The organism is Bradyrhizobium rifense (assembly GCF_008123425.1).
Lineage (GTDB): Bacteria > Pseudomonadota > Alphaproteobacteria > Rhizobiales > Xanthobacteraceae > Bradyrhizobium > Bradyrhizobium rifense.
In genome coordinates this window covers 1-57,671 of sequence record NZ_VSSS01000060.1, presented here as the reverse complement: position 1 = coordinate 57,671, position 57,671 = coordinate 1, and the positions used below count along the sequence as shown (strand labels likewise).

49 protein-coding genes and 1 tRNA gene (1 of these 50 running past the window's edge) are annotated in these 57,671 nt (G+C 61.5%); 34 read left to right on the top strand and 16 right to left on the bottom strand.

The genetic code is table 11. The features are described 5' to 3' along the window. Both FXB40_RS35295 and FXB40_RS35290 read right to left on the bottom strand, forming a co-directional pair. Positions 1 to 3,096, bottom strand: partial view of an efflux RND transporter permease subunit gene (locus FXB40_RS35295; protein WP_148776893.1) — the 5' portion only. It extends 87 nt beyond the left edge of the window; only the first 3,096 of its 3,183 coding nucleotides appear in the window; its start codon is at positions 3,094 to 3,096; its stop codon lies off the left edge, out of view. A 221-nt stretch (positions 3,097 to 3,317) separates the two neighbouring features. Beyond that, entirely contained in the window at positions 3,318 to 4,220 is a 903-nt protein-coding gene (locus FXB40_RS35290; protein WP_148776892.1) for an RNA polymerase factor sigma-32, read from the bottom strand. Positions 4,221 to 4,448: 228 nt separating this feature from the next. Here FXB40_RS35290 and FXB40_RS35285 point away from each other — a divergent pair, with 228 nt between their 5' ends. Beyond that, a complete protein-coding gene (locus FXB40_RS35285; protein WP_187437361.1) occupies positions 4,449 to 4,889 on the top strand; it encodes a DUF305 domain-containing protein in 441 nt (146 codons plus the stop codon). Positions 4,890 to 4,946: 57 nt separating this feature from the next. Continuing rightward, positions 4,947 to 5,633, top strand: a complete 687-nt coding sequence (locus tag FXB40_RS50195; protein ID WP_148776890.1) for a helix-turn-helix transcriptional regulator — start codon at positions 4,947 to 4,949, stop codon at positions 5,631 to 5,633. Between the two features lie 96 nt (positions 5,634 to 5,729). On the opposite strand, the gene FXB40_RS35275 is transcribed toward FXB40_RS50195, so the two are convergent. Both FXB40_RS35275 and FXB40_RS35270 read right to left on the bottom strand, forming a co-directional pair. After that, positions 5,730 to 6,137: a thioesterase family protein gene (locus FXB40_RS35275; RefSeq protein WP_148776889.1), complete on the bottom strand. Its 408-nt coding sequence runs from the start codon at positions 6,135 to 6,137 to the stop codon at positions 5,730 to 5,732. 23 nt (positions 6,138 to 6,160) lie between these two features. After that, the gene (locus FXB40_RS35270) at positions 6,161 to 8,476 is read right to left on the bottom strand and encodes an FdhF/YdeP family oxidoreductase (protein WP_148776888.1); all 2,316 of its coding nucleotides are present in this window, start codon (positions 8,474 to 8,476) and stop codon (positions 6,161 to 6,163) included. A 239-nt stretch (positions 8,477 to 8,715) separates the two neighbouring features. Between FXB40_RS35270 and FXB40_RS35265 the strand changes: the two genes are divergently transcribed. Continuing rightward, complete coding sequence (locus FXB40_RS35265) at positions 8,716 to 9,960, top strand: cupin domain-containing protein (protein ID WP_148776887.1); 1,245 nt, start codon at positions 8,716 to 8,718, stop codon at positions 9,958 to 9,960. 99 nt (positions 9,961 to 10,059) lie between these two features. On the opposite strand, the gene FXB40_RS35260 is transcribed toward FXB40_RS35265, so the two are convergent. After that, the gene (locus tag FXB40_RS35260) at positions 10,060 to 10,965 is read right to left on the bottom strand and encodes a LysR substrate-binding domain-containing protein (RefSeq protein WP_148776943.1); all 906 of its coding nucleotides are present in this window, start codon (positions 10,963 to 10,965) and stop codon (positions 10,060 to 10,062) included. 229 nt (positions 10,966 to 11,194) lie between these two features. Between FXB40_RS35260 and FXB40_RS35255 the strand changes: the two genes are divergently transcribed. The 7 genes from FXB40_RS35255 (at position 11,195) to FXB40_RS35225 (ending at position 20,044) form a co-directional block, all read left to right on the top strand. Beyond that, positions 11,195 to 11,836 carry a glutathione S-transferase family protein gene (locus FXB40_RS35255; protein WP_148776886.1) on the top strand — a complete coding sequence of 214 codons (642 nt, stop codon included), beginning with the start codon at positions 11,195 to 11,197 and terminating at the stop codon, positions 11,834 to 11,836. Between the two features lie 60 nt (positions 11,837 to 11,896). Continuing rightward, the gene (locus FXB40_RS35250) at positions 11,897 to 12,877 is read left to right on the top strand and encodes an agmatinase (RefSeq protein WP_246208170.1); all 981 of its coding nucleotides are present in this window, start codon (positions 11,897 to 11,899) and stop codon (positions 12,875 to 12,877) included. 203 nt (positions 12,878 to 13,080) lie between these two features. Next, a complete protein-coding gene (locus tag FXB40_RS35245) occupies positions 13,081 to 14,544 on the top strand; it encodes a catalase (protein WP_148776885.1) in 1,464 nt (487 codons plus the stop codon). 89 nt (positions 14,545 to 14,633) lie between these two features. Then, positions 14,634 to 15,935: a 5-aminolevulinate synthase gene (gene hemA, locus FXB40_RS35240; protein WP_148776884.1), complete on the top strand. Its 1,302-nt coding sequence runs from the start codon at positions 14,634 to 14,636 to the stop codon at positions 15,933 to 15,935. 57 nt (positions 15,936 to 15,992) lie between these two features. Continuing rightward, positions 15,993 to 17,036, top strand: coding sequence for a ferrochelatase (gene hemH / locus FXB40_RS35235; RefSeq protein WP_148776883.1), 1,044 nt, complete (start codon positions 15,993 to 15,995; stop codon positions 17,034 to 17,036). Positions 17,037 to 17,100: 64 nt separating this feature from the next. Further along, entirely contained in the window at positions 17,101 to 18,063 is a 963-nt protein-coding gene (locus tag FXB40_RS35230; RefSeq protein ID WP_148776882.1) for a GlxA family transcriptional regulator, read from the top strand. 526 nt (positions 18,064 to 18,589) lie between these two features. Further along, positions 18,590 to 20,044: a cytochrome-c peroxidase gene (locus FXB40_RS35225; protein ID WP_210352212.1), complete on the top strand. Its 1,455-nt coding sequence runs from the start codon at positions 18,590 to 18,592 to the stop codon at positions 20,042 to 20,044. A 332-nt stretch (positions 20,045 to 20,376) separates the two neighbouring features. Here the strand turns inward: FXB40_RS35225 and cydB are convergent, their stop codons facing one another. The 3 genes from cydB to fdhD form a co-directional block, all read right to left on the bottom strand. Then, positions 20,377 to 21,366, bottom strand: coding sequence for a cytochrome d ubiquinol oxidase subunit II (gene cydB / locus FXB40_RS35220; protein WP_148776880.1), 990 nt, complete (start codon positions 21,364 to 21,366; stop codon positions 20,377 to 20,379). A 2-nt stretch (positions 21,367 to 21,368) separates the two neighbouring features. Beyond that, positions 21,369 to 22,766 carry a cytochrome ubiquinol oxidase subunit I gene (locus FXB40_RS35215; protein WP_148776879.1) on the bottom strand — a complete coding sequence of 466 codons (1,398 nt, stop codon included), beginning with the start codon at positions 22,764 to 22,766 and terminating at the stop codon, positions 21,369 to 21,371. 159 nt (positions 22,767 to 22,925) lie between these two features. Beyond that, positions 22,926 to 23,753, bottom strand: a complete 828-nt coding sequence (gene fdhD / locus FXB40_RS35210) for a formate dehydrogenase accessory sulfurtransferase FdhD (RefSeq protein WP_148776878.1) — start codon at positions 23,751 to 23,753, stop codon at positions 22,926 to 22,928. A gap of 253 nt (positions 23,754 to 24,006) precedes the next feature. On the opposite strand from fdhD, the gene FXB40_RS35205 reads away from it, so the two are divergent. From FXB40_RS35205 to FXB40_RS35180, 6 genes are all read left to right on the top strand, one after another. Then, on the top strand, positions 24,007 to 24,456 hold the full coding sequence (locus FXB40_RS35205; protein WP_148776877.1) for a DUF2231 domain-containing protein: 450 nt from the start codon (positions 24,007 to 24,009) through the stop codon (positions 24,454 to 24,456). Next, positions 24,453 to 25,802, top strand: a complete 1,350-nt coding sequence (locus FXB40_RS35200; protein WP_148776876.1) for a PQQ-dependent sugar dehydrogenase — start codon at positions 24,453 to 24,455, stop codon at positions 25,800 to 25,802. Before FXB40_RS35205 ends, FXB40_RS35200 begins: the two co-directional genes overlap by 4 nt. Positions 25,803 to 25,926: 124 nt before the next feature. Continuing rightward, positions 25,927 to 26,211, top strand: coding sequence for a YodC family protein (locus tag FXB40_RS49980; RefSeq protein WP_148776875.1), 285 nt, complete (start codon positions 25,927 to 25,929; stop codon positions 26,209 to 26,211). A gap of 33 nt (positions 26,212 to 26,244) precedes the next feature. Continuing rightward, positions 26,245 to 26,460 carry a hypothetical protein gene (locus FXB40_RS35190; RefSeq protein WP_148776874.1) on the top strand — a complete coding sequence of 72 codons (216 nt, stop codon included), beginning with the start codon at positions 26,245 to 26,247 and terminating at the stop codon, positions 26,458 to 26,460. A 128-nt stretch (positions 26,461 to 26,588) separates the two neighbouring features. Further along, complete coding sequence (locus tag FXB40_RS35185; protein ID WP_246208169.1) at positions 26,589 to 27,356, top strand: ABC transporter ATP-binding protein; 768 nt, start codon at positions 26,589 to 26,591, stop codon at positions 27,354 to 27,356. Continuing rightward, complete coding sequence (locus FXB40_RS35180; RefSeq protein WP_148776873.1) at positions 27,346 to 28,179, top strand: ABC transporter permease; 834 nt, start codon at positions 27,346 to 27,348, stop codon at positions 28,177 to 28,179. Before FXB40_RS35185 ends, FXB40_RS35180 begins: the two co-directional genes overlap by 11 nt. A 5-nt stretch (positions 28,180 to 28,184) precedes the next feature. On the opposite strand, the gene FXB40_RS35175 is transcribed toward FXB40_RS35180, so the two are convergent. The 4 genes from FXB40_RS35175 to FXB40_RS35160 form a co-directional block, all read right to left on the bottom strand. Next, a complete protein-coding gene (locus FXB40_RS35175; protein WP_148776872.1) occupies positions 28,185 to 28,376 on the bottom strand; it encodes a hypothetical protein in 192 nt (63 codons plus the stop codon). A gap of 324 nt (positions 28,377 to 28,700) precedes the next feature. Beyond that, complete coding sequence (locus FXB40_RS35170; protein WP_148776871.1) at positions 28,701 to 29,159, bottom strand: response regulator transcription factor; 459 nt, start codon at positions 29,157 to 29,159, stop codon at positions 28,701 to 28,703. A gap of 43 nt (positions 29,160 to 29,202) precedes the next feature. After that, positions 29,203 to 29,862: a response regulator transcription factor gene (locus FXB40_RS35165; RefSeq protein WP_148776870.1), complete on the bottom strand. Its 660-nt coding sequence runs from the start codon at positions 29,860 to 29,862 to the stop codon at positions 29,203 to 29,205. Continuing rightward, positions 29,859 to 32,573, bottom strand: a complete 2,715-nt coding sequence (locus FXB40_RS35160; protein WP_187437360.1) for a PAS domain-containing protein — start codon at positions 32,571 to 32,573, stop codon at positions 29,859 to 29,861. Before FXB40_RS35160 ends, FXB40_RS35165 begins: the two co-directional genes overlap by 4 nt. Before the next feature lie 1,152 nt (positions 32,574 to 33,725). Here FXB40_RS35160 and FXB40_RS35145 point away from each other — a divergent pair. Together FXB40_RS35145 and FXB40_RS35140 are read left to right on the top strand one after the other, a co-directional pair. Then, positions 33,726 to 34,496 carry a winged helix-turn-helix domain-containing protein gene (locus FXB40_RS35145; protein WP_246208168.1) on the top strand — a complete coding sequence of 257 codons (771 nt, stop codon included), beginning with the start codon at positions 33,726 to 33,728 and terminating at the stop codon, positions 34,494 to 34,496. Between the two features lie 415 nt (positions 34,497 to 34,911). Next, positions 34,912 to 35,451, top strand: coding sequence for a cytochrome family protein (locus FXB40_RS35140; protein ID WP_246208166.1), 540 nt, complete (start codon positions 34,912 to 34,914; stop codon positions 35,449 to 35,451). A 24-nt stretch (positions 35,452 to 35,475) separates the two neighbouring features. Here FXB40_RS35140 and FXB40_RS35135 read toward each other — a convergent pair whose 3' ends face one another. Both FXB40_RS35135 and FXB40_RS35130 read right to left on the bottom strand, forming a co-directional pair. Beyond that, a complete protein-coding gene (locus tag FXB40_RS35135; protein ID WP_148776866.1) occupies positions 35,476 to 36,861 on the bottom strand; it encodes a sensor histidine kinase in 1,386 nt (461 codons plus the stop codon). A 60-nt stretch (positions 36,862 to 36,921) separates the two neighbouring features. Then, positions 36,922 to 37,602: a response regulator transcription factor gene (locus FXB40_RS35130; RefSeq protein WP_148776865.1), complete on the bottom strand. Its 681-nt coding sequence runs from the start codon at positions 37,600 to 37,602 to the stop codon at positions 36,922 to 36,924. A gap of 406 nt (positions 37,603 to 38,008) precedes the next feature. Between FXB40_RS35130 and FXB40_RS35125 the strand changes: the two genes are divergently transcribed. The 8 genes from FXB40_RS35125 (at position 38,009) to FXB40_RS35090 (ending at position 45,985) form a co-directional block, all read left to right on the top strand. After that, the gene (locus FXB40_RS35125; protein WP_187437359.1) at positions 38,009 to 38,941 is read left to right on the top strand and encodes an NAD(P)-dependent oxidoreductase; all 933 of its coding nucleotides are present in this window, start codon (positions 38,009 to 38,011) and stop codon (positions 38,939 to 38,941) included. Between the two features lie 403 nt (positions 38,942 to 39,344). Then, complete coding sequence (locus FXB40_RS35120) at positions 39,345 to 39,590, top strand: hypothetical protein (RefSeq protein WP_148776863.1); 246 nt, start codon at positions 39,345 to 39,347, stop codon at positions 39,588 to 39,590. Between the two features lie 339 nt (positions 39,591 to 39,929). Continuing rightward, positions 39,930 to 40,367 carry a hypothetical protein gene (locus FXB40_RS35115; RefSeq protein ID WP_148776862.1) on the top strand — a complete coding sequence of 146 codons (438 nt, stop codon included), beginning with the start codon at positions 39,930 to 39,932 and terminating at the stop codon, positions 40,365 to 40,367. Positions 40,368 to 40,668: 301 nt separating this feature from the next. Then, positions 40,669 to 41,685, top strand: a complete 1,017-nt coding sequence (locus FXB40_RS35110) for an aldo/keto reductase (protein ID WP_283812982.1) — start codon at positions 40,669 to 40,671, stop codon at positions 41,683 to 41,685. Continuing rightward, entirely contained in the window at positions 41,682 to 42,119 is a 438-nt protein-coding gene (locus FXB40_RS35105) for a cupin domain-containing protein (RefSeq protein ID WP_148776861.1), read from the top strand. Before FXB40_RS35110 ends, FXB40_RS35105 begins: the two co-directional genes overlap by 4 nt. A 25-nt stretch (positions 42,120 to 42,144) precedes the next feature. Next, positions 42,145 to 42,795 (top strand): 2Fe-2S iron-sulfur cluster-binding protein, encoded by a 651-nt coding sequence (locus FXB40_RS35100; RefSeq protein WP_148776860.1) that lies wholly within the window; start codon positions 42,145 to 42,147, stop codon positions 42,793 to 42,795. Continuing rightward, a complete protein-coding gene (locus FXB40_RS35095) occupies positions 42,792 to 43,772 on the top strand; it encodes an FAD binding domain-containing protein (RefSeq protein WP_148776859.1) in 981 nt (326 codons plus the stop codon). Before FXB40_RS35100 ends, FXB40_RS35095 begins: the two co-directional genes overlap by 4 nt. Before the next feature lie 11 nt (positions 43,773 to 43,783). Next, positions 43,784 to 45,985 (top strand): xanthine dehydrogenase family protein molybdopterin-binding subunit, encoded by a 2,202-nt coding sequence (locus FXB40_RS35090; RefSeq protein WP_148776858.1) that lies wholly within the window; start codon positions 43,784 to 43,786, stop codon positions 45,983 to 45,985. A 488-nt stretch (positions 45,986 to 46,473) separates the two neighbouring features. On the opposite strand, the gene FXB40_RS35085 is transcribed toward FXB40_RS35090, so the two are convergent. Next, positions 46,474 to 46,749 carry a hypothetical protein gene (locus tag FXB40_RS35085; protein WP_148776857.1) on the bottom strand — a complete coding sequence of 92 codons (276 nt, stop codon included), beginning with the start codon at positions 46,747 to 46,749 and terminating at the stop codon, positions 46,474 to 46,476. A gap of 218 nt (positions 46,750 to 46,967) precedes the next feature. Here FXB40_RS35085 and FXB40_RS35080 point away from each other — a divergent pair, with 218 nt between their 5' ends. From FXB40_RS35080 to FXB40_RS49515, 7 genes are all read left to right on the top strand, one after another. Then, positions 46,968 to 48,152, top strand: a complete 1,185-nt coding sequence (locus FXB40_RS35080) for an efflux RND transporter periplasmic adaptor subunit (RefSeq protein WP_148776856.1) — start codon at positions 46,968 to 46,970, stop codon at positions 48,150 to 48,152. Next, the gene (locus tag FXB40_RS35075; RefSeq protein WP_148776855.1) at positions 48,149 to 51,262 is read left to right on the top strand and encodes an efflux RND transporter permease subunit; all 3,114 of its coding nucleotides are present in this window, start codon (positions 48,149 to 48,151) and stop codon (positions 51,260 to 51,262) included. Before FXB40_RS35080 ends, FXB40_RS35075 begins: the two co-directional genes overlap by 4 nt. Before the next feature lie 165 nt (positions 51,263 to 51,427). After that, complete coding sequence (gene tetH / locus FXB40_RS35070; protein ID WP_148776854.1) at positions 51,428 to 52,210, top strand: thiosulfate dehydrogenase; 783 nt, start codon at positions 51,428 to 51,430, stop codon at positions 52,208 to 52,210. Between the two features lie 9 nt (positions 52,211 to 52,219). Next, positions 52,220 to 53,200, top strand: coding sequence for a substrate-binding domain-containing protein (locus tag FXB40_RS35065; protein WP_148776853.1), 981 nt, complete (start codon positions 52,220 to 52,222; stop codon positions 53,198 to 53,200). Positions 53,201 to 53,220: 20 nt separating this feature from the next. Further along, a complete protein-coding gene (locus FXB40_RS35060; protein ID WP_148776852.1) occupies positions 53,221 to 54,411 on the top strand; it encodes a TQO small subunit DoxD in 1,191 nt (396 codons plus the stop codon). A gap of 316 nt (positions 54,412 to 54,727) precedes the next feature. After that, entirely contained in the window at positions 54,728 to 54,877 is a 150-nt protein-coding gene (locus tag FXB40_RS49520) for a hypothetical protein (RefSeq protein ID WP_246208164.1), read from the top strand. Next, positions 54,874 to 55,083 carry a PAS domain-containing protein gene (locus FXB40_RS49515; RefSeq protein ID WP_246208161.1) on the top strand — a complete coding sequence of 70 codons (210 nt, stop codon included), beginning with the start codon at positions 54,874 to 54,876 and terminating at the stop codon, positions 55,081 to 55,083. Before FXB40_RS49520 ends, FXB40_RS49515 begins: the two co-directional genes overlap by 4 nt. A 450-nt stretch (positions 55,084 to 55,533) precedes the next feature. On the opposite strand, the gene FXB40_RS35050 is transcribed toward FXB40_RS49515, so the two are convergent. Then, positions 55,534 to 55,608 (bottom strand) — tRNA-Gln (locus tag FXB40_RS35050). A 252-nt stretch (positions 55,609 to 55,860) separates the two neighbouring features. On the opposite strand from FXB40_RS35050, the gene FXB40_RS35045 reads away from it, so the two are divergent. Beyond that, complete coding sequence (locus tag FXB40_RS35045) at positions 55,861 to 57,639, top strand: acyl-CoA dehydrogenase family protein (RefSeq protein WP_148776851.1); 1,779 nt, start codon at positions 55,861 to 55,863, stop codon at positions 57,637 to 57,639. The last annotated feature ends 32 nt before the right edge of the window (positions 57,640 to 57,671 follow it).

Sequence of the window (57,671 nt, the reverse complement as noted above, 5' to 3'; positions counted from 1 at the left end):
CAGGGTCGTCGGCGTTGCAAACAGCAGTCCGCCGATCACGGCGCGCGCGAGTGCTGCGTTCTGCTCCTCGCCGGCACCGCCGATGGCCATCGGGATCATGCCGACCACCATCGCGGCGGCTGTCATCAGCACCGGTCGGATACGGGTGCGTCCGGCGCTCAATGCCGCCTCTAGGGCGGAATGGCCCTTCAGCTGCTGTTCGCGCGCAAACGTCACCAGCAGGATGGAGTTCGCGGATGCGACGCCGACGGACATGATCGCGCCCATCAGCGACGGGACATTGAGCGTGGTCCCGGTGATGAACAGCATGGTCACGATGCCGCACAGCGTGGCGGGTAACGCCAGAATGACCACGAAGGGCTCGCCAAAGCTCTGGTAGTTGACGACCATCAGCAGATAGACGAACACGGCAGCGAACACGAGGCCGATACCGAGATCCCGGAACGAGTCGTTCATGCTCTGGATCTGGCCCAGGACCTGGATGGAATTGCCGGGCTTCAGTTGCTTTTGAAGATCGGCGGTGACCTTGCCGATATCGGCTGCCACGCCACCAAGATCGCGGCCCTGCACGCTCGCATAGACCTCGTAGACTGGCTGGACGTTGCTCTGGTTGGCATTGGTCGGCACGGTGTCGCGCTTGAAGGTCGCGATGTTGCTGAGCATGCCAGGCACCGTCTGGCCGCTCGCAGCCAGCGACGTGGACACGGGCGTATTGGCCAGCGCATTCAGCGAGCCGATCTTGTATTCCGGCGTCTGCACGGCGAGATAGTAGGGAATGCCGGAGCTCAGATCGGTCCAGAAATTCGGCGAGACCTGCACCGATGAGCTGAGGCTGACATTGATGTTGGTCGCAACCGTGCTGGCGTTCAACCCGAGCTGGGCGGCACGGGTCCTATCGATATCCGCATAGAAAGCCGGACCGTCGATCTCCTGCTGGAGATGGGCATCGACGACACCCGGGATCGCGGCCAGCCGCTTCTGCAGCTTCTTGGCAATCGCCAGATTGTCGGCTCCATAGCCGACGGTTCGAACGTCGATCTGCGCCGGCAGTCCGAAGTTCAGGATCTGCGTGACGATGTCAGCGGCCTGAAAATAGAAGGTGTCCTCCGGGAACGACGCCGGCAAGACCTGACGCAGCTTCTTGATATACTCCGCAGTCGGCTTGTGGCCGTCCCGGAGCGAGACCAGGATGACACCGTCATTGATGCCGATGGTCGAGCCGTCAGCGAAGGCCAAATTATACGCCCGCGCCGGCAGGCCGATATTGTCCACGATCAGCGAGCGATCCTTCTCGGGAATGACTTCGCGGATCTTGTCCTCGATCTTCTGGAATATGGCTTCGGTGCTCTCGATCCGGGTACCCGCAGGCGCGCGGACATGGAGCTGGATCTGACCTCCGTCTATCAACGGGAAGAAATCCCTTCCCACGAGGCTAAGCATCACCGCGCCCAGGCCGAGCATCAGGATCGCAACAATCGGCACGACGGCGCGGCGCCGAAGCAGTACCCTGAGAAGCCGGGAATAGCTCTCACGCAACCGCTCGAAGCTGCGTTCGAAGGCGCCGGACAGGCGCGAGAACAGCCCGGCTGGGACCTCGCCATGGGTATGCCGGCGCTCGCCCTTCAGCAGCAGCCCAATCGTGATCGGTGTCAGCGTTCGCGACAATCCGTAGGACGCAAGCATCGCAAATACGACGGCGAGTCCCAGCGGCGTAAACAGGTATTTGGCTGGCCCCTCGAGGAACACCACCGACGTGAACACGCAGCTAATGGCAAGGGTGGACACCAGTGTGGGCACCGCGATCTCGGCCGCTCCGTGCAAGGTCGCATCCGCAAGCGACATCCCCTCCTCTGTCCACAGTCGATGGGTGTTCTCGATCGTGACGGTCGAATCGTCGACCAGGATGCCGACCGCCAGGGCAAGGCCGCCCAGCGTCATCGTGTTCAGCGTTTCCCCGAGAAAGTAGAGCACGACAAGCGACGACAGGATCGCCAGCGGGATAGAAATCATCACCACCAGGGTCGAGCGCCACGAGCCCAGGAACAGGAGGATCATCATGGCGGTCAACCCCGCCGCGATCGCCCCTTCCCGGAGCACGCCATTCACCGAATTCGTCACGAAGACCGACTGGTCGAATAGTTCCGTGATCTTGAGTCCGGGAGGCGCGGCAGCGCGAACGGCGGTCAGCGCCTTCTTCACGCCGTTCACGACTGCCAGCGTCGAGGCATTGCCATTCTTGATGATGCTGAGAAGGACCGAGCGGCGACCGTCCTCGCGGACGATGTTTTGCTGCACCATCGCACCGTCACGCACCTGGGCAACGTCCTTCAGCAGGATGGTGGCGCCGTTCGTGAACTTGACCGGAATCCTGTTGAGATCGTCGATGGTCGCCGGCGTCGCGTTGGTGCGCACCGTGTACTGGATGTCTCCCATCTTCGCGGTGCCGGAGGGCAACGTGAGATTCTGAGTGTTGACCGCGTTGACGATGTCGAGCGGCGTCAGCCCTCGGGACAGCAGCTTGTCGGGATCGATGTCCACCATGATCTGGCGATACTTTCCGCCGGCCGGCGTGGGCAGGGTGACGCCGGGAACGGGCGCAAGCTGCTGCCGGACACGATAGATGCCAAAGTCGTAGAGTTGCTGCTCGTTGAGATTGTCCGAATTCAGGCTGAGCTGGAGCACGGGAACGCTCGACGCATTGAACTGCACGACGATCGGCGGCTGGATGCCGGGCGGCATCAACGCACGAATGGAGTTGGTTGCGGAGACGATCTGGGCGATTGCCAGGTCGAGATTGACATTGGGCTGGAAATAGATCTTCTGCACCGACAGACCGTTGAGGGTCTGGGACTCCATGTTCTTGATGCCATTGACGTTGGCGCTGATGGAATACTGGCTGTACGTGCTGACGCGCTGCTCCATCTCCGGCGTAGACAGCCCGGTGTACTGCCAGATGACGGTCACGACGGGAATGCGTATCTCCGGAAAGATATCCGTCGGCATCGACCAAAGCGCGGCACCACCCAGAAACAAGATCAGAGCCGCCACCACGTAGAAGGTGTGCGGAAACCTCAGTGCAAATCGAACGATTCCCATTCGAGACCCCTGCGTGTCCGCCGGTTCAGAATGCTCGGCGAGGCACCACGTCGATCGGCCAGCCGTCGCTATCAAGTTGGAATTCAGGTGCTCCAACAGGAAATGATAGAGCCATCACGAAGCTTCACCTTTCGGTCAAACTTCGCGCAGCCGTGATCGGACATGGAGTCCCGTTACCCTCGCGCCGAGCCTGTGCGGACCAGAGCACAGGCTCGCGCGGCTCACGCAACCAATACGTCGCTGCCCGTCCTGGCACCTTGTATCGTCGCGCGCTTGACCTTGGCAAAAGCGGCCGTATCGATCTGCCTCACCCGCTCGCTCGAGATCGACAATTCGCAGCCGAGCTGCTCCAGGGTCAACGGAGGCTCTGAAAGCCGTCTCGCCTCGAACACTCGCCGCTCGCGCTCGGTCAGGATCTCCAGCGCCGAGCGTAGCGCCGCTGACCTGCGGGTTGTCTCGTCGTGCTCCGCGACGATCTCGTCCGCCCCGGGGGCATCGTCGACGAGCGTGGCCTCCCATTCTGCCGACCGCTCGCCGTCTCCAACGCGAGTATTCAGCGACAGATCACCATGGAGGCGACTGTCCATCTCGATCACATCGTTGGCAGCAACCTCGAGCTTTTCGGCAATGAGGTGCGCAAGTTCGGGCGTCAGTACCGCCGTATCGCCCGCGAGCTTCCTCATTTCGCCGCGCAGCCTGAAGAAGAGCTTCTTCTGCGCGGCCGTCGTGCCGATCTTGACCAGGGACCATGAGCGCAAGATGTACTCATGGACGGTCGCCTTGATCCACCACATGGCGTAGCTCGAAAACCGCGCGCCGCGTCCGGGTTCGAAACGAGAGGCTGCAATCACGAGTCCAAGATTGGCTTCCGCGATCAGGTCGGCGATCGGTAGACCGTATCCCTTGTAGCCCCGTGCCACCTTGGCGGCGAGGCGAAGATGGCTCGTAATCAGTTCGTCCGTCGCGCTTTTGTCCCGCCACTCCCGCCAGCGCTGCGCGAGCTGCTGCTCGCGGCCACGCTCGAGCAGATCGAAGCGCTTGATGGCTGCGGAATAAGCGAGAATACCAGCCGATTGCAGAGCTGGCACTCCGGTGACATTGGCGGTGGCCTTTTGAGCCTGCATTGACTGCTCCTACGTTGGGTCCGGCACCTCAACTGTAGGGAGAGCGTGGATGGGGCGGCCACTAAATTGGACTTAAGAAATCTGAATTCGGGTTTAGCCGGCACGCGTCGCGCTCGCCGAACCTTAAAACCATTTTTAATTGAGCTGATCGATCCCCCTTGGCAACTTCATAGCAACACGCACTCGTCTGCGTGACACCGATCACATTAGCTTGCCATGGAGTTGGATGTGCCCTTGTTCTCCCGCGGATTCGTGCGCAGACGCGCTATCTCGCTGGCAACCAGCCTGTCGGTCATGGCGACCTCATTCGCTCTCGCGCAGGATCCGAAGCAGAACTCCGAAGCCCATACGCTGACGGATCGGGACGAGCAGCAGTTTCTGTTCGATATCGATCTTGCGATGAGCAACATGAACCGCAGCATGCTGATGACGCCGACCGACGACATCGACCGCGATTTCGTCAATGTGATGGTCCCTCATCATCAGGGCACGATCGACATAGCGCGTGCGGAGATCAAGTACGGCCGCAACGACGAACTTCGGCGGCTCGCAAGGAAGATGGTGAGCGAGCAGGATCAGGAGATCTCCTCCCTGCGTCATGCGCTGCCGGCCGTCACCAATCTGACGCCCTCGACCGGCGCCGAGATTGCCGCGCACGCGCCGAATTGACGGCATCTCGCCACATCGTGAAGACCTGACAGCATTTTCATCCAGGAGCGACTCAAGATGTCCGTCCAGACCCACGATCCCCTTCGGCAATTGTTTGCGCATCCTGCCCTAAGCGGGAGCGAGGAAAGACGTCCGGCATCCACTGAAAGGGCGCGCCTGTCGGCCCTGCCATCCGACCCCGTCGAAATGGAGTCCGGAGATGAAGTCGTTCAGTCGCTGTTTGAGGCCCTGAAGGTCGCCACGCACAACAATGATCGTCAATGCATGGAAGCGCTTCGGCTCGCGATCGCGGTCAGGCAGTTCGGTCTGCGGCCTTCCGCGGAGCGACCGGCCGGGAATGATCAGGCCTCCGTTCGCGGCCGCCATGTCCAGGGGTTGCAGAAATGGCGGCTCAAACGCGTCGTCGACTTCATCGATGCCAGCATGTCGTCGAAGATGAACTCGCGCGATCTGGCTGCGGTCGCGGGGCTTAGCCGCATGCACTTCGCCTCTCAGTTCCGCGTGGCGACAGGCTTGCGCCCGCACGAATTCCTGCTGCAGCGGCGAATTCGGCGGGCCGCGGAGCTGATGAAGGACAGCACAATGCCGATCATGGAGATCGCGCTCACAGTTGGTTTTCAGACCCAAGCCCATTTTACGACCGTCTTCAAGCGCTTCACGGGATGTACTCCCCGGAGCTGGCGCGTCGGCAATCATATGCTCCCGCGATCCGAGCTCGAGCAGGCTGTCACAGAGATCCTGTGACGGCCCTTCCCGATCTTCTGCGGGAAGCGAGGCCGTCGATGTCGAGGCTGCCTGCCCTGTGGGGGCCGCTTTGCGGTCGGGCAATGCGCTCAGGCGTCAGGCAACGGCCTTGTGAACGCCGAGCCGTTTCTCGAACTCAGGGACATTCACGATCGCCCGGCGATGGGTGCCGGCACCGATCCTTGCGAGGTCATTCCACGCCTCGATCTCGAAAAGCAGGCTCTTTGCGTCGACGCTTTTGACACGCGCAAGCGCGCGTACGCGACTACCGACCGGCGTGGCCGCCAGATGCCGGATATCGACCGACATGCCGACGCTGACGTAACCAGGCGGCAGGGCGGCTGCGACCGCGAGGCCAGCGGCCATTTCCATGTGCAGGATCATCATCGGGGTCGCATAGACCTGCGGCATGCCCGGAACGAAATGCCCGACCGTCATGTCGGGGGTGACCACAATCGACACGGCGGCAGCCATGCCGATGGTGACGCTCGCGCTCGGCTTCATTTGTCTCAACTCCTCGGGTCGCTCTAGTCTTGGTGCGGGGACTCGTCCGTAACGTTGGCGCTGGTGCGCTCGATCCGAACCGGGATACCCTTGGAAGACGGCGTGAAGCTAAGGGGATCGTGCGCATAGAGCGGCACCAGCGGATTGGTCTCCGGGTAGTAGGCCGCGCAGCAACCGTTCGGAAACGAGTATCCGACCACGCGGAAGTTGCGCACCCTCCGTTCCAGTCCGTCCGTCGAGGCGGTCACCAGGTCAATGCGTTCGCCGTCCGCAAGTCCGCGCTTCTCCATCTCGAACTGATTGAGGAACACGATGTCGCGCTGGCCATAAACGCCCCGGTAGCGATCGGAGAGCGAATAGAGCGTGGTGTTGTACTGATCATGGCTACGAATCGTGCTGAGCCAGAGCGTCTCCGGATCATCGTTGTTCGGATCTTCGCCGAGGCCATCGAAGACCAGAAAATTGGCCTTGCCGCTGGGCGTCGCCCAGACGCGCTCGCGCGCGGTCGAGACGAGATGGAAGCCGCCGGGTACGCGAATTCGTGCGTTGTAGGCCTCGAATATCGGCAATACGGCCTCGATAGCCTCGCGAATACGATCGTAGTCGCCGACGAAGCCGTCCCAATCGACGACGGAGGACTGCCCGAGAGTCGCCCGGGCCATGCCGGCAACAATCGCGGGCTCGCTCAGAAGGTGCTCGGACGCGGGCTGGTTGCGACCAGCCGACGCGTGCACCATCGACATGGAGTCCTCCACGGTGATGGACTGCGGCCCGGTCGCCTGGACGTCGATCTCCGTGCGGCCGAGGCAGGGCAGGATCAGGGCATCGCGCCCGTGGATCAGGTGACTGCGGTTGAGTTTGGTCGAGATGTGGACCGTGAGATCGAGTCGCTTGAGCGCATCTTGCGTAAGCTGCCAATCCGGAATGGCGGCGGCAAAGTTGCCACCCATCGCGATAAATACCTTGGCGTCACCGCGTATCATCGCTTCAAGCGCCGTGACGACGTTGTGACCGTGCTCACGAGGCGCCTTGAAACCAAAGCAGGATTCCAGCCGGTCGAGAAATTCGCCGGACGGTGCCTCGGTGATGCCGACCGTACGATCTCCCTGCACGTTCGAATGGCCACGAACCGGGCAGATGCCTGCGCCTTCACGGCCGATGTGGCCGCGAAGAAGAGCGAGATTCGCCAATTGCTGAACGTTCTGGGCGCCGCGCCGATGCTGGGTGATGCCCATCCCGTAGACGATAATCGCGCGCTCGGCTTTCATGTAGGCCTGCGCGGCATATTCGATGTCCTCGCGGCTAAGCCCCGAGTAACGCTCGATATCGGTCCATTGCGTCGCCCTCAGGTCACTAACCAGGTCATCAAGACCGTGGGTATGGTCATGGATGAAATCCCAGTCCACAACGGCCGGCTCCCCCCTCTCCCTTGCCGCCGCGTCTTCATCGACCAGAACCTTCATGAGGCCCTTGATCACGGCGACGTCACCGCCGACTCGCACCTGATAGAGGCGCGAGCTGATCTGAGTCGAGCTCAACGTCGCCATCTCGATCGGGCTCTGCGGAGCCTGAAACCGGACCAGGGCGCGTTCACGGAATGGATTGAACGAGATGATAGAAGCGCCGCGCCGGGCCGCGTCGCGCAGGTTGGTCATCATGCGCGGGCTGTTGGTGCCGGGGTTCTGGCCAAAGATGAAGATGCAGTCTGCCTTGTCGAAGTCCTCCAGCAGGATCGTGCCCTTCCCCACGCCGATGGAGTGTGGCAAGCCGACGCTCGTCGCCTCGTGACACATGTTGGAGCAATCGGGGAAATTGTTGGTGCCGTATTCCCGCACGAAAAGCTGATACAGAAAGGCGGCTTCGTTCGAGGTGCGGCCGGAAGTGTAGAACTCCGCCATGTTCGGATCGGGCAGTGCCTTCAGATGCCGACCGATGATCGAGAACGCCTTGCTCCAGCTCACCGGGAGATAGCGGTCCGTTGCTCCATCATAGGCCATCGGATGCGTGAGACGACCTGCCATCTCAAGATCATAGTCACTCCAGGTGGCGAGTTCGGCCACCGAGTGTTCTGCGAAGAACTCGGGCGCGCAACGCTTGGCGGTCGCTTCCCACGCCACGGCCTTCGCACCGTTCTCGCAGAACTCGAATGACGAGGTGTGCTTCGGATCTGGCCAGGCGCAGCCGGGACAGTCGAACCCTTCGGGCTGGTTCATGCACCGGAGCGTGTTCGCCCCCTTGATCGGAATCCGCTGTTCGATCAGGTGCTCGCTGAGGGCCTTGAGCGCACCCCACCCGCCCGCTGGATGATGATAGGGGTGAACTGCCTTCCGTTCCGACATTGCGAAAACCTCTGCGGGTATCGATGCAGAACAGTTGCGACTTCGATCGCGGGCTTTCTTTCGAGAATGCCGGATCGTGCCAGTGCGACAGATCGCGGGGTTCGATCAGGGAGATGCCGTCGTGCATTCCGGAAAAGCGGAGGGTCTCTGTGCATTGGCCCATGTCGGCGCTTTCCTAACTCCGTGGAGGGAGACCGCTGTTGACGGCTCTGGAGAGCAATCCTTTTGGAGGTACGATCGTGATTTCGAGACGAAACCTGCTGGCAGCCTCGGCCATGGGCGCGGCCATGGTATCCTCGGTGAAGGCCGCATCTTTCGGCAATCCGGACGAGCCGCCCCAGGGCGCCATCAATGCGAAGGGCCTGGGAAATCTCAGCGATCCTGGCCCGCAGAGCCAAGTTCTGGGCGGCCAATTTCCCTCCGCACAATCTCCCCCGGCGACGGACATCGGCGGCATGCCGACGCCGTGGGCCTCGTTCAACAACGCGCCGAAGCGGATCCAGAATGGCGGATGGGCACGGCAGGTTACCGTTGCAGATTTTGCAATCTCGAAAGAGATTTCCGGTGTCAATATGCGGCTGACCGCCGGCGGAATTCGCGAGTTGCACTGGCACCAGGCCGCCGAGTGGGCGATCATGACGTACGGCACGTGCCGGGTCACGGTCCTGGACGCGCAAGGACGCCCCTATGTCGCCGACGTCAGGGAGGGCGACCTCTGGTATTTCCCGCCCGGCGCGCCACACTCATTGCAGGGGCTAGGTCCGGATGGCTGTGAGTTCGTGATCTGCTTCGACGATGGTCATGCGGACGAATTCAACACCTTGCTCGTAACCGACTGGTTTGCTCACACCCCGCCCGAGGTGCTGGCCAAGAATTTCGGTGTGCCCGCCGAAACCTTTGCCAAGATACCGCTGCACAATCTGTGGATCTTCCAGGGCACCTTGCCGGGCGATCTGATCACCGATCGCGCCGCCGTCCAAAAGGACGCTCCGGTGCCTACGCATCCCTTCATCTTTCCGCTTGGGTCATCCCGTCCGTTCAAATCTTCCGACACAGGAAGCATCCAGGTCGCCGACAGCAGCAATTTCAAGGTTTCAACCGCGGTTTCGGCCGCGCTGGTCACGGTTCGTCCCGGCGGCATCAGGGAGATGCACTGGCACCCCAACGCGGACGAGTGGCAGTACTACATCAAAGGCAAGGCGCGCATGACGGTATTTGACACCGGTCCGAACGCACTGACGACGGACTTCAATGCCGGTGATATCGGCTACGTCAGGCGCAACCTCGGCCACTACGTCGAGAACGTCGGCGACACCGATATGCAGTTCATCGGCGTGTTCCGCGCCCCGCACTACGAAGAAGTCTCGCTCTCCAACTGGCTCACGCATACGCCGCCGAAGCTCGTGGCGCAGCATCTCAATGTCGACGAAGGCACGATCGCGAGCTGGCCAGACTATGTGCCGGGCGTCATGCCGAAGCGATAAACCAAGCCTCGTTCGGCTGAACCTGTGGAAGCCGTCGATCAGCAAATCCTGATCGATGGCGTCCTCATCAGGAGGCATTCCACCCGAATGCAATCGTCGTCAACCCGCCTTCACGTCGTCGATCGATTTGGCGATCTCTCTCAGCGTTTCCGAGAGTGCGGAAAATTCCATTGCGCGAGGATCGCTCTTGCGCCAGGCAAGCCCCACCTGTCGCGAAAAGGTGGCCCCCGGCGGCCGTGAATAGGCAACCGCATCCCGCTCGGATACGGCAAGGGCGGGTACCAGCGTGCAGCCCTCGCCAGCCGCGACCATGTATTTCAGAGTCTCCAGACTGGTGGCGAGGCGATTGGTCCGGCCCGGAGCAGAGCAGCCCGCGAGCGCCTGCTCGCGCAGGCAATGTCCCTCCTCCAGGAGCAGCCGCTCCTCGGCGTCCAGCATGTCCCAGGTCGGGCCGCCCCTGCGGGACGCAGGATGCCCCTTCGGGCACGCCAAGAGGAACGGTTCCGAAAAAATCGCGGTGCTCGCTAATGCGGCGTCGGTTTGGGGAAGCGAGAGAAGCACGGCATCGACCTCGCCGTCGATCAGCTTCGGCACGAGCTCGCCGGTGAGACCTTCGCTCAGAACGAGAGCGAGTTCGGAATATTTCTTGCGAAGTGCCGGCAATATCCTTGGAAAAAGATAGGGTCCGAGCGTCGAGATTGCGGCGAGCCGCAGTACACCACCGAACGGCTTGTCCGATCGCTGGACGATCGTGAAGAGAAGCCGCGCCTCCGCCAGAACGCGACGAGCCTGTTCGACAAAAGACTTGCCTTCGACCGTCACGATGACGCGCCGCGTGGTCCGCTCGAAGATCACCATGCCGAGCCAGGCTTCGAGCTTGCGAACCTGCGCGGACAACGACGGTTGCGCAACGCGACAATGCTCGGCGGCGCGGACGAAACTGCCGTGGTCCGCAATGGCGACGACATATTCGAGATCGCGCAACGACAGGCCGCTCAGATTCATCGCATGGAGCTCCGGGGTATAGGTCACGACTATCGAACCAGATAGTAACAAGGCCGACGTCTATCAATCCGTGCGCAAGCCGTCGGCCGAAACGTCGCTTGCCCTGCGCCAGACGCGATGGCCAGGATCGACGGACCTTTGGCCGAGATCGACGGGCCTCTCGCGTTGTGGCCAAACGCCCCGAATTTTAGCTTTCCGTACGTGGACACACACAAGTGCGGAGAGAACGATGTACCAACTTCACTACTTCCCCAGCAACGCCAACGCAGCGCCCCACATGGTGCTCGAAGAGCTCGGCCAGGCGTACGAGCTTGTCCTTGTCGACCGCGCCAACAATGCCCAGAAATCGGAAGAATACCTGGCGATCAACCCGAATGGTCGCATTCCCACCCTGGTCGACGGAGGACTCGTGCTGTCCGAGGCAGCGGCGATTGTTCTTCACCTCGTCGACCAGCATCCGGAAGCCAACCTTGCACCCAGGATCGGTGCCCCCGAGCGCGCCAAGTTCTATCAGTGGCTGATTTTCCTGACGAACTCGCTCCAGGAAGAACTGATGATCTGGCAGTACCCCGATCGCCTGACGGGCACGGAAGCTGCCGCGACGGAGATCGTCAGGGATGGCGCGGAGCGGCGCGCCGGCGCCTACCTGGACGTCATCGAGCAGCACCTGGAAACGAACGGCCCCCTCTTCCTCGGGGACAAGTTGAGCGCGGCCGATTTTTACCTCGTCATGCTCGCCCGCTGGGCGCGCCCGATGTCCAATCCGCCCCGTTCGCGGCCGCACATCGCGCGGCTGCTCGACATGGTGACGGCGCTGCCCGCAGTCCGCCGAGCCTATGAACACGAAGGCGTCACCGGTGAAATCTGCTGAACGCAACAACGCGGCGTGGCGATCGCGTCACCCCCATCCAAATCTTAGAAGGATCCTTCAATGACAACGCAGTTCAAAAGCCGCAACATGCCGGAACGGATGAACCTGCCTTTCGTAGGCCTAGCCACCTTTGCCGGCCAGCCTGCCTGCACCGATTGGGATAGGCTCGACGGCGCCGATGTCGCCGTGCTTGGCATTCCGATCGATACGGCCTCAAGCTATCGCGTCGGAACACGCTTCGGGCCGCGCGCGATTCGCGAAGCATCCATGTTCCACGGCTTTGGTCCGGAAGGCGTATTCGATTTCGAGGACGAGGTGACCTATCTCACTGCCGAGGAAGTCAAGATCGTCGACGCCGGCGACAGCGACGTCATCTACGCCGACACCAAGCGCAGCCTGGCGAACGCCGAGCTGGCGGTGCGCGCACTGCTCGATGCCAAGACGATGCCGTATATCCTTGGCGGCGATCACGCCATAACCATGGCAACCGTCGCGGCGTATTCGAACGAGAAGCCGATCCACATCATCCATCTCGATGCGCATTTCGACTTCATCGATGAGCGCAACGGCATCAGCTGGGGTCACGGCAGCCCGATGCGGCGCGCCTCGGAGATGGCGCATGTGAAGGGCATCACGACGCTCGGCCCGCACAACATGGCCTCGGTTAGCAGAAAAGACTACGAGGCGGCGAAGGCCTACGGCACGCACGTCGTCTCAATGCGCAAGTTCCGCTCGATCGGCGCCGCTGCGGCGCTCTCCCACATTCCGGATGGCGAGCGGGTCTACGTCTCGATCGACATCGACAGCTTCGATCCGTCGATCGCGCCGGGGACCGCAACGATCAGCCATGGCGGTTTCAGCTATTACGAAGCCAAGGACCTCCTCCAGGAGATCGCATGGCGCTTCGAGGTGGTCGGCGCCGACTTCGTCGAGGTCTCGCCGCCCTACGATCCCTCGGGAATCACGTCACTGCTCGCGGCGCGGATCAGTCTCGATTTCATCGGCTCGATCTTCCACGAGCGCGCCAAGCGGCGCGGCTGACGATGTGAACGCGTCGTCGTGCAAACAGGCAATCCAGGCCAGGCCGGCTTGGCTACTTGAGTGCGGCCGCCCGGGGCGAACGCCCTCGATCTACGAAACCCGGATTATGAGGCACAGCCTCTCAATCCGATAGCACTCTTGTCATTCTCCTATTGATCCGAGGATGACAAGATTTCTCTCAACACCAATGCAGGAGAACCCCAATGAACGATAAGACTCAAAGACCGTATCTGACGCACGCATCCGGCGCGCCGGTCACGGATAACGTCAATATCCAGACGGCCGGACCGCGCGGACCGGCGTTGCTGCAAGACGTCTGGTTGATCGAAAAGCTCGCGCATTTCGACCGAGAGGTGATCCCGGAGCGCCGCATGCACGCCAAGGGCTCGGGCGCTCATGGCACATTCACGGTGACCCACGACATCACCCGCTATACCAAGGCCAAGATCTTCTCCGAGATCGGCAAGCAGACGCCGATGTTCGCGCGATTCTCGACGGTCGCCGGCGAGCGCGGCGCGGCGGACGCCGAGCGTGACATCCGCGGGTTCTCGCTCAAGTTCTATACCGAGGAAGGCAACTGGGACATGGTCGGCAACAACACGCCGGTGTTCTTCTTTCGCGACCCGTTGCGCTTTCCCGATCTGAACCACGCCATCAAGCGCGATCCCTATACGGGCATGCGCAGTGCCGACAACAACTGGGATTTCTGGACGCTGCTTCCCGAAGCGTTGCACCAGGTCACCGTCGTCATGAGCGAGCGCGGCATCCCGAAGAGCTACCGCCACATGCATGGCTTCGGCAGCCACACCTACAGTCTGCTCAACGCGAACAATGAGCGCGTCTGGGTGAAGTTTCACTTCCGCACCCAGCAGGGCATTCAGAACCTGACCGACGGAGAGGCAGAGGCCCTGGTCGGCAAGGATCGCGAAAGCCATCAGCGCGACCTCTTCGGGAGCATCGAGCAAGGCGAGTATCCTCGCTGGACCCTGTGCATCCAAGTAATGACGGACGAGCAGGCGACTAAGTTTGCCTTCAATCCGTTCGATCTCACCAAGGTCTGGCCGAAGGCCGACTATCCGCTGATCGAGGTGGGCTATTTCGAGCTCAATCGGAACCCGGAAAACGTCTTTGCCGAAGTCGAGCAGGCAGCGTTCTCGCCCGCCAATATCGTGCCGGGTATCGGTTACTCGCCGGACAAGATGCTCCAGGCGCGTTTATTCTCCTATGGTGATGCGCAGCGCTACCGGCTCGGTGTCAACCATCACCACATTCCGGTCAACGCACCGAAATGCCCGTTCCATAGCTATCACCGCGACGGTGCAATGCGGACTGACGGAAATCTTGGCCGCACCCCGACGTACTGGCCAAACAGCCGTGGCGAATGGACGGATCGGCCCCAGTTGAACGAGCCGCCGCTCGAGATCACGGGAGCGGCCGCGCATTGGGATCACCGCGTGGACGACGACCACTGGCAGCAACCGGGCAATCTATTCCGGAAGATGAGCCCGGCGCAGAAGCAGACGTTGTTCGACAACACCGCACGCCAGGTGGGCCAGGCAGCAGGGCATATCCAGGAACGCCACGTGGCCAACTGCGCCAAGGCGGACCCAGCCTACGGCAAGGGGGTTGCCGACGCGCTGGCGAGGTTCGTCGAGGGCAAGCTCTAGCCATCGTCGGAAGGCAGCGAGACCTCGCTGAAACCAGTCGCCCGCGCCGATCGGCGCGGGCGCAGCAAGCCCTCAGGAGGACTTCGAGGATGTTCGACTACATCAGCAGTTTTGAACACGCCATCAGTGCTCTCAAGCACGAGCAGCGATATCGTGTGTTCGTCGACCTGGAACGCCGGGCGGGACAGTTTCCCCATGCCATTTGGAATGGACCGGACGGCAGGCGAGACGTCGTCGTCTGGTGTTCGAACGACTATCTAGGCATGGGCCAGCATCCGAAAGTTATCGAAGCAATGTGCCGCGCCGCACGCAGCATGGGGGCCGGCGCAGGGGGCACACGCAACATCTCGGGGACAAACCGTGCGCTCGTCCAACTGGAGGCCGAGATCGCGGACTTGCACTGCAAGCAGGCCGCGCTCGTCTTCACGTCGGGATATGTCTCGAACCAGACCGGCATCGCGACGCTTGCGAGGCTTCTTCCCGACTGTCTGATTCTGTCCGACGCGCTCAATCACAATTCCATGATCGAGGGTGTGCGCGCGGCCGGGTGTGCCAAGGAGATCTGGCGGCACAACGATGTCGAACATCTGGAGCAGTTGCTCTCACGCGCAGCGCCGGGCCGCCCGAAGTTGATCGTCTTCGAAAGCGTCTACTCCATGGATGGAGACGTCGCGCCGATCAAGCAGATTTGCGATCTCGCAGATCGTTACGAGGCAATGACGTATCTCGATGAGGTGCACGCGGTCGGAATGTACGGCCCGCGCGGTGCCGGCATCGCCGAACGCGATGGCATCATGGATCGGATCGACATTGTCGAAGGGACGCTCGCCAAGGCTTTCGGCACGCTTGGCGGCTATATAGCAGGGCGGAGCGCCGTCATCGACGCGGTGCGATCCCATGCGCCGGGATTCATTTTCACAACTGCACTGCCGCCGGCCGTCGCTGCGGCCGCCACAGCGTCGATCGCTCATCTCAAGGCATCGCACTGCGAGCGCGTCGCGCAGCGCATGTCCGTAGCAGCGACCAAATCCGCGTTGCGCAAAGCCGGCTTGCCCGTGATGCCGACCGAAACGCACATTGTCCCGGTGATGGTAGGAGATCCCGAGCTTTGCAGGCAGGCGAGCGACCTTTTGCTCGACCAATGCGGCATCTATATCCAGCCGATCAACTATCCGACCGTCCCCAAAGGCACCGAACGACTGCGAATTACACCGACCCCGGCACACGATGCTCGGCTGGTCGAGCAATTGGCCGACTCCATGGTCTGGGTCTGGCGGCAGCTCGGTCTTCCCCTCACAAAACGGCATCGGCCTTTGGACCGGCCCGAATTGACGGTCGCCGCGGCCGGCTACTCGGCGGCGTCGGCATCATCGCGAATTCGAACCTTTTAAACTCAAAGCCGCCGCGCCGACTTGCCCGGTGCGGGATCAGTCTATGAGGAGGTGGATATGACCATCCTGCACTCCGATGTCGATGGGTCGGCGAACTCCCGAAAGATGGGGGTGCTCCTGAGCAATCTCGGCACTCCGGACGGCACGGACTATTGGTCCGTCAGGCGATATCTCGCCGAGTTCTTGTCCGATCGGAGGGTGATTGAAGCGCCCAGACTACTCTGGCTCTTCATTTTGAATGCGCTGATTCTGACTGCGCGACCACAACGAAAGGGCAAGGATTACGCAGCGATCTGGAACCGCGACCGGAACGAGAGTCCGCTTAAAACCATCACGAGGTCGCAGGCAGAGAAGCTGCAACAATCTATCCGTGACGGTCTTCTTGGCGATACGAAATCCAACGTCATCGTCGGCTGGGGGATGCGTTACGGAAACCCGTCCCTGAAAGCCGCAACCGAGCGGCTCGTGGCGAGGGGATGCGAACGCATCCTCTTCGTCCCGCTCTATCCGCAGTATTCGGCCGCCACGAGCGCGACGGCATGCGACAAGCTCTTCGAAGTGCTCGCATCCATGCGAAATCAGCCGGCATTGCGAGTCGCCGCGCCCTACTACGATCAGGATACCTATATCAATGCGATTGCGGGCTCACTAACCGAACGTCTCCTTCGCGCCGGTTCCGAACCGGACGTCATCGTCGCATCTTTTCACGGCATGCCGCTCAGTACTCATGTCGCGGGCGATCCATACTATGCCCATTGTCACAGGACCGCGGACCTCATTCGGACACGCTTGGGGCTACCGCAAGAACGCCTGATCGTCACGTTCCAGTCACGCTTCGGTCGGGCGGAGTGGTTGAAACCGCATACGGACGAGACCATAAAGGCGCTTGCGGCGAAGGGCGCCAGGCGAATCGCAGTCGTAACTCCCGGGTTCTCGGCCGATTGTCTGGAAACAATCGAGGAGATCGGACAGGAAAACGCGAAATACTTCTTCGACGAAGGCGGCGAAGCATTCGCTCGCGTCGATTGTTTGAACGACAGCGACCATGGAATGCGCGTGATCGAGGCGGTTGTACGCCGTGAATTGAGCGGCTGGGTCTGACGCAAATGGGTAGGGCGACCTGTGGGACGCGGGACGCCCACGCCTTGCGATGGGGGAGAACGAGATGACTGGCACGCCGATCGCGATTATTGTGCCGCCGAACGCGCAATCATTGGACATTTCCGGCCCTCTGGATGCCTTTCTGGAAGCCAATCGGCAGGCTCCCGGCAGATGCAACTACGATGTGCGTCTGTTGTCGATCGGTCCGGATCGAGCCGTGACGGCTGGAGCGATGTCGATTTTGACCCACTGCTCGATCTTCGAAGACGAGCAACCGATCGATACGCTGCTGGTCGCCGGCACCCCCGACTACGCCCGCGCTTACACGGACTCGCCTCTCCATGCATGGCTGCGACGGCACGCGCCGCGCAGCCGCCGCCACGGCTCCGTCTGCACCGGCGCCTTCTTTCTCGGCGCCGCCGGACTGCTGGACGGCTTCAGCGTGACGACGCACTGGCAGCACGCCGGTGAATTGGCGGAGAGATTTCCGGCCGCAAAAGTGGTATCCGATCAGATCTTCGTCGAGGATGGACCCCTGTGGACATCAGCCGGCGTCACTGCCGGAATCGACCTCGCATTGAAGCTGATCGAGAACGATCACGGGCGCGATGTCGCGCTCTCCGTCGCCCGCCGCCTGGTCGTTTTCCTGAAGCGACCGGGCGGCCAGTCGCAGTTCAGTGCCCATCTCGCCGCGCAGGTCGCGACCGAAGGGCGCATTCAGACGATCCAGCATTGGATCCTCGATCATTTGCCCCTCGACCTGACGGTGAAGACGCTTGCCTCGCGGGCCGCGATGAGCGTGCGCAATTTTACCCGCGTTTTTCAAGAGGAGGCAGGAATGACGCCGGGCGACTTCGTCGAGATGGCGCGCGTCGATTCGGCGCGGCGTCTGCTCGAGGATACTGACAAGCCGTTGCAGCGCGTCGCATCGAGCTGCGGCTTTGCAAATCCCGACGTGATGCGCAGAGCCTTTCTGAGGCGGATTGGCACGGGCCCAAGTGAATATCGCGAACATTTCCGCCGATAAGGCCGCTCCGCCGGCAATGCAACCGACCAACTTTCTGTCACCAGGAAGAAGAGATGAAAATTCCGCACCTCTTCTTTGCTATATTGGCATCGATTTCCCCAGCAAACGGGACCCCTGTTGCGCCGGTTGATCCCCCTTTCAGTGCCGAACGCATCGAACAGCTGTCGCAGGAGATAAGGCGGGCCGTCGTGTCCCGTTGCCGAGGCCAGGCACTATTTCGCAACTTACGACAACAATTCGCACGTTGTCCGGCTGGACTATTCCTTGCTTCGATGTGATCGCCGCAGCAGCTCTGCACGTCTTCCGGTTGCCTCCAGCAGACTTTCGCGAAGTCGCACGGCAGATACGTGCTGACCAGCTCAAACTTCAAGGCGGCCTTCGAGCCGGGAAATTCCATTCTTCAGCCTGATTTCGCACGCAAGCGAACGAGTGCTGACGCACGCAAACCGATACAGTCGCACGCGAAACGACCAAGGGAATTTGATCAAGGCTAAGGGGTTCTGCCATGAGATTGTTGCACACGGGATTGGCGGTTTCGGCTGGAATAGGTGCCGCAGTCTTCCTGGCGGCAGCAACTCTGCCCGCGCACGAGAGCGTCGCACCGTTATCGCCGGCGGCCCTCGCCGAGATCGCCCGGGTCGAAGCCGAAATAGACCGCATCGAAGCGGACACTTTGAAGCAACTCACCTCCGTTCCGGATAACCAGGTGCAGCAGATCGAACTGCTCGGAAAACTGATGCTTTTCGACAAGGAGCTCTCGGTCAATCGCAACGAAGCTTGCGCGTTCTGCCACATGCCCGAAACGGGATTTACGGGACCAATTTCCGAACTAAACCGGACCACCGGCTCATATCCCGGATCGGTTCGGACGCGGTTCAGCGAACGGAAGCCTCAGACGCACACTTATGCGCCGCTCGCTCCGGTGCTGCACTACAACGAGGCGCAGGGCGATCTCGTTGGAGGTAACTTCTGGGACATGCGTGCGACCGGTCGTCGCCTCGGCAATCCTGCGGCCGAGCAAGCCGAAGGTCCCCCCATCAATCCGACAGAGATGGGCCTGCCCGACATTGCGTGCTCCGTGTACCGCGCTTCGCAACGGCCTTATCGCGGCCTGTTCGAAGCCGTCTGGGGTGCACAGGCCTTTGCGCTCGATTGGCCGGTAAACGCTGAAGACGTCTGCAATACCCCCGGCCCACCGGCTCCCGGCGATCCTGCGCCGATGCATCTGAGCCCTGTCGATCGCGGCCGCGCGGCCACGACGTTCGACCAGATGGCGCAATCGATCGCCGGGTACGAAGCCTCGCATGAAGTCACGGCGTTCACCTCGAAGTACGACGCTGTGCTCGCGGGAAAGGCGCAGTTCACCCCACAGGAGCAACAAGGTTACGAAGCCTTCCGCGGCAAGGGCCGGTGCAACGAATGTCACCGTGACGGCGGTCCCGGCGAAGACCCGCTCTTCACGGACTTCACCGCGAGCAACATCGGTACGCCCGCCAATCCGCAGCTTCCCTACTATTCTGAGGGCCTGCCTGACGCGCGCGGCTACGTCGCCAACAAGAACGGTTCATCATTCGTGGATGGCGGCGTCGGAGCTTTTCTCTCCGGTGGTCATCCGCTCAGCCAACCATCTGCCGTTGATGCGCGCTGGAAGGCACTGTCGTCGGACAATCGAGGGCGCTTCCGAGTCCCCACGCTGCGCAATGTTGACAAGCGACCGTCGCCTGATTTCGTGAAGGCCTTTGGCCACAATGGCTACTTCAAAAACCTGAAGCAGATTGTCCATTTCTACAACACGCGCGACGTGTTGCCGCGCTGCGCACCTCACGACCCCCGCGAAGGGACCGGCTGTTGGCCGGCGCCCGAAAGCGCCGACAACATGAACAAGAGCAAGACCGGAAATCTGGGCTTGTCCGATCAGGAAGAGGACGCGTTGGTTGCGTTCATGCAGACCCTGACGGATGGGTACACACAGAACAATTAGCCCGGAAACTGAGGGAAAGTCGTTGTCACGCCGCTGATTTGTTCGACCTCAGCCAACGCTCGAGGCCCCGAGTGGAGAGCATGAGCGCGAGAGCCGACGTTCACCGGGATAACACGGCCAAACTGGTGAGAGCCCCAAACATTACGATCCAGGTGATAAACAGATCTATCGGCATCTTTGATCATTTTCGGTTCATCCGCTTCAACGAAAGCGATTTCACAATTCGCATCCATGTATCAGTGGTCACATGGTCCAAAATGTAGGTAGGCAGCAAATGCTGATTGACCGTGCACAATTGCGAGAGCGGATCACTAGAGAAGATCTCGCCGTAATCAATGATGTCCCGCCGTGCCCCCCACCTTGCCTCTGAACACCCGATACCCGATCGCGACATACAGCACCATCAAGGGGAAGACAAAGAGGCCCTCGCCCCAGAACATGAAAGCGAGACTGGCGTGAGGCGCCGCCGCCTCGTCGATCGTGATGGCAAACGGGATCATGTAAGGCCAGAAGGAAAGTGCCAGCGTTCCAAACGCCGCGACGAAGATGACGGCGACAGCGGCGAACGGCCAACGATCGTTGTGATGGAGGATGCTGGTGGCCAGTACGACCGCGGCCACGGCGCCGACGGCTGGAAATACAAACAGATAGGGCCTGTCGAGCCAGCGATGCATGATCGGAAGGTTCTCGATCAGGGCGTGCGCGAAGACGATGATCAGGAACGCCAGGACGGCGAGCGCCAGCCCAGGTATCTGGCGACGAGCCGTATCACGGACGCCCGACTCGCACTTTTGCACCAGCCAGCTGGCGCCCAAAAGAGCGTAGCCCAGACACAACCCGATGCCGCACAACAGCGAGAACGGGCTCAGCCAGCCCAAAACGCCGCCGACATAGACCCCGTCGGCGAACTTCAGGCCCTGCACCAGGGCTCCGACAGTCACGCCTTGCATGAAGCTCGCGGCGAACGACCCGCCCACGAAGCTCACGTCCCAGATCCAGCGAAACTTCGGTGCCGCCCTATGGCGAAACTCGAAGGCAACGCCGCGCAGGATCAGCCCAAGCAGCATGATGATGACCGGCAGATAGAAGGCCGACAGCAACGTGGCATAGACAAGAGGAAAGGCGCCCCACAGGATCACGCCTGCAACGACCAGCCAGGTCTCATTGCCGTCCCAGACCGGGGCGACAGTGTCGAGCATCGTGTCGCGATCCGCCTCGCTGCGGGCGAGAGCGAACAACATGCCGACCCCGAGATCGAATCCGTCGAGCAGCAGATATATCGATATGCTGATGGCAAGAAGAGCGACCCAGAACAAGATCATCTCTATTCTCCTGCGCTCTGAATGAGTTCGGGGTCGGCGAGCGACATCGGGCGGTTTGGAGAGGCGCCGTGCGGCGGCTCGACGACGAGGCGCGTCGGACCGGTGCGCAAGAGCCGATAGATGTAGAATGTGCCGAACGAGAAGATGAAGAGATAAACCGCTCCGAACAGCAAGAGCGAGGTCAACGCCGCCGGAGCTGTTAGGAACGGCGTCACGGCGTCCGCCGTCCGCAGCAATCCGTAGATCGCCCAGGGCTGTCGCCCGACCTCGGCAACATACCAGCCGGTGAGAATGGCGATGAACGGAAGCGGGAAACTGAGAAAGATTGCCCAGAGCATGAGGCGGTTCCGGCGCAGGCGCCGCTTGATGCTCAGATAGGATCCGAACCACGCGATCGCGAGCATGATCAGCCCGCAGCCGACCATGATGCGGAACGTCACGAACGGTATCAGCACCGGCGGGCGATCCTGCGGCGCGAAATCGGCCAGGCCCACTTCTTGCGAGGTCAGGCTCGAGCTGGCGATGACGCTTCCGAGAATCGGTACCTTGATCTCGTACTTGTTGCTTTCAGTCGCTGGATCTGGCAGCCCGATCAGCACTTCGCTCGCAGGCCGCTCGTCATGCCAGCGCCCCTCGATGGCCGCGAACTTTGCCGGCTGGTAGTCGTGAACGTAGTCGCCGACCAGATGGCCGAACACGAGCTGCGCGGGGATCAGGAGCGCTGCGAGGAACAGTCCCATCCGCAGCATCACCCTGGACTCTGCGTAATTGTCGCCACGCAGCACGTACCATGCACCGGTCGCGGCAACGCAGAATGTCCCCGTGAGATAGGCCGCCAGCAGCATGTGCGGAAAGCGCGACCATACGACCGAATTGAAGATGATCTTCGTCCAATCGTCCGGCACGAAGTAGCCGTTCTGGAGGACGTAGCCGACCGGCACCTGCATCCAACTGTTGTTGACCATGATCCAGAAGGCGGACAACGTGGTCCCGAGCGACACCATCGCGGTGGAGAACAAATAGAACCATGGCGGCACTCGCTTGCGTCCGAACACGAGGACGCCGAAGAAGCTGGCTTCCAGCATGAACGCCGTGAAGGTCTCGTAGGAGAGAAGCGGACCTTGGATAGGTCCCGACATCTTCGCCAGAACACTCCAGTTCGTCCCGAACTGGAATCCCATGACGACGCCCGAAACGACGCCCATGCCGAAGGCGACGCCGAAGATCTTGAGCCAGAATTCGAATAGCGCCTGATAGACGGGACGACCCGTTCGCATGTGCATTGCTTCGAGGACGGTCAACCAGGCCGCAAGACCGATCGTGAAGGCCGGGAAGATGATGTGAAATGAAATGGTGAAGCCGAACTGTATCCGCGACAGCAGAAGCGCCGTTGCATCCATGTGAGCTATCCTTTCCCCTCACGGGCCTCGCGTTGATCCCGCCGTGGTGCAGGTAGGCGTCGCTTCGCCGCAGCCTTTCCGGAGCGAATGGGTTTTTTGCGCATTTGCACGCAGGATCCGGCCGAAGCGACGGCATAATCCCACGTACGCGAGCAGCCTTCACGCTGCGATAGTCGGACAGTCGGAAAAGATGAGGCGATCGGGATGGGTAAAGATCTCATATCCATCCGCACGGGCGACCGCGATCAGCGTGATGCCCGCCTGCTCAGCTGTCTCAACTGCAAGCGAGGTCGGTGCCGACACCGCGACGAGCACAGGAGCGCCGATTCGCGCGGTTTTCTGCACCATTTCAACCGAAACGCGGCTTGTCAGAAGGACCGCACCGCCTGCCCGCACCATGTTCTCTCGCATGAGCGCACCGGCGAGCTTGTCGAGTGCGTTGTGACGGCCGACATCCTCCCGCACCAGACCTATGCCTTTGTTCGGTTGCCAGAAAGCGGCGGCGTGCACGCCCCGTGTCTTCTGATTGAGCTCTTGCAAGGGCGCCAGCGTGCTCATGGCGTTCAACAGGTCGCGCGCGCGAAAGGTCGCCGTGCTTGATACATGCCGCGGCGTGGGACAGGCCTGCTCCAGGCTTTCGATGCCGCATAATCCGCAGCCGACCGGACCGGTCATGGCCCGGCGGCGCGCCGAGAGTTCGTCCGCCCGATATCGGGCCAGCCACATTTGAACCTCGATCCCGAGGTTGCTCTCCACGATCTCGATGCTGGCAATCTCGTCCGCCTGCTCGATGATCCCTTCCGTCAGGGCAAAGCCAACTCCGAAATCCTCCAGATCGGCCGGGGTGGCCATCATCACTGCGTTGGTAGATCCGCCAAAGGTGAGCGCAATCGCCCTCTCCTCCGCCACATATCTCGATGAAGGCGTGGGGTTTCCACCGCGCCAGAGAAGCTTCGCACGCTGCTGAAGCGGACCATTGCCGATCATTGCTGCTCCTTCCAGGTACCGTACCCGTTTAGATAGCCTTGCCTCCCGACTGATGTTTTCGTAACGCGATCGCATTTTCTTGATCGCACGACAGCGCTTCTAGGCAATCGGTTCGCCCTGCTGCGTGCGAATTCGAAAGATCATTCGGTGGTGGACGACGATATCGGATGGAAGCCCAACCAGGCCGATAGGGCCGCGTGAATCGTCATTCTGGGCTAGTGGACAGCGAACTAAATGCACGGAGCGTACGAGCATGACTAAGCCGGAAAGTACTGGTCTCGCCAATCGGCCACGGGCCGGTGCACTCAGACGACCTATTCACCAGATCCTGGTGCCATTCCCGGTGGCTTACTTTGCGGCGGCATTCGCGACCGACCTGGCCTATTGGAGGACCGCCGAGGTGATGTGGTACCGGTTTTCCGTCTGGCTGATCGCTGGGGGATTGATCATGGCTGCGCTCGTCGCGCTGGCCGCGGTAGTCGATCTCTTTCGTAACCAAAGACCAGCATGGATCCACGCACTTGCCTACGCGGCCGCGGTCGTGCTGTCCGTTCTCAATGTCCTTGTCCATAGCCGGGACGGCTATACCGCGGTCGTTCCCACGGGGCTAACCCTCTCGGGTGTCGTTCTCGTCGTTCTGCTTTTCGCGATCTCCCCCGGCTGGACGTTGACCCGTCGCTATCGTATCGGAGCAAAGGCATGACCCCAGTCAAGACGAGCTTGCCCCGAGTTGCTGCCATCATGGCCGCTGTCGCCGGATTGGGTCTGGCCGGCTGCAACGATGCCGGAGGTGATCCGAAACTGCAGATCGGCGCCAATCCCGTGCTGCCGCAACTGCATCAATACCTGCTGCCGCCGATCCGCATTGCGACACCTGTGGGCTGGGGGTCCGAGACACCCAAGGTCCCGCAGGGGCTAAAGATCCAGGCGCTTGCCACAGGGCTGCAGCACCCGCGATCGGTTTACGTTCTGCCGAATGGCGACGTGCTGGTCGTCGAGAGCAACGGTCCAAAGGCGCCGATCTTCCGTCCCAAGGATCTGGTCACCGGCGTGGTAGAGACGCTCGCCGGCGCCAAGGCGAAAGACGCCAACCGGATCACGCTGCTCCGCGACACCAATGGCGATGGCATTCCCGACGTACGGACGGTGTTTCTGGATCACCTCAATTCTCCGTTCGGCGTCGCGCTGGTTGGACACGATCTCTACGTTGCGAATACGGATGCGATCATGCGCTATCCGTATCAGGACGGGCAGACCAGCATCACCGCCAAAGGGACCAAGCTGACCGATCTGCCGGGTGGACCGATCGATCACCATTGGACGAAGAGCCTTCTGGCGAGCCCAGACGGATCCAAGCTTTATGTCGGCGTCGGATCGAACAGCAATATTGCGGAAAACGGCATACAAGCCGAGTACGAACGCGCCGCCATCTGGGAGGTCGATCGCACCACCGGCGCTCACCGCATCTTTGCCAGCGGGACGCGGAACCCGACGGGGTTACAGTGGGAGCCGACGACCGGCAAGCTGTGGGCGATTGCCAACGAACGCGACGAGATCGGACCCGACCTGGTGCCGGACTATCTCACCTCAGTGCAGGATGGCGGGTTTTACGGCTGGCCGTACAGCTATTACGGCCAGCATCTCGATCCGCGCGTTCAGCCGCAACGGCCCGATCTGGTCGCGAAAGCGATCGTGCCGGACTACGCGCTCAGCTCCCACGTGGCTCCCCTGGGATTTGCCATGTCCTCCGGCCATAATCTTCCTGCGAACTATCAGAGCGGCGCCTTCGTCGGAGAGCACGGCAGCTGGGATCGAACTCCCCTCAACGGCTACAAGGTGGTCTTTGTCCCCTTCAGGGATGGCAAACCTTCCGGCCCAGCCCAGGACGTCGTCACTGGCTTCCTCGATGCCAACAACCACACCCATGGCCGGCCTGTCGGCCTCGCCGTGGATCGCAGTGGCGCACTGCTGATTGCCGACGACGTCGGCAACGCGGTGTGGCGCGTCTCATCGGCTGGAGTCTCGGCTACGCCCAAGCCCGCCTCGTAGCGACCGGACCGACGTGTGGTCGAGACGGCCTGGGAACAGGCCCGCCTCGCCCCTCGTGGGATAACCCCTGTCATCGAATTTAGTCGGATCGGCGCGGCGAGCGCCTATCTCGAAATCAGGACGGATGGAGCTTGACATGTCTCCGCGAACCAAACGACGCATCGCTGTTACCATGCTGTTTCTTGCAATCGGAGCGTCGTGTCCCGCACTCGCCTCCACTGCACCTTTATCTCCGAAGGGCGACGCGATAGTCCAATTCGAGCGGGGCGAGCTCGTCAGGTTGCGATCTGGAGGACCGATGATGACCGTCTCCGCGGTCAAGGACGACCAGGTCGAGTGCATTTGGACAGACGATAGCGGCCAACCCGACGATGCCACCTTCCCGGCCGACGTGCTGCAGAAATTCTGATCGAGCTGTTTTGCAATCATCCTGGAGGCGAGAATGTTGATTACACTGGTGGCAATTCTCTGCAACGGAGCGCTCTGCCTGGAAAAGGTCGTCACCAATAGCGAGCAATCCGGCATCACCATGAGCGCATGCGAGACCAATGCCCAGACCGGAATCGCCGATTGGCTCTCGCATGGCCCTTACAGCCAGTGGAAGTTACAGGGCTACAAATGCGTGATTGGACCGTATACTCCCAAACGTGCGGCCTAGACGTCTCGTGTTCGCCATCTATGATGATATTATTCTGAGCCGACCTATGCGACCCGGGCTATCCCCCGTCTCGTGGTTGTTGGACCTCCCCCGGCTTTTCGTAGTGGCGCCTGTCGAGAGTACATTCCGTGACAACAAGGCCGAACGGTGTCGCGAATGACATCAGAACAGTAGCGGACGCCTCTCCTCTGGCCATAATCGAGCCCGAGCCTACTGCCGCAATCACCGACCTCGAAACCAGACATCTGTCACGGGAGGTGGCTGGGCGCGTTCTCGTTCAGGACGTCAGTGTGCAGGTATTGGCTGGCGAGATACTCGCCATCGTTGGACCGAGCGGGGCCGGAAAGTCATCGTTCCTACGGCTGCTCAATCGTCTCGACGAGCCTACGTCCGGAACCGTCCTGCTCAAGTCGCAGGATTACCGTTCCATCACCCCGCGGGAATTGCGGCGCCGGGTTGGCATGGTGATGCAGACGGCCTATCTTCTCCCAGGGACCATCGCCGCCAACATTGCGTTTGGGCCACACCAACGCGGCAAGATGCTGGCGCCGGCGCAAATCGAGGGTCTCCTGGAGCGCGTCGGCTTGCCCGGACTTGCCGATCGCGACGTCAGCAACCTCTCCGGCGGCGAAGCGCAACGCGTCGCGCTGGCGCGGACCCTTGCGAACGATCCCGAGGTGCTGTTGCTGGATGAGCCGACCTCCGCCCTCGACGAGGCGTCAGTGCGCGGCATCGAGGAACTCATTCTTGGCATCGTCAGGGAACGGCGAATGACGTGCCTCATCGTCACTCACAATCACGCCCAGGCGGAGCGGCTCGCGGGGCGGACGATAGTCATGCAAGCGGGCCGGCTGGCCGCGATCGGCCCCACGGAGCAGGTTCTGCATGCTGGCTGAACTCCAGAACAGTATCGGCAACGACGTGTTGACCGGCCTTGCGCAGGCCGGCGGGGCGATCGCGCTGTGCGCGGCCGTCGTCGCGCTGTGTCGCTGGCAATCCGTGCATGTGGAGCGCGAGGCGGTCGTCTCGATGGCGCGCGGCCTCGTGCAAATGGTTCTGGTCGGCCTGGTACTGGCCCTGCTGCTGCACGGACGCCTGCTGATCGGTTGCCTCATCCTGTTCATGATGGCAATCGCCGCAGCGATCACGGCGGCGCAACGCCTCAAGGGAATGGCCGGTGCACTTCCACTCTGTTTCTGGTCGATTGCCGTGGGTGCAGGCACCGTTATCGCCGTGATGCTGGCGACCCGCAGTCTTCAGCCGGACATTTCAATGCTCGTCCCGGTCGGCAGCATGATCATCGCCAACGCGATGAATGCGTGCGCGCAGGCAATCGAGCGTCTCCGGGCCGAGCTGCTGGCCCATGTCGGCCAGATCGAGGCGGGCCTGTCGCTGGGCGCGGAGCCAACCGTTATCGTTGCGCCCTACCTTCAGAGTGCCGTCTATGCAAGCCTTCTGCCCCGGCTCGACATGATGAAGTCGCTGGGGCTGGTGTGGATCCCGGGAGTGATGGCCGGCATGGTGGTTTCCGGCGCCAGCCCGGTCTATGCGGGCATCTACCAGTTCATCATCGTGGCAATGATCCTGGCCGCCTCCGGCATTACGGGTCTCGTTGCAACGGTTCTCATGCGTTCCCGCGCTTTTTCCGCCGCGGCCCAACTCACGATTCGGCCGGCGGACGCAGCGGCCTCGAACCGCGCGTCCGGGCAAGCACGCTGATCAACTCATCTCTCGGCACCTTCACGCCGCATCACTCCGCAAGGTTGAGACATCAGCCGGATCAGCAGGCGAGACCTGCTCAGGCGCTCGCAGTCTTCGGCAAGCACCTCAAGTCCAGATGCAACGGCCCGATCAACCATATATCGGGCAACGCGAAACAAGGCCCGCAGCATCGGAAAATGGTCCTTGATCAACATGATCGGTTCATGACTTCTTAAGGTCCGCCGGGCCCAGCGGAGACCAGCGACAAGTGAAATGAGCATGATCACCTCTGCCTGCTTGCGAGCGACAATCGGCGGCAAGCGGATCGATTCGAGCCCTCTGCACGTCCGTCGAGAGCCCAGTACCTACGATAGAAAATAGCCGTAGCTAAGCGGCGCGCCATTCTACCGTCGTTTCGATCGAATAGACTCTTTTGTTGGGATAACTGCTACCAAGGTATCGTCATTCTCTCGCAAATCTCGGTGCACTTTTCTGCGTTACGTCCGGCGACGCCGCTGCGGGGGCACGACAGAGAGATCTTAGTCTTCGGCTCCACCGTCACGCATCTTCAGCGCCGCATCGAAACACCTGATAAGCCCTTCGCCGTCGAATGGCTTGGTCAAGTAGCAGATCGCCCCGGCTGCAAGCGCCTGCGCGCGGGTCTTCTCATCAGGAAACGCGGTGAAGAAAATGAAAGGAACGCGACTCCCCTGGGCGCGCAAGTGATCCTGCAATTGGACACCGCTCATACCCGGCATCTGGACATCCGTGATGACGCACGCGAAGTCGTCGACACGCTCCGACCTCAGGAACTCCTCGGCCGACGCAAATGTACGCACGACATATCCGAGCGACCTCACCAGGCTGTCGGTCGTGACGCGCACGGATTCGTCGTCGTCAATGATGGCGATAAGTGGGGGCTTCGACACAACGATCTTTCCTTGGTGCGGAGACAGGGTCTGGAACGCTCCCGTCACGGCGACTTCAGATTGCACCATTGATCAAGATCGTAATACGATACCCGAGTATATATTCCAGCCTTCAGGCTTTTGGGCGCCGGATTCCGAGCGCGTCCGCCATTCCCACCAGGTCGACGACCGATCGCGCCCTCATTTTTCGCATCATGTTGGCACGATGGACCTTGACCGTAATTTCACTAACTCCCAGTTTTGCCGCGGCCTGCTTGTTCATCAAACCTTCGACGACAAACGCCATCACCTCTCGCTCGCGTGATGTCAGCGAGTCGAGCCGAACCTGGATTTCTGCAATAGCCATCTCGCTGTCGCGTCGTTTCTGATCCCGATCGAGCGCTCTGGCGACCGCATCCAGCATCTCCTGGTCGCGAAACGGTTTGGCCAGGAAGTCGATGGCTCCAGCCTTCATGGCCTGGACCGACATCGGGATATCGCCGTGCCCCGTCATGAAGATGATCGGGACGCGAATGCCGGCCTCCGCCAATTCGGCCTGGAAGTCGAGGCCGCTGACCCCCGGCAGCCTGATATCGAGCACCAGGCAACTTGCGGCATTAGGCATCTTGATCTGCGCGAACTCGCGGGCGGAGCCGAAGAGCTCCACGCGCAGCCCCACGGACCGGAAGAGGCTGCCTAGGGTTTCGCGCATCGCCACATCGTCATCGACGATAAACACGACATGCTCGGGCGCGGCTGCGGGGTCGCGTTGCGATCTGGAGCTACCGGTCACGCAGCCTCCTCCTGATACGTTGGTAACGTGAATTGGAATCTTGCGCCCGGGCCGGCATTGTTAGCAGCCGCCAACCGTCCGCCGTGAGCCTCGATGATCGAGCGGCAGATCGAAAGTCCCATGCCCATTCCACCGGACTTGGTCGTGAAAAATGCATTGAACAATCTATCGGCACTGTCGGCGGCTATTCCAACGCCCGAGTCGGTGACGTCGACCACGACCCTTCGTGCTTCGTCCTGATAGGACCGGATGACTAGCTCATGCGCCCGGCCCACGATCGGCTGCATTGCTTCAACACCGTTCATGACCAGATTGATGATCACCTGCTGCAGTTGAACACGATCGGCCAGAACAACGGGAAGGGCCGGCGCCAGCTCCAGCCTCCAGCCAACCTGGCGCGTGGTTAGTTCGCGCTGCACCAACCCGATCACCTCGTCGATGATGCCGTTGATATCGAGCAGCTCCTTTTGCGGCTCGGCATTCTTCGCGAGATTGCGAACGCGTCGGATCACTTCGGCCGCCCTGTTCCCTTCCTTAATAATCCATTCGGCAGCTCGGCGCGCCTCGTCCAGATTTGGCGTTGCTCCATCGAGCCAACGCAGGCAGGCGCTGGCGGCATTGACGACGGCGGCCAGCGGCTGGTTCACCTCGTGCGAGATCGACGCCGTCATTTCGCCCAGCATCGTCACGCGCGTCACATGCGCGAGTTCCATCTGTGCCTTCTGCAGCTTTTCCTCGGCTCGTTTGGTCTCGGTGACGTCGACCACGGCGCCAACGTACTCCAACTCTCCGGCGCGATTTCTACCAACGTGGGCGACAACACGGGCAAACTTCACCGACCCATCGGGCATCAGGAATCGGTGCTCGTAATCGAGATCCTGGCACCCGCGCAGCGCGCGCTCGCGTGCCTGCGCCACGAGCGCGCGATCTTCCGGATGAACGCGCTCTAGGATCATTTTGAACGTGAGAACATGCGACGGGTCATATCCAAGAATTCTGAATAATTCCTCGGAACCTACGCGCTCGCCGGTGGAGATATTCCAGAAAAAGCTGCCGGTTTGACTCACCCGCTGGGCTTCGATCAGTTTGGACTCACTTCGCCGCAATTGTTCCTCGGCTCGCTTGCGGTCCTCGATATCGGTCGACGAGCCGTACCATTTTGCGATGTCGCCGGACTCGTCGCGCAGCGGCACGGCGCGGAACAGGAACCAGCGATATTCACCGTCGTACCGCCTGAGCCGCGCTTCGAGCTCGCCTGGCGTACCGGAGGCTCGTATCGCACTCCATTTCTGCAACATACCCTTCTTGTCTTCAGGGTGAAAGGCACGTGGCCAGCCGGTCTCGGCTTGGTCGAGGGCGAGGCCGGTGTAGTCGAGGGCCGTTTGATTGAGGAAGTCGGGGATGCCTTCCGGGGTGGAGCGCCAAACCAGCGCCGGGATCGTATCGACGACCAGTCGAAGGCGATCTTCCGATCTCTTGATTTCGTCAAACGCTGTCTGCAGCTTTTCTTTGGCGAGGTACTGCTCGGTGACGTCGACATGCGTACCAACCAGCTGCTCCACTTCGCCGTCCTCTCCGAGGAACGGATGTCCCACGGAATGTATGTGTCGGATCGATCCGCCCGGGAGTGCGATGCGAAAATCGACTTCGAAGTCTGCTTTCCCTCGAACCGCCTGGTGCACCCTTTCGATGACCCGCTCCCTGTCCCCCGGCAGTATCCGATCGTAGAAGGGCTGCGGAGACACGGTGTCGCTTTTCGGATCAAGTCCAAACAGGTTGTATACCTCCTGGGACCGATACACGAACTCTTCAAGGCGGGCATCCCAGGCCCAGCTGCTCGTCCGGCTCAGACGTTGGGCTTCGGCCAAGTAGGTTTCGCTGCGTCGAAGCTTCTGTTCCGTTTCCCTTGCGGCCGTGACATCCGTCACGGCGCCGACGAACTCGACACCTCCCGATGCTCCCTTCTCGGCCTGAGCGACAGCACGAACATACTTCACCGTGCCATCCGGCATCTGCAAGCGGTGCTCAAAGTCGAACTCTTCGCCGTCTCGAGAGGCGCGATCGATGATCCTTTGCACAGCAGCGCGATCTTCCGGATGGGTCCGCTGAACGATAGACGCGATGGTCGGCTCCGTCGTGCGATCACATCCAAAGATTCGAAAGGTCTCGTCGGTCCAGACAAGATCTCCGCTTTTGACATCCCAGCAAAAGCTTCCGGTTGCACTCAGCTTCTGCGCCGCGTTCAAATACGTTTCGCTGCGTCGCAGCGCGGCTTCAGTCCGCGCTTGATCTTCAATCGCCACTAGCAGGTCATTGCCCGAACGTTGGAGATCATTTGCCGTCTTCCTCTGCGCCGAGATGACAATTGCTACGACGGTGGCTGTGATGAAGAAGAGAACTTGGCGAGGCACCTCTCCGGGAACGGTTGTGACGAACAGATCGTGTTTCCAGAGCGACGCACTGCTCGGTGGCGCAAGGTAGCAATGAAAGGCCAATACGCCGAGAACGACTGCTAACAACGCGGGGCCGAGCCCCCCGAACCAGGCGCCGAAAATGACCGCGCAAAGCAGCGAAGATACGATGGCCTCGGCATTCAATAAACGTGTCAGGAACTCGGCAGCGATGATTGCAGCGCCAACGGACGAGACCGAGAGCGCAAACGCAGTAGCGAACGAGGTCGACCACGGTCGGGAAACATCAGATCTTGTCATTCCGCCTGCTCGTCCCGCTCCAGTTGATCCGGACAGCATCTTGCAGAAGATCGAACGCTCCGGCCGCCTTCTGGAATTCCATGATCTGGCTGCGCGGCGTTCCTGCGCATTCGGGTCTCCCGGCAAGCGAATATTAGTACATTTCAGCGAAGGAGTCCGGCCAAATTCCGCGTCGACCCAGGGTGATATCGCGATGGCAATCCACCCCAACCGCGGGGTTACCCGTCTAAACCTCCGTTTAATTGCAACGCCGATTGCCGAGCCTAATCTTACGGAAAGCAGCATGGCCGCGTTTCCTCCCTGGCGCGGACCGCCTGTCTGCCAAGCGGACGGCTTCGCGTCGCTTCCCCTGTCCTCGGCGGGAAGCCGTCCGCCTCTTTTGCCGGACGCGCGGGGCCATTGTCGCGCGCCCGCTGGTCCGCGGCGACCACCCAGATCCCGAAAAGCCAAGAATCTTTGGTCGGCTTGCGCGGCAATTGGCCGGACATGCGGCCCTCGAACACTATTGCCCGCGCATTCAACAATGCCACGCATCAGTGGACGCGACGGGAAAGGCATCTTATCCCCGCGCATATACTTCCGATCCTTTCTGAATATCGGACGGTTACCCGCGCATGATTGAGGCTGCATTCGTTTCCTCTTAGCCTCGCCATCAGTCGATTAACGAGCCTGAGCAACCGTTATCCACGCGATACGAAGAGGAGGCATAGATGTGCAACAACTCTCAACATCGTCATGACGCCGCCGCCAAGCGCTGCCCGATCTGCAATGGCCGATTTGGCCTGATCCGACACCGTAGCTGGAAAACTGCGCTCTGTTCCAAACGGTGCCTCGAGCGGTTCAAAGCCCGTCAGGAGGCCACCCGCAAGTGGTTGTCCTGGTCTCGCGCGGCCTGAAAGCACTTCATTTCATGGGATAGCGCGACATGAGATTCATCCTGGTCAATGGTCGAGTGCCCTGCGCTCAACCTGTCTGCGTGATGTGCGAGAAGCCGATCTCCCCAGGTTACCTGCGGGAATTCGGGACACACCTCACCTACTGCAGTCACGACTGCTATGCAGAGCACTGCAACAGCGCAATTCGGCTACTCGAAAGCCGTATCGCGGTTTCGTAAAAAACTTGCCGGCCATGAGCAGCGGAAAAGGACATCGCATGAGCACTCACGCCACGATCCGCAACAAGCCCGACTGCGAGGAGCCGACGTTCACTGGTGTCGAGGCACTCCTCATGCAGCCGAGGTCGAGACATTTTCCATCGGCTCGCGGCCGGCATCATCACTCTGTTCCGCCACCACGAGCTGCGTCGAGGCCGCGGAATGAAGGGACTCCGCCGGTCATCGACGGCCTCTCGGAGCCCGCACGATTCCTCATCGCCGATATACTCGCAGAATTGCAGCCCCGTTTTGTCACCGAGGAGGCGGATCTTCATTCGCTCCTGTCGACCGTTGTCGTGAGGCTGATTGACAGGTTGGGCGTCTCGCTGCCGAAACATCACGCGCCGTCGAAACAAGCGCGCACGGGCGCCGGATTGGCGTCGAACTCGGACCATTCGGCTTACACTCCCACATCAACCGATACTATGCTGCGAGTGGGATTGCTTGAGCTCGACCTCCTCGACCGAACAGCGAAACGCGGTGACCGCAGAGTCGATTTGAGACCGCGCGAATTTCAGCTGCTCAAGTACTTGATGCAGCACTCCGACACGCTGCTCACGCGGGCCACTCTCCTGACGGAGGTCTGGAGCTACAAATTCGTCCCGCAGACCAATCTCGTCGACGTTTACATGAGCAAGCTGCGCCGCAAAGTGGACGGCCCCAATGAGACACCACTCATCCGGAACGTGCGCGGCGCCGGCTTCGTTCTGAGTGCGACGCCATTTCCCCAGCATTCAACACCGGGAACCGGCGAGGGCGCGACAATCTAGCCGCCGGACAGCTCTTCTTAGTCCGAGAAGCGGCGTTGCAATTATGGGCCATGACACCACGCGCTCATCATCGTGCAATTGCGAAAAGGCTGGCCTTCTCGATGCCCAATTCTGGTTCGAGCAATGGCAATCCGCGAGGCGAGCAGATGATCCTCCTACCTCTCATGACCGCTTGGATGTGGTTCCAAATCTTGACAGCTTCGCCGCTGCCAGCCTTGGCTTCGAGATCACACGCACATGGCTCGCGGGAAGCCCGTTAGTGACTTCTGGCCACCTCCCCGTCGCTTGTGCCGTCTCGTCGTCACAGGCTCAGTAAGGCCGTCGCGCACGAGCCGCTCAAATGGATGCTGAAGCCGACCACGTCCGGTAAGCGTCCGTTGATGGCACCGGTGCCACTCAGTTCGGAACAGCCGCCATGAACCTCGGTCCTTACTCTGCCATCTCGAGGAGTTCGCTGGCACTTGGCTTGCTGTCGGCTGCCGTCGTGATCCTGCTGACAACCGTCTTTGTGAGCCCGCCCGGCGCGCATGCCGACGCGACAGGCGCATCCTCCGCACAACCGACAATGTACCTGCCAAGCATCAGCGACATGATGATTGGCACGATTCAACCCAGGCACGAGCGAATATGGCGCGCCGAACAGGCCGGTGACTGGGATTTTGCCGCATACGAGTTGGGCAATCTCCGCGGCGCTTTCGGCCGACTCGGACGGGCGCATCCGATGGAGCAGAATACCCCGCTTCCAGACATGATCGAGTCCGTCACCAGGCAGCCGTTCGAGGACCTGAAGGTTGCGATCGATCGGAAAGATGATGCGGATTTTGGCAAGGCCTATGACGAGCTCAGCGAGGCCTGCAACTCCTGTCACCAGGCGCTCAATCACCGCACGATCGTGATTGGCCGCCCGGCCGGCGCTTCCCAATCAGACCTGCTTTTCGGCAAAGCCGGACGGTAGCGCCGGATCTGCCCAGCGTCTCGATCATCCCTGCGGCAGGTTCGCTCCATTGGCCTTGTCAGGGCAGGCGATCTCGATGCGCCCCCCGGGACCGGGATGGACGACCAGCCGGAAGCCATGCAGCTTGATGATCGCCGCCACCAGGCTAAGTCCGAGCCCGACACCCGGTGTGTTGCGCATCTTGTCGGAACGGTAAAATCGTCGCAGCACGACTTCACGATCCTGTTCGCTGATTCCCGGCCCCGTATCGGTCACGCGCACGATGGTTTCCCTGTCACCCCGCAAGAGGTCCAGGCCGACTTTTCCGCCGACCGGCGTGAACTTGATGGCATTGTCGACGAGATTTGCCACAGCCTCGAAGAGCAGATCCCGGTCACCCCAGACGTGCAGCTTGCGGCCGATATCCGCGCCAAGCTCGATGCTCTTGTCCTCCGCAATCGGCTCGTAAACGTCGCATACCTCCCGCAGGATCTCATGAAGCGCAACATTGCCGAACCCGGCTGAACGCCGGCTGTTCTCAATCTCCGTCAGTCGCAGCAGCGCGGTGACGATCGCGAGCGACTGATCGATGCCTCCGATCGCCTTGTCCGCCACGGCCTGAAGTTGCTCCACGGTGATTGCGTGCGTACGCCCGCGCTCCAGAGACAATCGGGCCCGTGTCAGCGGAGTTCGCAGATCGTGCGCGATATCGTTGCCAACGCCGGCCAGCGCATTGATCATCGTCTCCATTTCATCGAGCATGCCGTTGACGATCACGGCGAGTCTGGAGAACGGATCGTTGACATTGCGATGCGGAAGACGCTCACGCAGATCACCGGCGATGATGCGCTGAACCCGCTGATTGACCTCCTCGACCCGCCTTTGGGAACGTACGCTCAACCAGGCACCGGCCAACAAGCAAACGCAGAGCGCCGGCAGCAGCCCCAGCATGAGGGCTTGCCCCACGACCCTCGATATCTCGCCGGTCTCGTCGACGTTCCGTCCCATGACGAGGACGTCGCCGTTTTCCAGACGCCTGCCTACCGCCCGAATCAGCGGATCACCACCCTGCAATTGACCAACTGGCGCGACCCTCGCAGCTTGCGACGCTCCGTCGACCCGGAAGTCCTGCGGCATCCGTGCGAGATTGCCAGCAAGCCGATTACCGGCAGAATCAAACAATCCCGCATACTGGACGCCTCGGGAATCCTGGCTGAGATGGTCCGATATTGCATCAACGCGGCGGTCCTGCGGCAGGACCGCAATGAAATTGAGCTGTTGGGCGATCATGCGATCGGATCGCGTGATCAGATAGCCGTCAATCTTCCAGTAGATGAAACCGAACATCGCGATCATGAATATGGCGAATACGGCCGCGACCGCCGAGGCCCAGCGGAAGGTGTTCGAGCGTATCAATTGGAGCTGGCGCATCGATCCCGCCGGTTGCTGTTCGGACCTCATTCGATCGCCAGACGACGGCGCTGGCGGCGCCTATTGCTGCGCTCGCAGAATGAACCCGGAGCCCCTGACATTGTGAATCAACTGGAGTTCCCCAGCGCCGTCGACCTTGTGCCGCAGCCGGCCCATATGCACGTCGACCAGATTGGTTGTGGCCGGGACGAACTTGTAGTTCCAGACCTCTTCGAGCAACATCGCACGCGTCAGCAATTGATCACTTCGCCGCATCATGTATTCGAGGAGGCGGAATTCGCGTGGCAGCAGATCGATCTCCCGTTCGCCGCGCCTGGCGGTACGCTCGATCAGATCGAGCTCAAGAGGACCAACCCGCAACGTCGTCCCACGGCTGTCGGCAGGACGACGAAGCAGGGCCTCTATTCTCGCTATGAGCTCCACGACCGCAAAGGGCTTCGTGAGATAATCATCGCCACCGCTCCGTAAGCCCCGCACCCGATCGTCGACGGCGCCGAGCGCGCTCAGCACTAGGACTGGGGTGCTAACCTGCTCCTTGCGCAACGCCTCGATGATTGTAAGCCCGTCCATACCGGGTAGCATGCGATCGACGATCAGGACATCAGGCTGCAGCGCACGGGCCTTGTCGAGGCCGTCAATTCCGTCCGACGCCCACTCGACCTCAAACCCGAGCTCGCTCAGCTCGGCCACGATCTCCTCGGCCGTTCCGCCGTCGTCTTCGATCAGAAGAACCTTCATCATCAGCTCGATCTCAGGTATTCCAAGGTGCCCAGCTGGTCGGCGGGAAATCATATGCTCGCTTACTGGCAAAGTCATAGGCCCCGCTCAAATAGCCGACTTAGAATGAGCCGGACCGCGCTACCCCACTGACTCGGCGTAGCGCCGCCCGCTCCGGATGATCAGGCCGCCTTGGCAAAGCGCGGCAGGACTATCGACGAGAGACATAACCACCCTTCCGAGACAGCGCCATTAAATAGCGATTTAAGGACCTTGGGTGATCCGGAGGCGCCCCGGGCGGGACATATGTCGCCCCGCGACACGGCTGTGCTGGCACCCCCGCTTCTCCCAACATTGAAATCGATTTTAAACGACATCCTTCGACCGGATGCCTACGTTCCCGGGTACGCAATCGAGAGAACGAGCCACCATGCTGGACGATGTCGACGAACCGGGTACGAATGGCAATCCGCGAGTTGATGCGCTGATGTCCTCCAAAATCGGATTCATCGGGCTTGGCCTGATGGGTACAGCCATGGCGGCCAATCTCGCGGCCGACGGTCGCAACGTGTGCGCCTATGTACGTCGGCCGGAGCGCATCAACGAGCTCCAGGCGCTCGGAGTAGCGGCAACGACTCGTCGTCCGGACCTGTTCGACAGCGACATCATCGTCACCATGCTGCCGGATGACGCCGCCGTGCGGAATGTCTTCTTTGGAACATTCGGAATATCGGATTCGTTGCGGCCTGGCGTGATCCATCTGTCGATGAGCACCATCAGCACCGAGGCCTCGGCCGAGTTTCTGCTCGAGCATGAACGTCGCGGTCAAGGCTACGTTGCCGCCCCCGTGTTTGGCAATCCCGACGCCGCGCGTGCCCGCCAGCTGACTGTCATCCTGGCAGGCAACCCCGCTGCGTGTGAACGTTGCCGACCAGTGACGGATTCGCTAGGGCAGACTTTGGTCATCGGGACGGACCCCGCGCAGGCCAATCTGATCAAGCTGCTCGGCAATATGATGACGGCGACCGCTCTCGAGGTCCTCGGAGAGATCGTGACCGTCCTGCGGAAGCGTGGACAGGATCCTCAACAGTTCGTGGACATCATGACCGGCACGATGTTCGACAGCCGCGTTCACAAAAACTATGGCAGCCGGCTTATTGCCGGCAGTTTCAAGCCAGGGTTGACCATGCCGCTGGCGCTCAAGGACGTGCGCCTGGCGCTGGCCGAGGCGGAGCTGGCCGGCGCTCCCATGCCATCGGTCGGGGTCGTCCGCGACCGGTTGATCACCGGGATCGCGCGTGGGCATGGCGGACTTGACTGGACGGCACTCGGAATGGTGGCTTCAGAGGAAGCGGGATTGTAGGCCTGCCAGCCCGCGCGGCTCGGCAACATCGCCTCAACGCGGCGCTCGACGTGAGGACTCAACGGAGAGCCGCCGCGTGGCCGATCTCCTTCCATTCAATCTATCTTCCCCCTTCGACCTGCGCTCTCGATAAGGTCTACGCGACCGCCTGCACCCTCCAAATATGAAACTGTAGAACCTGGAAGTCGCGCGATCGCACGCGCGACTGTCGCGCGCATCGCGATAGACGGGGTTCTGGCAAAACGCGCATCGATACCGATCGACGTCACTTCGCGCATGTCCGAGTCACGCTCCATTGAAGCCACGTGAATGTTTCGTGCGTTTGGCTGATCCGTGATCCATCCCATCTGGTCGGACGGGCCGCTCCTTGACTCGGCCCGCTCTTTTTCAACGGAGAAGCTCAATGACGAATCTCAAACTTCTGTCGACTGGACTGATTGCGGTGGCCATGCTTGCGACGCCCGCCATGGCGCGTGAAAGCGTCAGCCTCGCTCGCCATACCGCTGTGGAAGCCAATGCCGCTGCGCCGGAAGCGCCGTTCTATTCCGGTGACCGTGCCTGCGTTCCGGCGCCGCGCGTCGGCGCCTTTGCAACGGCGCCGTGGACCGGCAACAACGTCCCCTGCGAACCGGGCACTGGCGCGTTCTGATCTGCGGACTGCGGTTCGGCTTGTTCGACTGTTCTTGTTGCGCCTTGGCACTTGTGACACCTGGTCGATCAGCACACCGACAAAGAGCGGGCTGGACTCTCTTCCAGCCCGTTTTTTGTTGAACGTTCTCTGCGGCAGAAAGCGTCAACCGCGTGCCTCTTTGGTCTCGCAGTGTCTCGACTTGCCGCGAGCAGGCGGTACTCCGGTCTTTGTGAAGGCAATTTGAATGGCGCGGCTGACACGCGTCCCTACTCTTTCAAGCATCGCAAACGCCTGGCCACGCAGCAGCGTACGGATGCCGCGCTGACCGGTGAACATTCAAATACGAGGAGTATCCCGATGAAACGAGTGATGATGATCCTGGCTACGGCCGCGCTTGCCTCCGCACTGGCTGTCGGCGCGGCGGATGCACGGGGCGGCGGCGGAGGTGGTGGCGGTCACGGCGGAGGTTTCGGCGGTGGCGGACACATGGGCGGTTTCGGCGGCGGCGGACACATGGGCGGTTTCGGTGGAGGCGCGCACATCGGCGGTATCGGCGGCGGTGCGCACGTGGGCGGCTTCGGCGGAGGCGTTCATGTCGGCGGCATGGCAATGCGCGGCGACATGGGTCGGATCGGTGACGATCATCCCCATCCGTATGGCACGGGTATCCATGACCACGCCATGAATCACTACGGCAGATACCGGCCGGGTTACGGGTACTACTATGGCGACCCCGACTGCTACGATTGGTACGCCTTGCATCCCGATCAGCCGCTGCCGCTAAGCTGCAGCTAGTGACCTGGAGCTCCCTGCCTTCGGTCCGGATCCGCTTGCGTCATCCGGACCGACGGCAGCCCCATTCCGGGGCGTCAATTCAAAGTGACGACTCTGAAGTCCAATTTAATAGCGACGCATCGCCAGCGGCAATACTTCGGACCTATCAAGTCGTCCACTCAAAACGCCGCAGGCGTGCAGTAGCAGCCGCGATGTCCAGACACAGCAGGTGTCCGATCAGAGCATCGAGATCGGTTCGCGCGACCCTCCCCCGGCGTCATCTCATGCAATCAGGTGCGCGCAGACAAGACAGGAGTAAGCAATGAAAGTCGCCCCGAAAAGAAACATGGAATACATCGACATTCCCGGCACATCCATCCGAGCATCTCGCATTGCGCTCGGGACTTGGGCGATCGGTGGCTGGATGTGGGGCGGAACCGACGAAAGCGATGCAATCAGAACCATCCAGGAAGCGCTCGATCGCGGAATCAATCTCATCGATACAGCGCCCGTCTACGGATTCGGCCGCTCGGAAGAAATCGTCGGAAAGGCCCTCGTCGACGGTCGCCGCCAGAACGCCATCATCGCCACAAAGGTCGGGCTCGACTGGAGGAACGGCCAACCGTTCCGCAACGCGCGCAAGGCCCGAATCATCGAGGAAGCCGAGGGCTCTTTGCGCCGGCTTCGGACGGATGTCATCGATCTCTATCAGGTGCACTGGCCTGATCCGCTGACGCCGATTGCCGAAACTGCCGAGGCGGTCAGCGCGCTGCACCGCGACGGCAAAATTCGGGCGGTCGGCGTCAGCAATTTCAGCCCGGCGCAAATGGATGAATTCCGCAAGGTCGCGCCACTTCATACGGCTCAGCCGCCCTACAATCTGTTCGAACGCGCAATTGAACAAGACGTGCTCCCCTATTGTCAGGAGGTGAAGATCGCCCTGCTGGCTTACGGCTCGCTGTGCCGCGGCCTGCTGTCCGGGAGCATGTCCACATCGAGCCGCTTCACCGGCGACGACCTGCGGAAGAACGACCCCAAGTTTCGATCGCCCCGCTTTCAGCAATATCTCGACGCCGTGGAGCGCCTCGACCAGTTCGCACGGGAACGCTTCAACAGAGGAGTGATCCATCTGGCGGTGCGCTGGGTACTCGATCGTGGCGAGCGGAACATCGCGCTGTGGGGCGCCCGGCGCGCCGAGCAGCTTTCGCCGATCGCCGACGTGCTCGGGTGGCGGATCGATGCTGAAGCCATGGCCGAAATCGATCGAATTCTTCAGGAGACGATCAAGGATCCCATCGGTCCCGAATTCATGGCACCTCCGGATCGGGAGGCGGCATGATGGACACGCGATCTGCAATCCAAATCGTGAGCCGAGACCGCTTCGACGCGACGACGGCCCAGACATCAGGCTCCCATCGCTTCGCCGCGATCGGACCGTCGCTGGGCATCAACTCGTCAATCTGGGGCGGCCTCTTCGAAGTTGAGCCGGGCGCACGAACCGGAATCCACCACCACGGCGAACAGGACACGATCGCATTCGTCCTGTCAGGCCGTTGCGAAGTTCGCTGGGGCGACAAGGGTGAATTCTCTGCACGCGCGAAGGCCGGCGACTTCATTCACGTCCCTGCGTTTCTTCCGCATATGGAGATCAATCCCTCCCAGCTTCTTCCTTTCCGGTGGGTCGTGGTGCGCAGCACGCCTCTACCTATCGTCGTCAATCTGCCGGACGCGACCTGGCCATGGGCGAGGCGACCTAACCCCGACAATCTTTGATTTGCCCTGCAAACACGGAACAGACATGGAAGATACACACGCCATTTTTCCAACCGCGGAGGTCACGCGCCGGACGGTTATCGAGACCGGCACCACCGCGCTCCTGTTGAGCAGCCTTCCACGAGGCGCGCTTGCCTCCGGGACCGGTCACGTTGACCCCCTTCCCACGTCAATCGCACTTCGGGTCAACAGCCACCTGCACAATCTAACGCTCGATCCCCGCACAACCTTGCTGGACGCCTTGCGCGAGCATCTGGCGTTCACCGGCTCGAAGAAGGGATGCGATCACGGCCAGTGCGGCGCCTGCACCGTTCTGGTCGAGGGACGTCGCATCAATTCATGCCTTACGCTAGCAGTCATGCACGATGGCCACTCGATAACCACGGTTGAAGGACTTGCTTCCGGCGAAGAACTGCATCCCATGCAGGCCGCGTTCGTCGAGCATGACGGGTTTCAGTGCGGCTACTGCACTTCGGGCCAGATCTGCTCAGCAGTGGGCATGCTCGCGGAAAGTCGCGAGGGTGTGCCGAGTTACGTGACCGCGGATCTCACCCAGTTGGCTGCGGAGCTCAGCGACGATGAAATTCGTGAGCGGATGAGCGGCAATATCTGCCGCTGCGCGGCCTACCCGAACATCGTCGCGGCGATCAGGCAGGCAATGGGAGAACAGACATGAAAGCCTTCTCCTATGGGCGCGCGCAATCGGTCACGGATGCCGCTATCGCAGCGAACAAACCCGGCGTCAAGTTCATTGCCGGCGGCACCAACCTGCTCGATCTCATGAAGTTGCAGGTGGAGACCCCATCGACCCTGGTCGACATCAACCGGCTGCCGCTCGGCAAGATCGAAGAGACCTCGGAAGGCGGCTTGCGTATCGGCGCGTTGGTCCGCAACACCGACCTCGCGGCAGATCCGCGGGTGCGGCAGCACTACGGCGTGCTAAGCCGTGCCCTGCTCGCCGGCGCGAGTGCTCAATTGCGCAACAAGGCGACGACGGCCGGCAATCTGCTGCAGCGGACGCGCTGCTACTACTTCTACGACGTCACAAAACCCTGCAACAAGCGTGTACCCGGCTCGGGCTGTTCTGCGCTCGCCGGCTTCAACCGCATCCATGCGATCCTGGGGGGTAGCGAGGCGTGCATCGCGACCCATCCGTCGGATATGGCCGTTGCCATGCGCGCGCTCGATGCAAAGGTCGAGACGATTGACCATGAAGGCAGAGCCCGCACGATCCCGATCGCCGACTTCCACCGGCTTCCAGGCCGCACGCCACAAATTGAGTCGGCTCTGGGTACGGGCGAGATCGTCACGGCCGTGACGCTGCCTCCGCCGCCTCCGGGCACGCAGGTCTACCGAAAGGTGCGCGACCGCGCGTCCTACGCTTTTGCGCTGGTTTCGGTGGCGGCCATCGTCGATAGCGTTCGCGGCCGAATTCGCTCGGCGCGGCTCGCGTTCGGCGGGCTTGCTCCCAAGCCGTGGCGCGTCACCGCCGCCGAGCAAAGTCTCGCGAATGCAGTTGCCGGCGTCAATTCGTTCGATGCAGCCGCGGACGCGGTTCTCCAGGGCGCGCATGGCGTCGGCTCCAACGATTTCAAAATTCCGCTGACCCGCCGCACCCTGCATGCCGTGCTCGGCGAGATCACCCGTATCTGAGGAACATCAAAATGGACATGGATGCACCGGTTGGGGCCAATGCGCTGGATGCCGAGAAGGTCGTCGGCAAATCGCTCGATCGTGTCGACGGACGACTGAAGGTCACCGGCGGTGCACGCTACGCCTACGAGATGCAACAGGACGCACTCTACGGGTTTGTCGTTGAAGCTTCGATCGCAAAGGGCGAGATCGCCTCGATCGAAACGCTCGCGGCCGAGCGGGCGCCAGGCGTCAAACTCGTCCTCACCTATCGCAACTCTCCCAAGCAGGGGACCGGCAATCATCGCGAGGCCCATCCCGTGCTCACGGGCCCTGTCGTGTCCCGCTACGGCGAGCCCGTCGCGTTCGTCGTTGCCGAAACATTCGAGCAGGCCAGGGCCGCCGCGTTTCTGGTCAACGTGCGGTATGATCGGGACGGAGGACACTACGCTCTGCCCCAACATCTCGACCAGGCCCGCGTCCCGCACCAAACGGACGGTGCACCGGCCGACAGCGAAGTCGGAAATTTCTCGGACGCGTATGCGGGCGCGCCTGTGCAGATCGATGTGTCCTACAGTACCCCGCTGCAAAGCCACGCGATGATGGAGCCGCATGCGACGCTCGCGATGTGGGACGACGACAAGTTGATCCTGCATACGGCGAACCAGATGCTGAATCAGGGCCAGCAGGCCATCGCCAGGACGTTGAACATCCCCATCGGAAACGTTCGGCTGGTCAGCCCCTTCATCGGCGGCGGCTTCGGCGGCAAGCTATGGGTGAACGCCGATGCCATTCTTGCCGCAATCGCTTCACGATACCTCAAGCGTCCCGTCAAGGTCGCGCTCACGAGGCAGCAGATCTTCCATGTGACGACGCATCGCTCTGACACCATCCAGCGCATCCGCCTCGGTACCGACCGCGACGGCCGGATTGTCGCGATCGGCCACGACGTCTTCTCCGGCAACTTTCCGTCCGAACAGGTCTACGAGGCTGCCGCGCTTCAGACCCGTTCCCTCTATGCCGGCCCCAATCGGCTGACGCGGCATCGCCTGGTGCCGCTCGACATTCCCGTCGCATCTTCCATGCGCGCGCCCGGCGAGGCGGTCGGCCTGCTCGCGCTGGAGTGCGCCATGGACGAGCTTGCGGAAAGGCTGAAGCTCGATCCGATCGAGCTGCGAATCCGGAATGAGCCCGCCGAGGATCCTGAAAAGCACATCCCCTACTCCAGTCGCAATCTGGTTGCCTGCATGCAGGAGGGCGCACGTCGGTTCGGCTGGGACAAGCGCAATTCGATCCCCGGTCAGGTTCGGGACGGACACTGGTTGGTCGGAACGGGCATGTCTGCCGGAACCCGAGGCAATCCCCTCCGGTACTCGAGAGCCAATGTACGGCTGGATCCCGATGGATTGGCCACCGTGAAAATGGCAATGACCGATATCGGCACGGGGACCTACACGATCCTGGCACAGATCGCCGCCGAGATGCTGGGATTGCCGATTGAAAGAGTGCGGGTTGATCTCGGCGATACGATCTTTCCGGAAGCAGCCGGCTCAGGCGGCTCGTTCGGCGCGGCGAGCTCCGGATCGGCACTGTTCGACGCGTGTCAGGCCTTGCGCGAGAAACTGGCGGTACGGGCCGGCATGGATCCCAATACAGCGCGTTTTGGCGACGGCCACATTGCAACGGCAGAGCGCTCTGTCAGCCTCACAGAACTTGTCGGTTCCGGAATTGAAGCCGAGGGCGAAATCAGCCCGGGCCGCAACAATCAGGACTTCTCTCAGCAATCCTATGGCGCGCATTTTGCGGAGGTTGGCGTTGACCGGGATACCGGAGAAGTGCGCTTGCGGCGAATGCTGGGCGTATTCGCTGCCGGACGCGTGCTGAACGCAAAGACGGCGCGCTCGCAAGCTATTGGCGGAATGGTGTTCGGCGTCGGCGCGGCCCTGCACGAGGACCTCGTGCTCGATCCTCGCTTTGGCTACTTCGTCAACCACGACTTGGCCGAGTACCACGTGCCGGTGCATGCGGATATCCCGCCGGGCGTGGAAGCCATCTTCCTTCCGGAGCTGGACGAGCGCTCCAATCCGCTGAAGAGCAAGGGGATCGGCGAGCTCGGGATCTGCGGTGCCGGAGCGGCGATCGCCAATGCGATCTACAACGCCTGCGGCGCAAGGATCAGGAGCTATCCGATAACACTCGACAAGATTCTTACCCATTTGCCGACACAGGCCTGAGCATTTGTCGCACGCTATTGATCTGCGCCGCGCTTGAAAGACGAAGCGACCCGCCTCGGCGGGTCTTTCTCTTTGTTCCCTTTGGGATTGCCGCTGCCCGAGACCGATGTCACGCGAATTTCGTGCAAAACCGCAAGGGCATTCGTCAGCGATCGTTAGGTTCATTTCACCGCTTCTTTGCAATGGAGCACACCCGTGAGATATCGCTTGATCGCCGCCTGCCTTGCCTTCCTCGCGAGCGGTGGGGCGCTTGCACAGGTGACAGGGATGGCGCTCCCGACTCCGACGGTGGGAGCGACTTCCCCGCTTGGCAGCAACATGGGAGCGGCGATTTCGCCCTTGGGGATCGGCCTTGGTGCAACCGAACTTCCTTCATCAGGCATCAGCCCGGCCCCTATGGTCACCAGCAGCATCGCCATTCCCTCCACCGGCACTGGATGCTCAACCCTCGGTCTCTCGCCGAGCGGAATGTACGGCTCGACGTCGACCTATGACGGCGGCGGAATGGCGATGGCGGGATCAACAACGGCCGCCGGCAGCGCGGCCGGGAATACAGCAGCCTCGATAGATATGTCGTCCGGAATAGCGGCGACCTCGTCGATGTCGACGATGACGCCAGGTTCCGGGATGTCGACCACATCGGGCACGCTCGATACCGCCGGCATGTCGGGCATGTGCGGCTCCGGCTCGAGCAGCTTCGCCGCATCCTCAAGCCCGAGTTCGACGGCCCCGACAACGCCCGGCGGCAGTCCCAAGACCGGCATTCCGCTCGACTCAACGGAGATCGGCAATCTCGGTGTTAGCTCTGCGACACTGCTTCCCGCGCCGGCAGCACCGCTAGTGACGGGTAGCATCGCGCCGACGGTGCCGACTGTAACCGCCCCCGCCACGGCGCCCGCTTCGATCGCCACACCTTGATGCTCATCCTCTGCATCCGCATCCTCAGGCGGCTACTGAGCTTCTGCCTTCCGGAGCAACATCCATGAAAACGAAGATCGTCATCTCAGCCGCCGTATCGGCCGTGGTCATTGCGAGTGCCGGCCTGCTGCACCTTACGCACCTTGACCCCTTGCAGAAGGCCGCCGCTGCACCGGCTCCGGCGCCAGCTGTTCCGATCGTCGCCGGCACCGTCGCCCGGCATGACGTCCCGATCTATCTGACCGGCGTCGGCACTGTGATCGCCTACAACACCGACATCGTGCGCGCCCAGATCCAGGGGCAGATCATCAGCATCAACTTCACCGAGGGCCAGCAGGTCCATGCTGGCGATCTGCTCGCACAGATCGATCCGCGGCCTTACCAGGCTTTGATCGATCAATATGCCGCCAACCTGGAACGCGATCAGGCACAACTCGCAAATGCGCGCGCCAATCAAGCCCGTTACAACCAGCTCGGCGACAAAGGCTGGGCCACGCCGCAATTGATTGAAACGCAAAATGCGCAAGTCAGCCAGCTGCAGGCGGCGATCAAGGCCGATCAGGCACTGATCGACGCCGCAAAGGTGCAGCTCAGTTTCACGCGGCTTACGTCTCCGATCAATGGTGTGGTTGGCATTCGTCAGATCGACATTGGCAATATCATCAGCCCGTCAAGCACGAACGGCCTCTGCGTCGTGACTCAGCTTGATCCGATCTCGCTGATCTTCACCCTGCCGGAGACCGCTCTTCCGCAGATCCAGCAACAGCAGCGGAAAACGAAAACACCTCTTTCCGTTCTGGCCTACAACCAGGACAATACGATTCGGCTTGGCGAGGGACAGCTCGGACTCGTCAACAACGAGATCCTCCAGACCACCGGCTCGATCCAGCTCAAGGCGAACTTTCCCAACAAGGAGAGCAGCCTCTGGCCCGGCGAGCTCGTCAATGCACGACTGCTGCTCGATACACGGCACAACGGCCTGACGGTCCCCGCCTCCGTCGTCCAGCAAGGACCGAACGGGCCATATGCCTACGTCGTCAATTCGGACGACACGGTCTCCATCCGCCAGATCAAGGTTGCGCAGATCAGTGACGGTCAGGCGCTGATCGATTCCGGTCTCGAAGCCAACGAGCAAGTCGTGACTGACGGACAATACAAGCTGCGGCCGGGAACGCGCGTCGTCCTGCTGCATGGCAAGGCCGCTCAGGAAGCCGCCGCCCAAGACGCTTTGCAGGCACCCATTCCATGAACATCTCCGCACCCTTTATCCGGCGGCCGATCGCGACCGCGCTGCTGATGATCGGATTGTTGGCTGCCGGGCTTGTCGCCTATCCGTTGCTGCCGGTGGCTGCACTGCCGAACGTCAACTATCCGACGCTGACCGTCACCGCACAGATGCCTGGCGCCGACCCGCAGACGATGGCCTCCTCGGTCGCCTCGCCGCTCGAGCTCCAATTCGGGGAAATACCCGGTCTCACGCAGATGACGTCGGCGAGCGCACTCGGTTACACCCAGGTCACGCTGCAATTCGACTTGAACCGCCAGATCGACGGCGCTGTCAGCGATACGCTCTCGGCCATCAACGCGGCCAGCCCGTATCTGCCCACCGGCATGCCCTATCCGCCGACGATCCGGAAGGTCAATCCGGCCGATACGCCGATCCTCGTGCTGGGTCTCACCTCGGACAGCCTGCCGCTCACCACGGTCGACGCGTATGCCGAGAACATCCTGCTGCAGAAGATCTCGCAGGTTCAGGGCGTGGGCCTTGTCGGCATCGGCGGCCAGCAGAAGGCCGCAGTGCGCGTCCAGGTCGATCCGCAGGCGCTGGCCGCACGTGGCATCAACCTGGAGGATGTTCGTACCGTTCTTGGCCAGGCCAACGTCGATTTGGCTAAGGGAACGCTCAACAGCCCACGCCAGACCTATACGCTCAACACCAACGATCAGCTGTTCCATCCGGATCAATATGCCGATCTGGTCATTGCCTATCGTAACGGATCGCCCGTTCGCATTCGCGACATCGGACGCGCCGTCAGCGCTGGCGAAAACGATCTGATCGCGGGCTGGTACAACAACAAGCGCGCCATCTTGCTCTCCGTGCAACGGCAGCCTGGGGCCAACGTGATCGAGACAGTGCAGCGTATCAAGGCGATGATGCCGACCCTCCAGGCGTCGATCCCGGCCGCCATCAAGGTAAAAGTCATTTCAGACCGCACCCAGACGATCCGCGCTTCGGTTGCGGACGTGGAGTTCACGTTGCTCCTGACGATTGCCCTCGTCGTGATGGTGATCTTCATATTCCTTCGCAGCTTCTGGGCAACCATCATTCCAGCCGTCACGGTGCCGCTCTCCCTGATCGGCACTTTCGCGATCCTCTACGAAATGGGCTATAGCCTCGATAATCTCTCGCTGATGGCGCTGTCGATCGCCGTCGGATTCGTCGTCGACGACGCAGTCGTCGAAATCGAGAACATCACGCGGCATATCGAGGAAGGCCTGTCCCCATACGACGCAGCGATGAAGGGATCCGGCGAAATCGGCTTCACGGTGATGGCGATCACGTTCTCGCTGATCGCCGTCTTCATTCCGCTCTTCCTGATGAGCGGCTATGTCGGCCTTCTGTTCCGCGAATTCGCAATCACCGTGAGCGTCGCGCTGATGCTTTCCCTGGTGATCTCCAGGACCCTGACGCCGATGATGTGCGCTTACCTGCTCAAACCCGAGAGCCATGAGCACGGCCGCCTCTACCGCTGGTCCGAGCGCGGCTTCGACCTGCTGCTCAATGCCTACGAAGCTGGTCTGAAAGTCGTGCTGCGGCATCGCTTCATCACCTTGATGGTGATGATCGCTACCATCGTGGTGACCGGATATCTCTATGTCATCATTCCAAAGGGCTTCTTCCCTCAGCAGGATACCGGCCTGATCCTGGGCCAATCCGAAGCCGCCCAGGACATCTCGTTCAACGCGATGGCTGAGCGCCAGCAAGCCATGCTCGATGCGATCGTGCGAGATCCTGCCGTTGCATCGGTGGGCTCGGCGGTCGGCGCCGGCGGCGGCACCTACACCGTCAACGACGGCCGCGTATTCATCCAGCTCAAGCCGGCCGACCAGCGCGATCCGATCGGCAAGGTGATCGCACGACTTCGAACCAATCTTGCCAACATCCAGGGCATCACGCTCTACATGCAGCCCGCGCAGGACATCACCGTCGGCGCGCGGCTGAACAAGACCCAATTCCAGTACACCATGAACGATGCCGATCACGGCGAGCTCAGCCATTGGGCGGGTCTGTTTCTCGACAAGATCAAGGCGCTGCCCACTGTCGCTGACGTCACCACCGACCAGCTCAATGCCGGGCCGCTGCTTGACATCACGATCAAGCGCGAGGTCGCCTCGTCCTATGGCATCCTGCCGTACACAATCGACAACACGCTCGACGACGCATTCGGTCAGCGGATCGTCTCGACGATGTACACGCCCCTTCAGCAATATCATGTCGTTCTGGAGGTCAACCCGAAATTCCAGTATGGGCCCGAAGCGCTCAACGGCATCTACATCAAATCGTCAAGCGGGCAGCAGGTGCCGCTATCGACGCTGGTCGATTCGGTGGTGAAGGTCTCGCCGCTCGTCGTGAACCACCAGGGGCAATTTCCCTCGGTGACGATCTCGTTCAATCTGGCGCCCGGAGCCGCAATCGGTGAGGCGGTGAGCGGTATACAATCCATTGAAAAGGAGCTGCATCCGCCGCTGTCGCTGCAGACGAGCTTCCAGGGCAACGCCCAGGCGTTCGGCGCCTCGCTGAAGAGCACTCCGATCCTGATCGCCGCGTCGCTGTTCGTGATCTATCTCATCCTTGGCGTGCTCTATGAAAGCATCATTCATCCGATCACGATCATCTCCACGCTCCCTTCGGCAGGCGTCGGGGCGCTGCTGCTGCTGATGGCCGCTCATTACGACCTGAGCGTGATCGCGGTGGTTGGAATCATTCTGCTCATCGGTATCGTCAAGAAGAACGGCATCATGCTGGTCGATTTCGCCATTCAGGCCGAACAGACCGACGGCCTTACACCGGAGCAATCTATCTACCAGGCGTGCATCAACCGTTTCCGTCCCATCCTCATGACGACGATGGCAGCGCTCCTTGGCGCCGTGCCGATGATGGTCGGCACCGGCGTGGGATCGGAGATCCGTCAACCATTAGGCTACGCGATCGTCGGTGGCCTCGCATTGTCGCAGGTGCTCACGCTCTACACCACGCCAGTCGTCTACCTCTACCTCGATCGGTTACAGAATTGGCTATTCGGTGCGCGACGGCATCAAACTGCGTCATGCGACATCCCTCCGGCGCCTGCCGAGTGAGCGAGGACAACGCCAATCGTATCGTATTCATCGAATCTCGTGATCGGAACGATCTGAAAATTGCGTTGGTGTGCCATCGCGACGCTCCTACCTCATAGACAGCAAGGCGGACCTTTCGAGCAATGCTCGATCGGTTCACCAGCAAGCAACTTGAGGAGATACTGAATGACGCTCGATAGCTCACGGCGCACCGCCCTTGTCAGCTTAGGCGCGTTGGTGGCCGGGACCGCTGCGCTTGCAGCCGGTCCCTCGCATGCGGCCACGACCGCGCAGATCATCCCGCCCGGTGCCCAAGAGCTCGCCGATTTGATGGGCCGGCTACGCCGCGCGCCGCGCCGACGAGATTTCAAGACAGTGCCCATGATTCTTCAGCAATCCGCATTCTGGGATAGCGACGCGCTCAAGGAGATCATCGCTTATCGCGGCACGCGCAAGCAGGTGTGGGACAACACCAATCTCGCGGGCCCCTGGCTCAACTTGATGCGCAACTCGATCAATGCGCAGATCTTTTCCTTCGCACACAAAGACTTTCTGGCGGTCTCCGCAACGCATGGCACGGCGCACCTCGCGTTGTTCGACCAAGCGATGTGGGAGAAGTATGAACTCGCGACGCTGACCGGCAACGGCTTCAAGACCAATACACTGGCGATGCCGAAGTCGGCGCCGAGCGCTTTCGCGCAGAGCGAGGATCCCGATAGCGTATTCGGGCCGGTCGGCGACACCATCCCAGCGCTGCAGGAGCGCGGCGCGGTCTTCCTGGCTTGCCACAACGCGATCTGGGAAGTGACGGCAAAGCTGATCGCCTCCGGCAAGAATCCGGATCATGCCCCGCACGAGGCGGTGGCTGCCGAGCTGACCAACCACCTCATCGATGGCATCGTGCTGACTCCCGGAATAGTTGCGACGATTCCGGAGCTGCAGCAGGCCGGCTTTCACTACGCCACGTGAGCAGACCAAATGCGCAAGGCAGCCCTCACCGCGGCACTTGCCGCCGCCCTCCTCCTGCCGCTCGCCGCGCGAGCCGCGGAACGGGTCGAGAACGACTCGATCTTTCCTCCCTGGCAACACGGGGAGAACAACGACGCCACGCAACGGGGGCTCTCGTTTACGGTTCTGGAAGTAGACGATCTCGCTGATTTCCATGGCGACGTATCCGACCCGAAGCTCGTGCTGTATGTCGGCGGCAATTACTTCTTCGCCATGGCACCGCTGGTCGCGGCGTTTGAGCAACAGCATCCCGAGTTCAACGGCAAAATCTATTGGGAAACTCTTCCGCCCGGCGTCCTCGAAAAGCAAATCGTGGCTGGCGGGACCGTTACCTCCGGCAACATGACCTGGACGGCGAAGCCGGACGCCTATCTTGCGGGGCTCAAAAAGGTCCAAAGTCTCATCGATCGGGGCCTGTTGACAGGTCCGGCCGTTTCCTACGTGACCAATTCCCTGACGATCATGGTGCCGTCCGGCAACCCCGGCCATGTCGAGACTCTCTCCGATCTGGCGCGGCCCGGCCTTCATGTCGTGATGCCGAATCCTGAATTCGAAGGTATCGCCCACCAGATCGAAGCCTCATTGAAGAAGGCGGGCGGCGAAGCATTGGCGGCGACTGTATACAAAGCCAAAGTCGCCGACGGCGGCACGGTTCTGACCCAGATCCATCATCGGCAGACGCCGCTCTTCCTGATGCAGGGGCGCGCGCAGGCGGGCGTGACCTGGCAATCGGAAGCGGCCTTCCAGGAGCAGGTCGGCAATCCAATTACCCATGTCGACATCCCGTCGGCGCAGAACACAACGGCGATCTATGCCGGTGCCGAAGTGCGGAACGCGCCGCACCCGGAGGCGGCGCAGCTTTGGCTTTCGTTCATCCGCTCGCCCGCGGCGCTCTCGATCTTCGAGCGATACGGATTCAAGCCGTTCGCGGGCACTACATCGGCGGGCTGATCGAACAAGGAGAAGCACTTATGGCCACTCTGTCCCTCACATCTGCTTCCAACATCGCGCGTCCGGTTGACAAGGCCGCGGGCCTAACCGACGCGCAGCGCTCATGGCGAACGGCTTCGCTCGCCATGATGTCAATCCGCGTCATCCAGGGCTTCATCTACTGGGGCGGCGGATCCCGGCGTTTCATCTACGCGCCCTCGAAGCTCAACCCGGACGCGCCCACCTGGATGGCAAACAAGTTTCAGACCGCAATGCCCGGGGCGCTGTTCGGGACCGATCATCTGATCAGCTTCATGCTGCATCACTTTTGGCTGCTCTATACCGGCGTGATCCTGTTCAGTGCCGCCGAACTGATCGTCGGCGCGATGCTGATGGCGGGACTTATGACCCGCGCGGCTGCTTTGGTGTCGATAGGGTTTTCGGTGCTGCTGATGGCGATGTTCGGCTGGCAGGGCGCGACCTGCATCGACGAATGGACCATGGCCGCCTGCAATCTCGCGATGGGCGCAACACTGCTGCTAGGCGGCAGCGGCGCTTACTCTATCGACAACGTCCTGATCCGGCGCGATCCCGCGCTCGCAGGGAAACGCTGGTTTCGGTGGACGGCCGGAAGCCTGCCGCTGCCGCTCAAGGACATCGCGTTCCGCAATCTCGCACTTGCCGTGCTTGGCTTTGTCCTGGTGTTCGACATCGGCACCTACAGCTACTATCGCGGCTCGGTGGTGACGCCTTTCCATGGCGGGCCGGTCAGCCCGACAAAGCATCATCTCACCGTTAGCGATGCCAGATTTTTGCCTGATGGCTCCGTTCGCTTTCACGTCTATCTCGATGCCGGCACGCCGGAAGCGCCTGTGCATGTCGTTGCAGCCGATCTGCTCGATGCGGGCAATCAGCCAGTCGCACATTACGACGACGCCGCCCTCTCGGCCTTGCCAAACGCCGCTTTCGCCAACGATTACGCCTACAACAAGTTCGCGCCTGGTCCCTTCGGGATCCGGGCACCGATGGGAGCGGCTGCGTCGGTGACACTGCCCCCGCCTGCGTCTGCCGCCGCTCTTCAGGCGAGATCGCTCCGGCTCACAGACGTCGACGGACACCCCTTCTCGGCGAGGCTCGATCGGGCAGTCACCAATAATTCCAATGCTCAAGGAGGCCAACGGCATGCCCCATCACGCAATGACGATCTCGCGGGTGTCGGGCGTTCCGGATGACGGTCAACCGCTATTTCGGCGACATCGCACTGAAGAATTGCGATGCAATCGTGTTGCTGGTTCGGCGGGTCGCGGAGCTTGCCTACGTAAAGCATGGCGTATTGGGAAACACCGACGCTCTCGGTCCCATCACTGGCATAAGATTGCCCAAATTCCTCGATGGCGCTTGGCGCAAAGCCATGGTGGTGCAGGTGTACGGATGCGTTTGCGTGGCGCGTGGCGTTTGTGAAGTTCGGAAACGGACGTCAACGGGGTCGCGACATCTGCAATCCGCGAGCAACTGCTGTCCGATTCCGACGGGTCGCCGCATCCCTACATGCTGCTGGATCCCGGACCTGGCCTGCAGATCGTGGACATCAACGCCGCCTATGCCAAAGCCACGCTCATCGTGCGGGAGAGCGTGCTGGGGCGATCCCTCTTCGAGGTGTTTCCCGACAATCCGGATGATCCGCACGCCGACGGGTGAGCAACCTCTACGCCTCGCTACGCACGGTGGCGCAGACCGGCCGCGCGCATGCAATGGCCGTGCAGCGCTACGATACCCGCGATCCGGACGGCCCCTTCGTCGAGCGCCGCTGGCAGCCCATCAACTCGCCGGTTCACGACGAAGACGGACGAGTGGTGTTTCTGCTGCACCACGTCGAGGACGTGACGGATCAAGTGGCGCCCTGAGCGCGCCGCCTCGGTCCGCCCGGTTCGCCTAGCACCTTGCCGCTTGTGCTGTTGACGAAGTGCAGCGACGTGCAGGCAGGGCATCGCATTGCGACGTGCGAGTCCTTGGGTCTCAGGAAGTGCAGGGTCGACATCGTTCCGGGCGGCCAAGGAAAAGAAGACCACGCGATTTGCAGCTGGAGCACCGCTGTAATTCCGCACGAGCGTCTCATCTCGACCGGTTGTCCGATTTGTTCGCCGTCGCACCCTATTCTACGATGAGGGCACAACAGACCTGCCCGAGCAGCTTCCGCGGCATATGTTGGGATGAAAGCCGCGGAGATAATCCAGCCATGGTCGCGCCGTTCAGCTCGATTCTCGACCCAGCCTAACAATCCCTGTTTCCAAACGCGCCGCAAAGACCTGACTGGAATAGAGCTGCTTACCTAACGGACTCAACAGCTTGTCCGCTGGCTGGGGCGGGAGGGATCGAACCTCCGAATGGCGGAATCAAAATCCGCTGCCTTACCGCTTGGCTACGCCCCATCAGGCGACGAGGGGAACGGCGGACGAACCGGCACCCGCAGATTCCCTCTGGTCGCAGCCGGTCTATAGGGAGCGGCGCAGCATTTCAACCGCCTGGAGGGGCAAAATACCGCGGGGCCAGGGCCGGCCCGGCCACACTCTATTATAAGCCCGATCCCTGCTCGATCCCTGCCCGGCCCCGGCCCTCCCGCCCATTGAGACCTCCGGCGTTTCATGGGAATACGGCGCCAAACCTGTCCTCGGGAGTGAGCCATGACCTACCGCGCGCCGATCTCTGACATGCTGCTGTCGCTCAACCATGGCGCCGGCCTCAAGGCCGCCCTGGAAGCCGGCCATTACGGCGATTTCGACGCCGACATCGTCTCCGCGGTGCTGGAAGAAGCCGGCAAGTTCGCGACCGACGTGCTGGCGCCGCTCAACAAGGTCGGCGACGAGCACGGCATCAAGCTCGACGACGGCAAGGTCACGACCGCGCCGGGCTGGCCGGATGCCTACAAGCGCTGGATCGAGGGCGGCTGGAATGCAGTCTCGGGGCCGGAGGATTTCGGCGGCCAGGGCCTGCCGACCGCGATCAACGCCGCCTGCACCGAGATCTGGAGCGCCTCGAATCTCGCCTTCGGCCTCTGCCCGCTGCTGACGGCGTCCGCGATCGAGGCGCTTGATGCACATGGCAGCGAAGAGCTGAAGAAAATCTATCTCGAAAAGCTCGTCACCGGCGAATGGACCGGCACGATGCAGCTCACCGAGTCGCAGGCGGGCTCCGACGTTGGCGCGCTGCGCACCCGCGCCGAGAAGCAGGCCGACGGCACCTATCGCATCAAGGGGACGAAGATCTTCATCACCTATGGCGAGCACGACATGACCGACAACATCGTGCATTTCGTGCTGGCGCGACTGCCGGATGCGCCGGCCGGCACCAAGGGGATTTCGCTCTTTCTTGTTCCTAAGTTCATGGTCAGTGAAGACGGCTCGCTCGGTGCGCGCAACGACATCTTTGCGAGCGGGGTCGAGCACAAGCTCGGCATGCACGCCTCGCCAACCTGCACCATGACCATGGGCGATCATAGCGGCGCGATTGGTTTCCTGATCGGCGAAGAGAACCAGGGCATGCGCTGCATGTTCACCATGATGAACCAGGCCCGCCTCGGCGTCGGCCTCGAGGGCGTCGGCGTCGCCGATCGCGCCTATCAGCAGGCGCTGGCCTACGCCCAGGAGCGCAAGCAGGGCCGCGCCATCGGCAAGAAGGGCGACGGGTCGGATGCGATCTTCGCGCATCCCGACGTCAAGCGCATGCTGATGCGGATGCGAGCTCAGACCGCGGCCGCGCGCACCATCTGCTATGCGACTGCGGTCGCGATCGACGTCTCGACGCGCGCAAAGGACCCCAAGGTGCGGGCAGATGCCGCCGCACGCGCCGCGCTGTTGACGCCGATGGCGAAGGGTTACTCCACCGATGTCGGCAACGAGGTCGCCTATCTCGGCGTGCAGGTGCATGGCGGCATGGGTTTTATCGAGGAGACCGGCGCCGCGCAGCATTATCGCGATGCGCGCATCACCGCGATCTATGAGGGCACCAACGGCATCCAGGCGATCGACCTCGTCACGCGCAAGCTTGCGGCCAATGGCGGGGCGTCGGTGTGGGCGCTGCTCGACGAGCTTTCAGCTACCGTCAAGCAGGTCGAAGCCTCGAACGATCCCGCTTTCGGCACCACCGGCGTGAAGTTGCGCGAGGCGCTGGAGTCGCTGACGCGGACGAGCAAGTGGCTGCTGGAGCGCGTCACGTCTGCGCCGAACGAGGCGCTCGCCGGCGCGACGCCGTATCTCCAGCAGTTCGGCGCGACGCTCGGCGGCTGCATGCTGGCCTCCGAGGCGCTCGCCGCCAAGGCCGACGGCAATACCGAGGCCGCGCGCTACGTCTCGCTCGCGCGCTTCTTCGCCGAGAACATCACCGTGCAGGCGGGCGCGCTCGAGCGCACCGTGACGGAAAGCGCGGAGTCGGTCGCGGCGGCGGATGCGGTGCTGCTGGGGTAAATGCCGCGACGCGTAGGGTGGGTTAGTCTTAC

Excerpts from the sequence above, each read along its gene's own strand:
- cydB (WP_148776880.1), bottom strand. The coding sequence starts at position 21,366 with ATGATCTTGTTCTGGGTCGCTCTTCTTGCCATCAGCATATCGATATAT.
- FXB40_RS35095 (WP_148776859.1), top strand. The coding sequence starts at position 42,792 with ATGAAAGCCTTCTCCTATGGGCGCGCGCAATCGGTCACGGATGCCGCT.
- FXB40_RS35250 (WP_246208170.1), top strand. The coding sequence starts at position 11,897 with ATGACAACGCAGTTCAAAAGCCGCAACATGCCGGAACGGATGAACCTG.
- FXB40_RS35045 (WP_148776851.1), top strand. The coding sequence starts at position 55,861 with ATGACCTACCGCGCGCCGATCTCTGACATGCTGCTGTCGCTCAACCAT.
- FXB40_RS35140 (WP_246208166.1), top strand. The coding sequence starts at position 34,912 with ATGAACCTCGGTCCTTACTCTGCCATCTCGAGGAGTTCGCTGGCACTT.
- FXB40_RS49980 (WP_148776875.1), top strand. The coding sequence starts at position 25,927 with ATGGAGCTTGACATGTCTCCGCGAACCAAACGACGCATCGCTGTTACC.
- FXB40_RS35060 (WP_148776852.1), top strand. The coding sequence starts at position 53,221 with ATGGCCACTCTGTCCCTCACATCTGCTTCCAACATCGCGCGTCCGGTT.
- FXB40_RS35255 (WP_148776886.1), top strand. The coding sequence starts at position 11,195 with ATGTACCAACTTCACTACTTCCCCAGCAACGCCAACGCAGCGCCCCAC.
- FXB40_RS35215 (WP_148776879.1), bottom strand. The coding sequence starts at position 22,766 with ATGGATGCAACGGCGCTTCTGCTGTCGCGGATACAGTTCGGCTTCACC.
- fdhD (WP_148776878.1), bottom strand. The coding sequence starts at position 23,753 with ATGATCGGCAATGGTCCGCTTCAGCAGCGTGCGAAGCTTCTCTGGCGC.
- FXB40_RS35160 (WP_187437360.1), bottom strand. The coding sequence starts at position 32,573 with ATGACAAGATCTGATGTTTCCCGACCGTGGTCGACCTCGTTCGCTACT.
- FXB40_RS49520 (WP_246208164.1), top strand. The coding sequence starts at position 54,728 with ATGCTGCTGGATCCCGGACCTGGCCTGCAGATCGTGGACATCAACGCC.
- FXB40_RS35135 (WP_148776866.1), bottom strand. The coding sequence starts at position 36,861 with ATGCGCCAGCTCCAATTGATACGCTCGAACACCTTCCGCTGGGCCTCG.
- FXB40_RS35125 (WP_187437359.1), top strand. The coding sequence starts at position 38,009 with ATGCTGGACGATGTCGACGAACCGGGTACGAATGGCAATCCGCGAGTT.
- FXB40_RS35200 (WP_148776876.1), top strand. The coding sequence starts at position 24,453 with ATGACCCCAGTCAAGACGAGCTTGCCCCGAGTTGCTGCCATCATGGCC.
- FXB40_RS35100 (WP_148776860.1), top strand. The coding sequence starts at position 42,145 with ATGGAAGATACACACGCCATTTTTCCAACCGCGGAGGTCACGCGCCGG.
- FXB40_RS35170 (WP_148776871.1), bottom strand. The coding sequence starts at position 29,159 with ATGGTGCAATCTGAAGTCGCCGTGACGGGAGCGTTCCAGACCCTGTCT.
- tetH (WP_148776854.1), top strand. The coding sequence starts at position 51,428 with ATGACGCTCGATAGCTCACGGCGCACCGCCCTTGTCAGCTTAGGCGCG.
- FXB40_RS35120 (WP_148776863.1), top strand. The coding sequence starts at position 39,345 with ATGACGAATCTCAAACTTCTGTCGACTGGACTGATTGCGGTGGCCATG.
- FXB40_RS35110 (WP_283812982.1), top strand. The coding sequence starts at position 40,669 with ATGAAAGTCGCCCCGAAAAGAAACATGGAATACATCGACATTCCCGGC.
- FXB40_RS35245 (WP_148776885.1), top strand. The coding sequence starts at position 13,081 with ATGAACGATAAGACTCAAAGACCGTATCTGACGCACGCATCCGGCGCG.
- FXB40_RS35205 (WP_148776877.1), top strand. The coding sequence starts at position 24,007 with ATGACTAAGCCGGAAAGTACTGGTCTCGCCAATCGGCCACGGGCCGGT.
- FXB40_RS35130 (WP_148776865.1), bottom strand. The coding sequence starts at position 37,602 with ATGATGAAGGTTCTTCTGATCGAAGACGACGGCGGAACGGCCGAGGAG.
- FXB40_RS35115 (WP_148776862.1), top strand. The coding sequence starts at position 39,930 with ATGAAACGAGTGATGATGATCCTGGCTACGGCCGCGCTTGCCTCCGCA.
- FXB40_RS35085 (WP_148776857.1), bottom strand. The coding sequence starts at position 46,749 with ATGCCGGTCTTGGGACTGCCGCCGGGCGTTGTCGGGGCCGTCGAACTC.
- FXB40_RS35260 (WP_148776943.1), bottom strand. The coding sequence starts at position 10,965 with ATGAATCTGAGCGGCCTGTCGTTGCGCGATCTCGAATATGTCGTCGCC.
- FXB40_RS35290 (WP_148776892.1), bottom strand. The coding sequence starts at position 4,220 with ATGCAGGCTCAAAAGGCCACCGCCAATGTCACCGGAGTGCCAGCTCTG.
- FXB40_RS35065 (WP_148776853.1), top strand. The coding sequence starts at position 52,220 with ATGCGCAAGGCAGCCCTCACCGCGGCACTTGCCGCCGCCCTCCTCCTG.
- hemA (WP_148776884.1), top strand. The coding sequence starts at position 14,634 with ATGTTCGACTACATCAGCAGTTTTGAACACGCCATCAGTGCTCTCAAG.
- FXB40_RS35275 (WP_148776889.1), bottom strand. The coding sequence starts at position 6,137 with ATGAAGCCGAGCGCGAGCGTCACCATCGGCATGGCTGCCGCCGTGTCG.
- FXB40_RS35270 (WP_148776888.1), bottom strand. The coding sequence starts at position 8,476 with ATGTCGGAACGGAAGGCAGTTCACCCCTATCATCATCCAGCGGGCGGG.
- FXB40_RS35105 (WP_148776861.1), top strand. The coding sequence starts at position 41,682 with ATGATGGACACGCGATCTGCAATCCAAATCGTGAGCCGAGACCGCTTC.
- FXB40_RS35075 (WP_148776855.1), top strand. The coding sequence starts at position 48,149 with ATGAACATCTCCGCACCCTTTATCCGGCGGCCGATCGCGACCGCGCTG.
- FXB40_RS35230 (WP_148776882.1), top strand. The coding sequence starts at position 17,101 with ATGACTGGCACGCCGATCGCGATTATTGTGCCGCCGAACGCGCAATCA.
- FXB40_RS50195 (WP_148776890.1), top strand. The coding sequence starts at position 4,947 with ATGTCCGTCCAGACCCACGATCCCCTTCGGCAATTGTTTGCGCATCCT.
- hemH (WP_148776883.1), top strand. The coding sequence starts at position 15,993 with ATGACCATCCTGCACTCCGATGTCGATGGGTCGGCGAACTCCCGAAAG.
- FXB40_RS35080 (WP_148776856.1), top strand. The coding sequence starts at position 46,968 with ATGAAAACGAAGATCGTCATCTCAGCCGCCGTATCGGCCGTGGTCATT.
- FXB40_RS35145 (WP_246208168.1), top strand. The coding sequence starts at position 33,726 with ATGAGCACTCACGCCACGATCCGCAACAAGCCCGACTGCGAGGAGCCG.
- FXB40_RS35180 (WP_148776873.1), top strand. The coding sequence starts at position 27,346 with ATGCTGGCTGAACTCCAGAACAGTATCGGCAACGACGTGTTGACCGGC.
- FXB40_RS35175 (WP_148776872.1), bottom strand. The coding sequence starts at position 28,376 with ATGTTGATCAAGGACCATTTTCCGATGCTGCGGGCCTTGTTTCGCGTT.
- FXB40_RS35090 (WP_148776858.1), top strand. The coding sequence starts at position 43,784 with ATGGACATGGATGCACCGGTTGGGGCCAATGCGCTGGATGCCGAGAAG.
- FXB40_RS35190 (WP_148776874.1), top strand. The coding sequence starts at position 26,245 with ATGTTGATTACACTGGTGGCAATTCTCTGCAACGGAGCGCTCTGCCTG.